The sequence below is a fragment of the Pseudomonas sp. URIL14HWK12:I5 genome (genome assembly GCF_900176445.1).
GTDB lineage: Bacteria > Pseudomonadota > Gammaproteobacteria > Pseudomonadales > Pseudomonadaceae > Aquipseudomonas > Aquipseudomonas monteilii.
On the sequence record NZ_FWXQ01000001.1, the window covers coordinates 446461 to 504131 of the forward strand.

General features: G+C 62.9%; 50 protein-coding genes (2 of these 50 only partly in view). 27 read left to right on the forward strand and 23 right to left on the reverse strand.

Going from position 1 to position 57671, the window contains the following annotated elements; all coding sequences use genetic code 11:
• From ftsY to rpoH, 4 genes are all read left to right on the forward strand, one after another.
• Positions 1-622, forward strand: the end of a protein-coding gene (gene ftsY, locus B9A31_RS02130) for a signal recognition particle-docking protein FtsY (protein WP_084296624.1). The gene continues 905 nt to the left of window position 1, outside the view; only the last 622 of its 1527 coding nucleotides appear in the window; its start codon lies off the left edge, out of view; the stop codon is at positions 620-622.
• 2 nt (positions 623-624) lie between these two features.
• A complete protein-coding gene (gene ftsE / locus B9A31_RS02135) occupies positions 625-1296 on the forward strand; it encodes a cell division ATP-binding protein FtsE (protein ID WP_012274659.1) in 672 nt (223 codons plus the stop codon).
• Positions 1293-2318: a permease-like cell division protein FtsX gene (gene ftsX / locus B9A31_RS02140; protein ID WP_016712522.1), complete on the forward strand. Its 1026-nt coding sequence runs from the start codon at positions 1293-1295 to the stop codon at positions 2316-2318. Before ftsE ends, ftsX begins: the two co-directional genes overlap by 4 nt.
• Positions 2319-2429: 111 nt before the next feature.
• Positions 2430-3284 (forward strand): RNA polymerase sigma factor RpoH, encoded by an 855-nt coding sequence (gene rpoH, locus B9A31_RS02145; RefSeq protein ID WP_015272155.1) that lies wholly within the window; start codon positions 2430-2432, stop codon positions 3282-3284.
• Between the two features lie 109 nt (positions 3285-3393).
• Here the strand turns inward: rpoH and mtgA are convergent, their stop codons facing one another.
• Entirely contained in the window at positions 3394-4104 is a 711-nt protein-coding gene (gene mtgA / locus B9A31_RS02150; RefSeq protein WP_025752243.1) for a monofunctional biosynthetic peptidoglycan transglycosylase, read from the reverse strand.
• 64 nt (positions 4105-4168) lie between these two features.
• On the opposite strand from mtgA, the gene B9A31_RS02155 reads away from it, so the two are divergent.
• The 4 genes from B9A31_RS02155 (at position 4169) to trmB (ending at position 6442) form a co-directional block, all read left to right on the forward strand.
• Complete coding sequence (locus tag B9A31_RS02155; RefSeq protein ID WP_016712519.1) at positions 4169-4540, forward strand: DUF423 domain-containing protein; 372 nt, start codon at positions 4169-4171, stop codon at positions 4538-4540.
• Between the two features lie 102 nt (positions 4541-4642).
• On the forward strand, positions 4643-4843 hold the full coding sequence (thiS, locus tag B9A31_RS02160; protein ID WP_012274654.1) for a sulfur carrier protein ThiS: 201 nt from the start codon (positions 4643-4645) through the stop codon (positions 4841-4843).
• A 54-nt stretch (positions 4844-4897) separates the two neighbouring features.
• Positions 4898-5710, forward strand: a complete 813-nt coding sequence (locus B9A31_RS02165) for a thiazole synthase (RefSeq protein ID WP_019097203.1) — start codon at positions 4898-4900, stop codon at positions 5708-5710.
• Between the two features lie 9 nt (positions 5711-5719).
• Positions 5720-6442, forward strand: a complete 723-nt coding sequence (trmB, locus tag B9A31_RS02170; RefSeq protein WP_019097204.1) for a tRNA (guanosine(46)-N7)-methyltransferase TrmB — start codon at positions 5720-5722, stop codon at positions 6440-6442.
• 631 nt (positions 6443-7073) lie between these two features.
• On the opposite strand, the gene B9A31_RS02175 is transcribed toward trmB, so the two are convergent.
• The 9 genes from B9A31_RS02175 to B9A31_RS02215 form a co-directional block, all read right to left on the reverse strand.
• Entirely contained in the window at positions 7074-7400 is a 327-nt protein-coding gene (locus B9A31_RS02175) for a DUF3392 domain-containing protein (RefSeq protein ID WP_016712515.1), read from the reverse strand.
• A gap of 9 nt (positions 7401-7409) precedes the next feature.
• Positions 7410-8585 carry a radical SAM family heme chaperone HemW gene (gene hemW, locus B9A31_RS02180; protein ID WP_019097206.1) on the reverse strand — a complete coding sequence of 392 codons (1176 nt, stop codon included), beginning with the start codon at positions 8583-8585 and terminating at the stop codon, positions 7410-7412.
• The gene (rdgB, locus tag B9A31_RS02185; protein ID WP_019097207.1) at positions 8582-9178 is read right to left on the reverse strand and encodes an RdgB/HAM1 family non-canonical purine NTP pyrophosphatase; all 597 of its coding nucleotides are present in this window, start codon (positions 9176-9178) and stop codon (positions 8582-8584) included. The genes hemW and rdgB overlap by 4 nt, the downstream gene beginning before the upstream one ends.
• Positions 9175-9609, reverse strand: a complete 435-nt coding sequence (locus B9A31_RS02190; protein ID WP_019097208.1) for a DUF4426 domain-containing protein — start codon at positions 9607-9609, stop codon at positions 9175-9177. The genes rdgB and B9A31_RS02190 overlap by 4 nt, the downstream gene beginning before the upstream one ends.
• 22 nt (positions 9610-9631) lie before the next feature.
• Complete coding sequence (metW, locus tag B9A31_RS02195; protein WP_003249106.1) at positions 9632-10252, reverse strand: methionine biosynthesis protein MetW; 621 nt, start codon at positions 10250-10252, stop codon at positions 9632-9634.
• 7 nt (positions 10253-10259) lie between these two features.
• Complete coding sequence (locus B9A31_RS02200; protein ID WP_019097209.1) at positions 10260-11399, reverse strand: homoserine O-succinyltransferase MetX; 1140 nt, start codon at positions 11397-11399, stop codon at positions 10260-10262.
• An 88-nt stretch (positions 11400-11487) separates the two neighbouring features.
• Positions 11488-12078 carry a YggT family protein gene (locus B9A31_RS02205; RefSeq protein WP_025752257.1) on the reverse strand — a complete coding sequence of 197 codons (591 nt, stop codon included), beginning with the start codon at positions 12076-12078 and terminating at the stop codon, positions 11488-11490.
• Between the two features lie 10 nt (positions 12079-12088).
• Positions 12089-12907 (reverse strand): pyrroline-5-carboxylate reductase, encoded by an 819-nt coding sequence (proC, locus tag B9A31_RS02210; protein WP_025752259.1) that lies wholly within the window; start codon positions 12905-12907, stop codon positions 12089-12091.
• A 38-nt stretch (positions 12908-12945) separates the two neighbouring features.
• Positions 12946-13632: a YggS family pyridoxal phosphate-dependent enzyme gene (locus B9A31_RS02215; protein ID WP_019097367.1), complete on the reverse strand. Its 687-nt coding sequence runs from the start codon at positions 13630-13632 to the stop codon at positions 12946-12948.
• Positions 13633-13697: 65 nt separating this feature from the next.
• Between B9A31_RS02215 and B9A31_RS02220 the strand changes: the two genes are divergently transcribed.
• Entirely contained in the window at positions 13698-14696 is a 999-nt protein-coding gene (locus B9A31_RS02220; protein WP_084296625.1) for a type IV pilus twitching motility protein PilT, read from the forward strand.
• 127 nt (positions 14697-14823) lie between these two features.
• On the opposite strand, the gene B9A31_RS02225 is transcribed toward B9A31_RS02220, so the two are convergent.
• Positions 14824-15450 carry a C40 family peptidase gene (locus B9A31_RS02225; RefSeq protein WP_019097365.1) on the reverse strand — a complete coding sequence of 209 codons (627 nt, stop codon included), beginning with the start codon at positions 15448-15450 and terminating at the stop codon, positions 14824-14826.
• Positions 15451-15616: 166 nt separating this feature from the next.
• Here B9A31_RS02225 and B9A31_RS02230 point away from each other — a divergent pair, with 166 nt between their 5' ends.
• A complete protein-coding gene (locus B9A31_RS02230; RefSeq protein WP_084296626.1) occupies positions 15617-16033 on the forward strand; it encodes an NINE protein in 417 nt (138 codons plus the stop codon).
• A gap of 84 nt (positions 16034-16117) precedes the next feature.
• Here B9A31_RS02230 and B9A31_RS02235 read toward each other — a convergent pair whose 3' ends face one another.
• The 3 genes from B9A31_RS02235 to B9A31_RS02245 form a co-directional block, all read right to left on the reverse strand.
• Positions 16118-16816 (reverse strand): SPOR domain-containing protein, encoded by a 699-nt coding sequence (locus B9A31_RS02235; protein ID WP_016712504.1) that lies wholly within the window; start codon positions 16814-16816, stop codon positions 16118-16120.
• A 1-nt stretch (position 16817) separates the two neighbouring features.
• Positions 16818-18554 carry an arginine--tRNA ligase gene (argS, locus tag B9A31_RS02240; protein WP_025752264.1) on the reverse strand — a complete coding sequence of 579 codons (1737 nt, stop codon included), beginning with the start codon at positions 18552-18554 and terminating at the stop codon, positions 16818-16820.
• Between the two features lie 119 nt (positions 18555-18673).
• Positions 18674-20893 carry a primosomal protein N' gene (locus tag B9A31_RS02245; RefSeq protein WP_025752266.1) on the reverse strand — a complete coding sequence of 740 codons (2220 nt, stop codon included), beginning with the start codon at positions 20891-20893 and terminating at the stop codon, positions 18674-18676.
• A 167-nt stretch (positions 20894-21060) separates the two neighbouring features.
• Here B9A31_RS02245 and rpmE point away from each other — a divergent pair, with 167 nt between their 5' ends.
• The 3 genes from rpmE to B9A31_RS02260 all read left to right on the forward strand — a co-directional run bounded on the left by rpmE (position 21061) and on the right by B9A31_RS02260 (position 23547).
• Complete coding sequence (gene rpmE / locus B9A31_RS02250; protein WP_012274639.1) at positions 21061-21276, forward strand: 50S ribosomal protein L31; 216 nt, start codon at positions 21061-21063, stop codon at positions 21274-21276.
• Between the two features lie 2 nt (positions 21277-21278).
• Positions 21279-22100, forward strand: a complete 822-nt coding sequence (locus tag B9A31_RS02255; RefSeq protein WP_025752268.1) for a thermonuclease family protein — start codon at positions 21279-21281, stop codon at positions 22098-22100.
• A 178-nt stretch (positions 22101-22278) separates the two neighbouring features.
• On the forward strand, positions 22279-23547 hold the full coding sequence (locus B9A31_RS02260; RefSeq protein ID WP_026020363.1) for a malic enzyme-like NAD(P)-binding protein: 1269 nt from the start codon (positions 22279-22281) through the stop codon (positions 23545-23547).
• 185 nt (positions 23548-23732) lie between these two features.
• Here the strand turns inward: B9A31_RS02260 and B9A31_RS02265 are convergent, their stop codons facing one another.
• Positions 23733-26186, reverse strand: a complete 2454-nt coding sequence (locus B9A31_RS02265; RefSeq protein WP_019097361.1) for a penicillin-binding protein 1A — start codon at positions 26184-26186, stop codon at positions 23733-23735.
• 191 nt (positions 26187-26377) lie between these two features.
• On the opposite strand from B9A31_RS02265, the gene pilM reads away from it, so the two are divergent.
• The 11 genes from pilM to B9A31_RS02325 all read left to right on the forward strand — a co-directional run bounded on the left by pilM (position 26378) and on the right by B9A31_RS02325 (position 41362).
• Positions 26378-27259, forward strand: coding sequence for a type IV pilus biogenesis protein PilM (pilM, locus tag B9A31_RS02270; RefSeq protein ID WP_019097360.1), 882 nt, complete (start codon positions 26378-26380; stop codon positions 27257-27259).
• Positions 27256-27792, forward strand: a complete 537-nt coding sequence (locus B9A31_RS02275) for a PilN domain-containing protein (protein ID WP_084296627.1) — start codon at positions 27256-27258, stop codon at positions 27790-27792. The genes pilM and B9A31_RS02275 overlap by 4 nt, the downstream gene beginning before the upstream one ends.
• 11 nt (positions 27793-27803) lie before the next feature.
• Positions 27804-28805, forward strand: coding sequence for a pilus assembly protein PilP (locus B9A31_RS02280; protein ID WP_025752272.1), 1002 nt, complete (start codon positions 27804-27806; stop codon positions 28803-28805).
• The gene (locus B9A31_RS02285; RefSeq protein ID WP_081717294.1) at positions 28729-29997 is read left to right on the forward strand and encodes a type IV pilus secretin PilQ; all 1269 of its coding nucleotides are present in this window, start codon (positions 28729-28731) and stop codon (positions 29995-29997) included. The genes B9A31_RS02280 and B9A31_RS02285 overlap by 77 nt, the downstream gene beginning before the upstream one ends.
• Positions 29998-30001: 4 nt before the next feature.
• On the forward strand, positions 30002-30520 hold the full coding sequence (aroK, locus tag B9A31_RS02290) for a shikimate kinase AroK (RefSeq protein WP_025752276.1): 519 nt from the start codon (positions 30002-30004) through the stop codon (positions 30518-30520).
• A 97-nt stretch (positions 30521-30617) separates the two neighbouring features.
• Positions 30618-31715 (forward strand): 3-dehydroquinate synthase, encoded by a 1098-nt coding sequence (aroB, locus tag B9A31_RS02295; protein WP_025752278.1) that lies wholly within the window; start codon positions 30618-30620, stop codon positions 31713-31715.
• A 15-nt stretch (positions 31716-31730) separates the two neighbouring features.
• The gene (locus B9A31_RS02300) at positions 31731-33344 is read left to right on the forward strand and encodes an SPOR domain-containing protein (RefSeq protein ID WP_027610018.1); all 1614 of its coding nucleotides are present in this window, start codon (positions 31731-31733) and stop codon (positions 33342-33344) included.
• Between the two features lie 372 nt (positions 33345-33716).
• Positions 33717-38162: a glutamate synthase large subunit gene (gene gltB, locus B9A31_RS02310; protein WP_019098285.1), complete on the forward strand. Its 4446-nt coding sequence runs from the start codon at positions 33717-33719 to the stop codon at positions 38160-38162.
• A 123-nt stretch (positions 38163-38285) separates the two neighbouring features.
• Positions 38286-39704, forward strand: coding sequence for an FAD-dependent oxidoreductase (locus B9A31_RS02315; RefSeq protein ID WP_019098286.1), 1419 nt, complete (start codon positions 38286-38288; stop codon positions 39702-39704).
• Positions 39705-39833: 129 nt separating this feature from the next.
• Positions 39834-40898 carry a uroporphyrinogen decarboxylase gene (gene hemE / locus B9A31_RS02320; RefSeq protein ID WP_019098287.1) on the forward strand — a complete coding sequence of 355 codons (1065 nt, stop codon included), beginning with the start codon at positions 39834-39836 and terminating at the stop codon, positions 40896-40898.
• Positions 40899-41014: 116 nt separating this feature from the next.
• The gene (locus tag B9A31_RS02325) at positions 41015-41362 is read left to right on the forward strand and encodes a YgiW/YdeI family stress tolerance OB fold protein (RefSeq protein WP_019098288.1); all 348 of its coding nucleotides are present in this window, start codon (positions 41015-41017) and stop codon (positions 41360-41362) included.
• 38 nt (positions 41363-41400) lie between these two features.
• Here the strand turns inward: B9A31_RS02325 and B9A31_RS02330 are convergent, their stop codons facing one another.
• Positions 41401-42588 (reverse strand): MFS transporter, encoded by a 1188-nt coding sequence (locus B9A31_RS02330; protein WP_256576177.1) that lies wholly within the window; start codon positions 42586-42588, stop codon positions 41401-41403.
• A 166-nt stretch (positions 42589-42754) separates the two neighbouring features.
• Here B9A31_RS02330 and B9A31_RS02335 point away from each other — a divergent pair, with 166 nt between their 5' ends.
• Positions 42755-43654 (forward strand): LysR family transcriptional regulator, encoded by a 900-nt coding sequence (locus tag B9A31_RS02335; RefSeq protein ID WP_025752284.1) that lies wholly within the window; start codon positions 42755-42757, stop codon positions 43652-43654.
• Positions 43655-43730: 76 nt separating this feature from the next.
• On the forward strand, positions 43731-44504 hold the full coding sequence (locus tag B9A31_RS02340) for a ParA family protein (RefSeq protein WP_019098291.1): 774 nt from the start codon (positions 43731-43733) through the stop codon (positions 44502-44504).
• A gap of 131 nt (positions 44505-44635) precedes the next feature.
• On the opposite strand, the gene trxC is transcribed toward B9A31_RS02340, so the two are convergent.
• The 4 genes from trxC to B9A31_RS02360 are packed head-to-tail and all read right to left on the reverse strand — an operon-like array spanning position 44636 to position 51717.
• Positions 44636-45070, reverse strand: coding sequence for a thioredoxin TrxC (gene trxC / locus B9A31_RS02345; RefSeq protein WP_019098292.1), 435 nt, complete (start codon positions 45068-45070; stop codon positions 44636-44638).
• A 54-nt stretch (positions 45071-45124) separates the two neighbouring features.
• Positions 45125-46585 carry a protein adenylyltransferase SelO gene (gene selO / locus B9A31_RS02350; protein ID WP_016712482.1) on the reverse strand — a complete coding sequence of 487 codons (1461 nt, stop codon included), beginning with the start codon at positions 46583-46585 and terminating at the stop codon, positions 45125-45127.
• A gap of 45 nt (positions 46586-46630) precedes the next feature.
• Positions 46631-49939, reverse strand: a complete 3309-nt coding sequence (mscK, locus tag B9A31_RS02355) for a mechanosensitive channel MscK (protein WP_084296629.1) — start codon at positions 49937-49939, stop codon at positions 46631-46633.
• Positions 49940-49974: 35 nt separating this feature from the next.
• A complete protein-coding gene (locus tag B9A31_RS02360) occupies positions 49975-51717 on the reverse strand; it encodes a potassium/proton antiporter (RefSeq protein ID WP_084296630.1) in 1743 nt (580 codons plus the stop codon).
• 179 nt (positions 51718-51896) lie between these two features.
• Here B9A31_RS02360 and B9A31_RS02365 point away from each other — a divergent pair, with 179 nt between their 5' ends.
• Positions 51897-53933 carry a dermonecrotic toxin domain-containing protein gene (locus B9A31_RS02365; protein ID WP_084296631.1) on the forward strand — a complete coding sequence of 679 codons (2037 nt, stop codon included), beginning with the start codon at positions 51897-51899 and terminating at the stop codon, positions 53931-53933.
• Between the two features lie 64 nt (positions 53934-53997).
• On the opposite strand, the gene betA is transcribed toward B9A31_RS02365, so the two are convergent.
• From betA to betI, 3 genes are all read right to left on the reverse strand, one after another.
• Positions 53998-55695, reverse strand: coding sequence for a choline dehydrogenase (gene betA, locus B9A31_RS02370; protein WP_016712478.1), 1698 nt, complete (start codon positions 55693-55695; stop codon positions 53998-54000).
• Positions 55696-55773: 78 nt separating this feature from the next.
• The gene (betB, locus tag B9A31_RS02375; protein WP_027614845.1) at positions 55774-57246 is read right to left on the reverse strand and encodes a betaine-aldehyde dehydrogenase; all 1473 of its coding nucleotides are present in this window, start codon (positions 57244-57246) and stop codon (positions 55774-55776) included.
• Between the two features lie 39 nt (positions 57247-57285).
• A protein-coding gene (gene betI / locus B9A31_RS02380; protein WP_016712476.1) for a transcriptional regulator BetI crosses the window boundary here: on the reverse strand, positions 57286-57671 show its 3' portion. Its footprint extends 271 nt past the window's final position; the window shows 386 of its 657 coding nt (coding positions 272-657); its start codon lies beyond the right edge, outside the window — the gene reads right to left on this strand; the stop codon is at positions 57286-57288.

Sequence of the window (57671 nt, forward strand, 5' to 3'; positions counted from 1 at the left end):
CAAGCCTTACGTCATCCTCGTGGTTGGCGTGAACGGCGCCGGCAAGACCACCACCATCGGCAAGCTGGCCAAGAAGCTGCAGCTGGAAGGCAAGAAGGTGATGCTGGCCGCTGGCGATACCTTCCGTGCCGCAGCGGTCGAGCAGTTGCAAGTGTGGGGCGAGCGTAACCAGATTCCGGTAATCGCCCAGCATACTGGCGCCGATTCCGCGTCGGTGATCTTCGACGCCGTTCAAGCCGCCAAGGCGCGTGGCGCCGATGTGCTGATCGCTGATACCGCCGGCCGCCTGCACACCAAAGACAACTTGATGGAAGAGCTGAAGAAGGTCCGCCGGGTTATCGGCAAGCTCGACGCCGATGCGCCGCACGAGGTGCTGCTGGTGCTCGACGCCGGTACTGGCCAGAACGCCATCAGCCAGGCCAAGTACTTCAACCAGAGCGTTGAGCTGACCGGCCTGGCCCTGACCAAGCTGGACGGCACTGCCAAGGGCGGGGTGATCTTCGCCCTGGCCAAGCAGTTCAACATTCCGATCCGCTTCATCGGTGTGGGTGAAGGCATCGACGACCTGCGTACCTTCGAAGCCGAGCCGTTCGTCAAGGCTCTGTTCGCCGAGCGAGACTGACCATGATCCGATTCGAACAGGTTGCCAAGCGCTACCCCAATGGTCATGTGGGTTTGCATGAGCTGAGTTTCCGGGCGCGCCGGGGCGAGTTCCTGTTCGTCACGGGGCACTCGGGCGCCGGCAAGAGCACCTTGCTGCGCCTGTTGCTGGCCATGGAGCGCCCGACCAGCGGCAAGCTCATGCTGGCCGGGCAGGACCTGGGCCAGATCAGCAATGCGCAAATCCCGTTCCTGCGCCGGCAGATCGGCGTGGTGTTTCAGAACCACCAGCTGTTGTTCGACCGCACGGTGTTCAACAACATCGCCTTGCCCCTGCAGATTCTCGGCCTGTCCAAGGCGGAGATCGCCAAGCGCGTGGATTCGGCCCTGGAGCGTGTATCACTGTCCGACAAGGGCGAGCTGTTCCCGGCCGACCTGTCCACCGGGCAGCAGCAGCGGGTAGGCATTGCCCGCGCCATCGTCCACCAGCCGGCCCTGCTGCTGGCCGACGAACCCACCGGTAACCTCGACCCGCGCCTGGCCGCAGAGATCATGGGTGTGTTCGAGGACATCAACCGCCTGGGTACCACGGTATTGATCGCCAGCCACGACCTGGCACTGATTGCGCGCATGCGCCACCGCATGCTGACCTTGCAACGCGGCCGCTTGATCGGCGATGGGGAGGCCGGGCAATGAGCACTACACGTACGCCGAAGGTTTCCGAGCGGGTTGCACCAAAGCCCGCTGACCCGCAACCGGCGAAGAAAAAACGCGGCGAAGACGATGATGGCCCGGATTTCCGCACGCTGTTGCATGCCTGGCTGGAAAGCCACCGTGCCAGCATGGCCGACAGCCTGCGCCGCTTGGGCAAGCAACCGATCGGCAGCTTTTTCACCTGCCTGGTGATGGCGGTGGCGCTGAGCATGCCCATGGGCCTGTCGTTGCTGCTGAAGAACATCGAGCAGCTCGGCGGCTCGTGGCAGCGCGCCGCGCAGATTTCGCTGTTCCTCAAGCTGGATGCCGGCAGCCGTGATGGTGAGGCGCTGCGGGATGAGATCAAGGGCATGCCCGGCGTGGCGGACGCGCAATATGTCAGCCGCGAGCAGGCGCTGGAGGAATTCCAGCAGCAGTCCGGCCTGGGCGAGGCCCTGCGTGAACTGCCCGACAACCCGTTGCCTGGCGTGGTGGTTGTGACCCCGACCGAGGTCGACAAACCGGCCCTGGAAGCGTTGCGTCAGCGTCTGTCGGAGCTGCCACGGGTTGAAGTGGCGCAGCTGGACCTGGTGTGGGTCGAGCGCCTGGCGGCCATTCTCAAGCTGGGTGACCGTTTCGTCTTCGGCTTGGCCGTGATGCTGATTTCTGCCCTGTTGTTAGTAATCGGTAACACAATTCGTCTACACATTGAAAACCGCCGGATCGAGATCGAAGTGATCAAGCTGGTCGGCGGCACCGACGCCTACGTACGCCGGCCTTTCCTGTACATGGGTGCCCTCTATGGCCTGGGTGCGGGCCTGTTGGCGTGGGGCATCCTGGCGTTTGGCCTGAACTGGCTGAACGAGGCGGTTGTAGGGCTTTCCGGGCTGTATGGCAGTGATTTCGCCCTGGGGGGGGTGCCGGCGTCCGATGGTCTGTCCCTCTTGATCGGAGCAGTGTTGTTGGGGTATATCGGTGCATGGATCGCAGTCGCTCGTCACCTGAACGAGCTGGCGCCGCGATAGTTTTTACGTGCCAGCATTGACATTTTCTTCACTGTGGAACTTGTACCGTCGTTCCAGGTCAATGTTGGCAGCGCCCACAAGGCGCGAGTTTTGTAAGTCGGAGGTTCTTGAATGACCACATCGTTGCAACCTGCCTATGCCTTGGTACCCGGTGCAAACCTGGAAGCCTATGTGCACACGGTCAACAGCATCCCGCTGCTGACGGTCGAGCAGGAGCGTGATCTGGGCGAGCGTCTCTATTATGAGCAGGATGTCGAGGCCGCTCGTCAAATGGTGATGGCCCACCTGCGTTTCGTCGTACACATTGCCCGTAGCTATGCGGGTTACGGGCTGGCCCAGGCTGACCTTATCCAGGAAGGCAACGTCGGCCTGATGAAAGCCGTCAAGCGCTTCAACCCGGAAATGGGTGTGCGCCTGGTGTCGTTCGCCGTGCACTGGATCAAGGCAGAAATCCACGAATTCATCCTGCGCAACTGGCGTATCGTCAAGGTGGCGACCACCAAGGCCCAGCGCAAACTGTTCTTCAACCTGCGCAGCCAGAAAAAGCGTCTGGCCTGGCTGAACAACGACGAAGTGCATCGCGTGGCAGAAAGCCTTGGTGTAGAGCCGCGTGAAGTGCGTGAGATGGAAAGCCGCTTGAGTGGCCAGGACATGGCGTTCGACCCGGCAGCGGAAGCTGACGACGACAGCGCCTTCCAGTCGCCTGCACATTATCTGGAAGACCACCGGTACGACCCGGCGGTGCAACTGGAGGATGCTGACTGGAGCGACAATTCGACCAGTAACCTGCATGAAGCCCTGCAAGGGCTGGACGAGCGCAGCCGCGATATTCTCTACCAGCGCTGGTTGGCGGAAGAGAAGGCCACGCTGCATGAGCTGGCAGACAAGTACAGCGTGTCGGCTGAGCGGATTCGCCAGCTGGAGAAGAATGCGATGAACAAGGTCAAGGCGTTGATCGCGGTCTGATCTAGCCTGGCTGTATTGAAAAGCCGCTGGCCGTGAGGGGCAGCGGCTTTTTCATGCCTGTGAGGTTTTGGGGCCGCTGTGCGGCCCTTTCGCGGCAGCCCCAAAAGGCTCAAAGTTTGCGCGAAGTGTCGAGTTGCATCAGGTAGCCAGGCCCACCCAACTGGCTCATCTGCCGGCGAATCCACCCGGCCCGGCTGGCCACATAGGCACTTGGCCGGCTGGCACTCCACTTGATCGGGCTAGGCAGCACGGCCGCCAGTTGCGCCGCCTGCTGGCGGCTAAGCCGGCTGGCATCCACGCCAAAGTGATAGCGCGCCGCCGCCTGAGCGCCGAACACGCCCTTGCCCCATTCGGCGCTGTTCAAATAGACCTCGAGAATTCGCTCCTTCGACCAGAACAGCTCGATCAAGGCCGTGAACCACGCCTCCAGCCCTTTGCGGAACCAACTGCGCCCGGACCACAGAAACAGGTTCTTGGCTACTTGCTGGGTGAGGGTGCTGGCACCGCGAACGCTGCCGCCGCGCTCGTTATAGGCCAGTGCCGCCTGGATGGCCGGGATGTCGAACCCCCAATGGTTGGCGAACTTCTGGTCCTCACCCGCAATGACGGCAACCTTCAGCTCATCGGAGATGTTCTCCCACGGCTCCCAGTCGCGTTTCAGGTCGATCGGCTCGCCACTGACCCACGATTGCACCTTGCGCTCGACCATCAGTGCCGTACCGGGCGGTGGCACCCAGCGGAACACCAGCACCAGCACGGTGCTGCCGGCTGCGAACCAGAGCAGGGCACGGGAAAGGCGGCGAAGAAGGGTTGGCAGCATGGCGATGGCTTGGCCGTACGGGTGGAAGGGGCCATTATACAGACCCGATCCAAGGAGTCGTCCCATGCTTCGCAGCTTCCTGATGCTTGCCGCCTTTTTCGGCTTTACCGGGGTCGCCCTGGGTGCCTTCGCCGCCCACGGTCTGAAAAACCGTCTGACGGCTGACTACCTGACCATTTTCCATACCGGTGTGACCTACCAGCTGGTGCATGCCCTGGCGATCTTCGGCGTTGCCGTGCTCTCGGCGCACCTGCCCGGGCGCTTGGTGGGCTGGGCTGGCGGCCTGTTTGCCCTGGGGATCGTGCTGTTCTCCGGCAGCCTGTACCTGCTGACCCTCAGCGGCCTGGGCAAGCTGGGCATCATCACCCCGATTGGCGGCCTGTGCTTCCTGGCCGGCTGGTTGTGCCTGGGCCTGGCAGCCTGGCGGCTGGGCTGACCGGGTGGTCCACAATCGCGACTAATGGCGCGCACCGCCCTTGGGTTGCAGGGCGGTTCGGCGCTAGAATGCGGGCCCCAAAGAACAATGGTGGCCGTGCGCATGCGCATTCAACTGAACGGTGAACCTTACGAACTGCCTGCTGGTGAAAGCGTTGCAGCCCTGCTGACGCGCCTGGAGCTTGCCGGGCGCCGTGTCGCAGTGGAACTGAACCTGGATATCGTGCCGCGCAGCCAGCACGACAGCACGCTGCTGAACGACGGCGACCAGGTCGAAGTGGTCCACGCCATTGGTGGCGGCTGACAGCAGCCCGGCGGTTCACAAGCTAGCCCTGCAACCTTTTCCCGAGGAACAACGATGAGCAACGTTCGTAGCGACAAGCCCTTCACCCTGGCCGGGCGTACTTTCCAGTCGCGCCTGCTGGTGGGCACCGGCAAGTACCGTGACATGGAAGAAACCCGCCTGGCCACCGAAGCCTCGGGTGCTGAAATCGTCACCGTCGCCGTTCGCCGCACCAACCTTGGCCAGAATGCGGGCGAGCCGAACCTGCTCGACGTACTGTCGCCCGACAAGTACACCATCCTGCCGAACACGGCAGGCTGCTTTGACGCGGTGGAAGCGGTACGCACTTGCCGTCTGGCCCGCGAGCTGCTCGATGGCCGCAAATCGCACGAATCCCGCACGCTGGTAAAGCTGGAAGTGCTGGCCGACCAGAAAACCCTGTTCCCCAACGTGATCGAAACCCTCAAGGCCGCCGAAGTGCTGGTCAAGGAAGGTTTCGACGTGATGGTGTACACCAGCGATGACCCGATCATTGCTCGCCAACTGGCCGAAGCCGGCTGCATCGCGGTGATGCCACTGGCTGGCCTGATTGGTACCGGCCTGGGTATCTGCAACCCCTACAACCTGCAGATCATCCTGGAGGAGTCCAAGGTGCCGGTACTGGTCGATGCGGGGGTAGGCACGGCTTCCGACGCCACCATCGCCATGGAAATGGGTTGCGAGGCCGTGCTGATGAACTCGGCCATTGCCCACGCCCAGCAGCCAGTGCTGATGGCCGAAGCCATGAAGCACGCCATCGTCGCCGGTCGCCTGGCCTACCTGGCCGGCCGCATGCCGAAGAAACTCTATGCCAGCGCCTCTTCGCCGCTGGATGGTCTGATCAAGTAAGAGCCCCTGATGACTGAATCGCACGATACGCCGATCACCCCCGACGGCGACGCCCGCCCACACCGCCGCATCAAGAGCTTCGTGATGCGCGCCGGGCGCATGACCGAAGGCCAGCAACGCGGCCTGGACCAGGGCGGCCCACTGTACATCCTGCCGCTGGCCGACAGCCCGGTGGACTACGACCAGGTGTTTGGCCGCTCGGCGCCGCGCACCCTGGAGATCGGCTTCGGCATGGGCCATTCCCTGCTGGAAATGGCTGCTGCCGCGCCTGAGCAGGACTTTATCGGCGTGGAAGTGCACCGCCCCGGTGTGGGCGCGCTGCTCAACGGCGTGCTGACCCAGGGCCTGAAGAACCTGCGGGTGTATGACTGCGATGCCATCGAAGTGCTGAACCGCTGCGTGGCGGACAACAGCCTCGACCGCTTGATGCTGTTCTTCCCCGACCCGTGGCACAAGGCCCGTCACCACAAGCGCCGCATCGTGCAGCTGGAGTTTGCCGAGCTGGTACGTCGCAAGCTCAAGCCCGGTGGCGTGTTCCACATGGCGACCGACTGGGAGCCGTATGCCGAGTATATGCTGGAAGTGATGAGTGCTGCGCCTGGCTATCGCAACCGTGCGGCCGACGGCACCTACGTGCCACGCCCGGAAGAGCGCCCGATCACCAAGTTCGAACGCCGCGGCGAGCGGCTGGGACATGGGGTGTGGGACTTGAAGTTCGAGAAGGTGGATTGAACGGCTGATACGGCCTTTCGATGTGCTGGTGCTTGCAGAAATGCAGGCGAAAAAAAACCGCCTTGAGAAAGGCGGTTTTTTTGTGAGCAACAGGACTGAGTATCCTTCGCTCTGGGACTTCACTGAAAACCCCCACCTGGTCGAACGATCATAGGTAGCCCGCGAACGCGCGTCAATGCATGGAAACATGCGGCATCACGTGTGTCGGAGCTGTTAACAGCTTTGGGAGGCTGCTCCACGTATCATCGCATGGCTCCCTTGTGGATGGATTCAGTGATGGGCCGGGTAGGAGAAGAATGCCGCTTTCCGGCCCCTTCGACACGGCCTGAGAACCGTGCCGGTAAATGTTTATCGAAGGGCCATTGACCTGGCCACTTCACTGAAAGCCTTCACCTGGTTTTCGAAGGCATCGAAGTGCCGGTTAGATGCTGGAAGATTGGCCCGCCAACATGGAGGCCAAGGCATATGAAGCGTTTGCTTGATGCGCTGAGCCGCGTCTGGAAGCTTGCCCGGATCTTGATAGTGATCAAGACCGTTCGGGATTTCATGCGCGACCACTTCGATGATGCCCGTTAAGGGCTAGTCAGGAGGTAGGGCTGCCCTGGTATCCCGGGGCAGCTTTTAGCAATGCTTACCCGCGGCGATCCGCCACCACACCAATCAACACCAGCACTACCAACAGCACCGGCGCGAGCGCGTAGTTGTTGAACTGGCTCAACCCCTTCACCACCCACGGCGTGGCATAGATCAGCGCCGCACCGCTGCCGATCATCACCATCAGCGCCATGAACGGCACTCGCAATGCGCCCGCCAAGCCACCCAGCCGCTGCTCGGCCCAGGCTTTGACATCGCTACCAAACAGCACCAGCAGGCAGCCTACCAAGGCCAGTGAAATCTCCGACAGGTTACCGCGGCTCCAGCGGGAAACCGTCGCGAGCAGATCAAGTACCAGATCCATGGGTCATCCTTAGGTCAAGAAATACTGCAGCAGGTCATTGAGGAACAATTGGCCCCTCGGCGTGGCCACCAGTCGATCCGGTTCGACCTGCAAAAGGCCCTTTTGTTCGGCGGCGCGGCGTGCCTCGCGCAGTTGCTCCAGTGGCAAACCGGTGCGCAGGGTGAACAGCTCGGCTTCCACTCCGTCGGTCAGGCGCAGGGCGTTCATCAGGAACTCGAATGGCAGCTCGTCGACCGGCAGCAGCTTCTCGCCGGCCTTGAATGGCTTGGCCAGGTTCAGGTAATCCTTGGGCAGGCGGGTCTTCCAGGTACGCAGGATGCGCCCGTCGGCGAAAGTCAGCTTGCCGTGGGCACCAGCGCCGATGCCGATGAAGTCACCGAAGCGCCAGTAGTTCAGGTTGTGCCGGGCAGCGCGGCCCGCCTGGGCGTAGGCCGATACCTCGTACTGGCGGAAGCCATGCTCGGCCATCAGTGCCTGGCCGGCTTCCTGGATGTCCCAGAGGATGTCGTCTTCGGGCAGCTCTGGCGGTTGGTTCCAGAACACCGTGTTTGGCTCCACGGTCAGCTGGTACCACGACAGGTGCGTCGGCCCCAGGTCGATGGCCTGGCGCAGGTCGCCCAGCGCATCCTCCAGCGACTGGTCGGGCAGGCCGTGCATCAGGTCCATGTTGAAGTTGTCGAAGCCGGCCGCACGCGCCATGCCGGCAGCACGGACCGCTTCATCGCCATTGTGGATGCGCCCCAGCGCCTCCAGCTTGGCGGGCTGGAAACTTTGCACACCGATGGACAGGCGGTTGATGCCGGTTTGCCGGTAGGCCTTGAACTTGTCCTGCTCGAAGGTGCCAGGGTTCGCTTCCAGGGTGATTTCGATGTCGGGTGCGAACGGGATGCGTTGTTCCACGCCTCGCAGCAGCCGGCCCAAGGCGTTGGCACTGAACAGGCTGGGCGTACCGCCACCGAAGAAGATCGAACTGATCGGGCGGCTCTGTACGGCAGCCAGCTCCTGATCGAGGTCGTCCAGTAGTGCTGTGACGTAGGCGTCTTCCGGCAGTTCAGGCCCGGCAGCGTGGGAGTTGAAGTCGCAGTAAGGGCACTTGCGTACGCACCACGGAATGTGGATGTACAGCGCCAGCGGCGGCAGGCTGGTGAAACCCGCCGCGCCGGGGGTGGACAGCGTTGCGATCATGCCAGGCCCAGACGTTGGCGCAGCAGGGCCATGGCACGGGCGCGGTGGCTGAGCTGGTTTTTGTCCACAGGGGCCAGGTCGGCGCTGGAGCAGTTGCGTTCCGGCACCCAGAACAGCGGGTCATAGCCAAAGCCGTGCTCGCCGCTGGCCTCGAACAGGATGCTGCCGTGCCATAGGCCTTCGCACAGGATTGGCAGCGGGTCGTCGGCGTGGCGCACCAGCGCCAGTACGCAGACGAACTGCGCACCGCGCTCGGCTTCGGGCACGTCCTTCAAGGCTTCGAGCAGCTTGGCATTGTTGGCCGCGTCACCCTTGCCGTCGGCGTAGCGCGCCGAGTAGATACCCGGCGCACCACCGAGGAAGTCCACCGCCAGGCCGGAATCGTCAGCCAAGGCCGGCAGGCCGGAGATACGTGCGGCGTTACGCGCCTTGAGAATGGCGTTTTCAACGAACGACAGGCCGGTTTCTTCTGGCTCTACCTGGCTGAATTCGCCAATCGAACGCAGTTGCACGGACTGGCCGAGCATGGCCTGCAGTTCCTTGAGTTTGCCGGCGTTGTGGCTGGCCAATACGAGTTGCTGGAAATTCATCATTCGCCTGGGAACACTTCCTGGTTGAAGCTAAGGGAATTGCTGATACCGCCGGTTTCGATATTCAGGTCGAAGGTAACGGTTTCTGGCTGTTCGATCTTGAACTGGGCGATGTAGTACACCGCGCCCTGTTCGGTAATCTGTTTGAACGACAGTGGGCTGCTGCGCCCGGTCAGGTCCTTGACCGTGCCGCTGACCACCGCTGTGGCAGGTTTGTTGGCCTTGAGTACGGCAATGTTGAGCACGCCCTGGTTCTTGCTGCGCACCAGGCCGGTGGCTGCGGCCACCTCGGGCGTGAGCATGCTCGACGTGAACGCGCTGTAGTGCACCGTCACGTCGCCAAACACTTCCTTGCGCTCGGGCCGGGCGGCATCGGCAGCCAGTACCGGCAAGGCCAGGCACAGGCTGATCAGGAACAGGGCTAGGCGATGCATGGGGCGATTCCTCCGGTGGGCGTCAGACCGCGAGCTGGTGCTCTTGCAGGCCCGGGCTGCTGACGCGATAGATGCCGATCTCACCTAGAAGATTAGGCCAAAGCCGGCCACCCCACCCGTTGCGGTGCAAGTGGTCGACGGCAAGGCGGTCGAGCACCTTGGCCCTGCGCTCGTGCACCAGCTCTTCGAAGTCGGCGAAGGTGCAGAAGTGGATGTTCGGCGTGTTGTACCAGGTATACGGCATGAAGTCCGATACCGGCATGCGTCCCTTGGTGGCCAGGTACCAGCGGCAGCGCCAGTGGCCGAAGTTCGGGAAGGTGATGATGCACTGGCGGCCCACGCGCAGCATCTCGTCGAGGATGCGGTCGGGGTACTCCACGGCCTGCAGGGCCTGGGTCATGATCACTACGTCGAAACTGTTGCTGGCGAAGTTGCCCAGGCCTTTGTCCAGGTCCTGCTCGATGACGTTGACGCCCTTGGCCACGCACGCGGCAATGTTGTCGGCGTCGATCTCCAGGCCATAGCCGGTGACTTGCTTGCGGTCACGCAGCGAGGCCAGCAGTTCGCCGCTGCCGCAGCCCAGGTCGAGTACCCGGCTGCCGGCGGGGATCCAGTCGTGGATGATTTCCAGATCGGCTCTCATGCTGTCCTCAGATGGCAATGCGGTTCATGTAGTTCGAGAAACCCTGCATGTAGCGAGGTGTGGGGATCAGGAAGGCATCGTGCCCGTAAGGCGAGTCGATCTCCAGGTAACACACGTTCTTGCGGGCCGCCATGAGGGCGTCGACGATTTCGCGCGAACGGGCCGGCGAGAAGCGCCAGTCGGTTGTGAACGACATGATGCAGTAGTCCGCCTTGACGTGGGCCAGAGTGGCAGCCAGGTCACCGCCCTGGGCGGCGGCCGGGTCGAAATAGTCCAGCGCCTTGGTCATCAGCAGATAGGTATTGGCGTCGAAACGGCCAGAAAACTCTTCGCCCTGGTAGCGCAGGTAGCTTTCGACCTGGAACTCGACACTGTGGAAGTCGTAGTTGAGCTTGTCGCTCTTGAGCTCACGGCCGAATTTTTCACCCATCGAGTCGTCCGACAGGTAGGTGATGTGGCCGACCATGCGCGCCAGCATCAGACCGCGCTTGGGGATCACGCCCTGGTCCTGGAACGAACCACCGTGGAATTCGGGGTCGGTAAGGATGGCCTGGCGTGCCACTTCGTTGAAGGCAATGTTCTGTGCTGACAGCTTGGGCGCCGAGGCGATGTCGACACAATGGCGCACCCGCTCGGGGTAGGTCATGGTCCATTGCAGTGCCTGCATGCCACCCAGGCTGCCGCCGACGATTGCCGCCCATTGCGCAATGCCCAGGCGGTCTGCCAGGCGTGCCTGGCTGTGTACCCAGTCTTCGACAGTCAGCACCGGGAAATCGGCGCCATAAGGCTTGCCGGTGGCCGGGTTGATGCTGCTGGGGCCGGTGCTGCCGTTGCAGCCGCCGAGGTTGTTCAGGCTGACCACGAAGAAGCGGTTGGTGTCGATGGGCTTGCCAGGGCCGATGCAGCTGTCCCACCAACCCGGCTTGCGGTCGGTTTCGGCATGGTAGCCAGCGGCATGGTGGTGGCCGGAAAGGGCATGGCAGATCAGCACGGCGTTGCTCGCGCTGGCGTTCAGGGTGCCATAGGTCTCGTAGACCAGCTCGTAACTGGCCAGGGAACGGCCACAGGCCAGGGCCAGCGGTTCATCGAACCGGGCGGTTTGCGGTACTACCAGACCGACGGAATCTTCGGGAAAGACAGTGGACATCGACCCTGCTCACGCTTGACGGAGGCGTAAGTCTAAAGAGCGCTACCCCCAGCGGCAAGCAAAGGCTTGCCGCTGGGGGCAACCAGGATCAGATCATGCGCCACAGTTCCTGTGGCATGCCGGCGTAGGCGGCCAGCGGGGGCATGACGAACGACTGGATCACCTGGATCGCCAGGAAGGCGAAGATCGGCGAGATATCCATGCCGCCAAGGTTAGGCACGATACGGCGGAACGGTGCCAGCACCGGCTCGCTGATCTGGTAGGCCAGCTCGGCCGCCGGGTTATGGCTGTTGGGGGCGACCCACGAAACGATCACCATCACGATCATCGCCACCCAGAAAATCTTCAGGAACAGCGAGGTGATGCCGATGATCGCCCACATCAACAGGTGCAGGATGTCGCCGAACGTGCCGTAGGTGACCATCAGCACGAAGCCCATCAGCAGGGCCTGGATAACGATTGCCAGCAGCAGCGACGAGGTGTCGAGCCCGCCGACACTGGGGATGACCCGGCGGATCGGCTTGAGCAGCGGCTGGGTCGCGCGCACCGCGAACTGGCAAAGCGGGTTGTAGAAGTTGGCTTTGACCAGCTGCAGCACGAAGCGCAGCAGTACGATCACCAGGTACAGGCTGACCAAGGTTTGCACCACGAAGATCGCGGCACCGGACAGTGCATTCATCTAAAGCTCCTTATTTGCCCAGTTGTTCGGCCAGCTCGGCAGAGCGCGTGGCCGCAGCCTGCAGTGCCTGCTCGACGATGGCTTCGAAGCCGCTGGCCTGGAACGACTTGATCGCCGCTTCCGTGGTGCCGGCGGGCGAGGTGACGCGGCGGCGCAGTTCGGCGGCATCGACATCGCTGGCAACCGCCATGCGCGCCGCGCCCAAGGCCGTCTGCAAGGTCAGCTGCGAGGCGGTTTCGCGTGGCAGGCCGAGTTTTTCGCCTGCCGCTGTCATGGCCTCGATCAGCAGGAAGAAGTACGCCGGGCCACTGCCGGACACGGCGGTCACAGCGTCCAGTTGCTGCTCCTGCTCCAGCCACAGGGCGGTGCCCACGGCCGACAGCAGTTGTTCGGCCTGCTGGCGCTGTTCGCCGGACACCTCAGCGGTGGCGTACAGGCCGCTCACGCCCTGACGCAACAGCGCCGGGGTGTTGGGCATGCAACGCACTACCGGGCGAGCGCCCACCCAGCTTTGCAGGCTGGCGCAGGTGATACCGGCGGCGATGGAAACGATCAGCTGGCCATCCTGCAGGTTGGGTTGCAGGGCCTGGCACACGGCTTTCATGACCTGCGGCTTGACTGCCAGCACGATGACGTCGGCACCGTCGATGGCCTGGGCGTTGTGCTCGAAGGTTTCGATGCCGTGCTCAGCCTGGATGCGGCTGCGGGTCTCGGCGCCCGGGTCGCTGGCGCGGATCTGCGAGGCGTCCAGGCCCTGGGCACGCAGACCACCGATCAGGCTGGCGGCCATGTTGCCGGCGCCGATAAAGGCAATGCGAGTCTTGCTCATGTCAGGTCCTTGTGGAAAAGAGTGAGTGAAGCATGGAATCAGGTGTTGCCGTAGTCGCGTGCCCCGAACAGGGCGGTACCGATACGCACCCAGGTCGCACCCTGAGCGATCGCCGCTTCCAGGTCGTGGCTCATGCCCATGGACAGGGTGTCCAGGCCAAGGTCCAGCCCTTTCTGCAACGCCCGCAGGCTGGAGAAGGCAGCCTCTTGGGCGGCGCGATCATCGGTGGGTTCGGGGATTGCCATCAGCCCGCGCAGGCGCAGGTTGGGCAATGCGGCCACGGCCTTGGCCAGGGCCGGCAGGTCGGCGGGGGCGCAGCCGGACTTGCTGTCTTCGCCACTGACGTTTACCTGCAGGCAGATGTTCAGTGGCGCCAACCCGGCAGGCCGCTGCTCGGACAGGCGTTGGGCGATTTTCAGGCGGTCCACGGAATGCACCCAGTCGAAATGCTCGGCAATGGCTTTGGTCTTGTTCGACTGAATGGGGCCGATGAAGTGCCAGATCAAGGGCAAGTCGCTGAGCGCCTGCTGCTTTGTCAGCGCTTCCTGTAGGTAGTTTTCCCCGAAGTCACGCACGCCGGCAGCGTGGACCTCGCGGATAGCGCTGGCGGGCTTGGTTTTGCTCACAGCCAGCAGCTGGACGCTGGCCGGATCACGCCCGGCTGCCTGGGCAGCATTGGCGATACGGGCGGAAATCGCGGAAAGGTTGTCTGCTAGGGTGGACATGGATGGATGCCGGCAGCTGTAGGGTTTGCGGCATTCTACCTACTTGAAGGCCTTTGGGGAGTCTCATGGATGTGACCGACCTGTTGGCCCGAGCCGTGGAGGCGGGGGCTTCGGACCTGCACCTGGCGGCGGGCCAGATACCGATGCTGCGCCTGGACGGTGAATTGCAGCGCATGAACTTGCCACCGCTGGTGGCGGCAGACCTGGCCGAGGGCATGGCGCTCTTGATGACAGAGCAGCAAAGGCGGCAATGGGCCGAGGGCGATGAACTGGACTTGGCGCTGGCATTGCCCTCGCTCGGCCGTTTTCGGCTGAACCTGTTTCGCCAGCTGAATGGCCCTGGAGCAACCTTTCGGTTGATCCCCGGGCGGATCGCCACGCTGGATGAACTGGACCTGGGGGATGTGTATCAAGCTGTTGCGCAATGCCATGATGGTTTGGTCTTGGTGGGTGGGCCGACCGGCAGTGGCAAGTCCAGCACCCTGGCGTCGCTGCTTGACCAGCTGAACCGGGAGCGGGCGCTGCACATCATTACCCTGGAAGACCCGGTCGAAGTTATCCACAGCAGCCAACGCAGCCTGGTCAATCAGCGTGAGATTGGGCGCCACAGCGGCGGCTTTGCCCAAGGGCTGCGCAGTGCCCTGCGACAGGACCCGGATGTGATCATGATTGGCGAATTGCGCGACCTGGAGACCGTTCGTCTGGCCTTGCGCGCGGCAGAGACCGGGCACTTGGTGCTGGCGACGGTGCATACGCGTTCGGCCGTAAACAGCATCGATCGGTTGGTGGAGGTGTTTGCTGCCGAGGAAAAGCCGTTGGTGCGCGCGATGCTGGCCGAGTCGCTGCGCCTGGTGGTGGCGCAGGTGCTGGTCAGGCGCGTAGATGGCGGGCGGGTTGCAGCGCGGGAAGTGCTGGTGGCGACGACGGCGGTGCGTAACCTGGTGCGTGAGGGGCGGATGGCGCAGTTGTGTTCGGTGATGCAGGCGGGTGCTGCAGAAGGGATGCGGACGATGGAGGGGGCCGTGCGGGAGCTGAGAGAGATGGGTCTGATCAAAGATCTATAGTGCCCGCACCGGCCCTTTCGCGGGCAAGCCCGCTCCCACAGGGTCGGCACAGATTTCGAAGGCTGTGATATCTCTGTGGAAGCGGGCTTGCCCGCGAAGAGGCCGGCGCAGGAAAGCGCCGATCAGGTCAGCGCTTGGCCAGGCTCAGCTGCTGCTGTTCTTTCGGCAGCACCCGCTTGGCCACGACATAGTGCTTCTGCCAGTAAGGCTTGCTCAGGGTGTCGATGCTCACCCGCTTGCCACGCCGTGGCGCATGGATGAAACGGTCGTTGCCCAGGTAGATGGCAACATGGTTCACCCGGCGGCTCTTGATGTTGAAGAAGATCAGGTCACCAGGCTTCAGGTCACCCTTGGCCACCTTCACGCCGTGGCCTTGGGCCATGGCATTGGAGGTACGCGGCAGGTCGACGTCGGCAACATCGTTGAAGGCGTATTTGACCAGGCCACTGCAGTCGAAGCCTTTTTTCGGGCTGCTGCCACCCCAAACGTAAGGAGTGCCGAGCACGTTCACCGCACGGCTGAGCACATCGCTGCTCTGCTTCGGCGACATGGCAGCAACAGGCGCACCACGGCTGCTGGCAGCGTTGCTCGCGCGCGCGCGCAGGGTGGCCTGCTTGGTTGGCGCGTGTCTCACCGAGGCATTGGTGGTGTAGCCGGTGAAACCATTGGGAAGACGTTGCTCACGATTGGTGGCGTGGGCGGCCAGGGGCAATAATAGACAGAGGGTCAGCCATGTCTTGAGTAAAGGCGGCATAGATGAAGCTCTTATGAATAGTTATGTGTTGGGCGCGCAACTTTATAACAGCTTTTTGATCAATCTTTGATCCGTTGGTCGATTGCCTGGCTGCCGTACGTCGGCCTGCGACGAAAAAGTCACATTTTTTTTTAGAAAATTTTCAGATAACCCACGAGGGCTATGAATGAACAGTTATCAACAGGGTGTGCACTATCACGACACTCACAGCAAGACCATCGGCTACCTGCTGTGGATTTTCGGCTTCACCGGCTCACATCGCTTCTACTACGGCAAGCCGATTACCGGGACGATCTGGTTCTTCACCTTCGGGCTGCTAGGCATTGGCTGGTTGATCGACCTGTTTTTGATCCCGTCCATGGACCGTGAAGCCGATCTGAGGTTCCAGTCCGGGCGTATCGACTACAACATCGCCTGGATCCTGCTGACCTTCCTCGGGGTGTTTGGCCTGCACCGGCTGTATCAGGGCAAGTGGATCACCGCGATCATCTACTTCTTTACCGGCGGGCTGTTCCTGGTGGGAGTGCTGTATGACTTCTGGACGTTGAACAGCCAGGTCTCCGAGAGGAATGCTTTGCGTTGAAAGGCTTCGCGGGTGAGCCTGCGAAGAGGCCGGAAGCGCCCACAAAAAAGGCCTTGTCGCGTGGAAGCGGCAAGGCCTTTTTCGTTACTGGCGGGTTTGTCGCTGCTGCAGCAACAGGTTGCTGAACCCTGCCCCGGACAATTGCTTTTGCGCCCCGGTCAGCTGCTCGCGGTTGCTGAACGGGCCCACCAGCACGCGGTACCAGGTTTCGTCCTTGACCGTACCCGACTCCACCTTCACCGACTGGCCCAGCAGGATGATCTGCGCGCGCACTTTGTCGGCATCGGCCTGCTTGCGGAACGAGCCGGCCTGCAGGAAGTACTGGGTGGTGGCTGCGGGCTTGATCACCGGTGGTGCCGGCGGCGGGGTTTGGCCGAGCAAGGCCGCTTGGGCCCGTGCGGTGTCGATTTTCGCCGCTTCTGCTGGCGTCACCGGGGTTACCGGCTGGGCCGGCACCGGTGGTGTTTTCTCCGGCACGGCCTCTGGTGGCACGATCACCTCGGACTCCGGCAGCAGGGTGTAGAAGTCGTATTTCGGCTTCACTGGCTGCTGCGGGGAGGGCTGCGCTGCCTTGCTCGCTTCGGCCACTTTCTCAGGCTTTTGCTGCTCGGGCTTGGCGCGCTTGATGTCTTCGCTACCAGGTTCGAGCTTCATCAGGAACACGATGAATGCGCCTACGGTCAGGCCGACGGCCAGCCATACCCAGCCGGGGATCGGCTGCTTGGCCGGCGCCGTCTGGCGGCTGGCACCGCGCTTGGGTGCGGGTTTTTTCTTGGCAGCCAACTTACATGCGCTCCAGGGTTTCCAGGCCGAGCAGTTCCAGACCTTGTTTGAGGGTGCGGCCGGTCAGGGCAGCCAGGCGCAGGCGGCTTTGCTGCTGCTCGGGGGTGTCCGCAGTGAGGATCGGGCAGTTCTCGTAGAAGCTGGAGAACAGGCCGGCCAGGTCGTACAGGTAGCTGCACAGTACGTGCGGCGTGCCCTTGTCAGCGACGTTGTTGAGGATTTCGCCAAACTGCGCCAGGCGTGCGGCCAGGTCCTGCTCGTGGGCAGCCTGCAGCACGATGTTGCCGTCGACTTCGTCAAAGCCCTTGCCCAGCTTGCGGAACACGCCAGCCACGCGGGTGTAGGCGTACAGCAGGTAAGGGGCGGTGTTGCCTTCGAAGTTGAGCATCAGCTCGAAGTTGAAGCTGTAGTCGCTGGTGCGGTGCTTGGACAGGTCGGCGTATTTCACCGCGCCGATGCCTACCACTTCACCGATGTGGCGCAGGTCTTCGTCGGCCAGGCTCGGGTTCTTTTCCTTGACCAGCGCATAGGCGCGTTCCTTGGCCTCGGTAAGCAGGTCGATCAGCTTCACGGTGCCGCCGTCACGGGTCTTGAACGGGCGGCCGTCGGCGCCGTTCATGGTGCCGAAGCCCATGTGTTCCATCTGCATCGGGTGACCGACAAAGCCTGCACGGCGTGCCACTTCGAACACCTGGTTGAAGTGCAGGGCCTGGCGCTGGTCGACGAAGTACAGGGCGCGGTCAGCCTTGAGCACGTTGCTGCGGTAGCGCACGGCGGCCAGGTCGGTGGTGGCGTACAGGTAGCCGCCGTCGGCCTTCTGCACGATGACCGGCAGTGGCTCGCCTTCGCTGTTTTTGAATTCTTCGAGGAACACGCACTGGGCGCCCTGGTCTTCGACCAGCAGGCCTTTGGCCTTGAGGTCGGCCACCACGTTGGCCAGGTCGTCGTTGTAGGCGCTTTCGCCCATCACGTCGGCCATGGTCAGCTTGACGTTGAGCAGCTCGTAGGTCTTCTGACAGTGCGACAGCGAGATGTCCTTGAAGCGCGTCCACAGGGCCAGGCAGTCCGGGTCGCCGGCTTGCAGCTTGACCACCAGGCCGCGGGCGCGGGTGGCGAACTCCTCCGACTCGTCAAAGCGCTTCTTGGCGGCGCGGTAGAAGTTTTCCAGGTCCGACAGCTCGTCGCTGGTGATCGGGTTTTCCTGCAGGTAGGCCATCAGCATGCCGAACTGGGTACCCCAGTCGCCCACATGGTTCTGGCGAATGACGTTGTCACCCAGGAATTCCAGTACGCGAGCCACGCTGTCACCGATGATGGTCGAACGCAGGTGGCCGACGTGCATCTCTTTGGCCAGGTTCGGCGCCGACATGTCGATGACGACTTTCTCGCTCGGGCCGGCCTTGCGCACGCCCAGGTGGGCATCGGCCAGGGCAGCGTCCAGGCGGTTGGCCAGGGCGTCGGTGTTCTGGAAGAAGTTGAGGAAACCAGGGCCGGCAATCTCGACCTTGCTGATGTCGGCGCTGGCCGGCAGGGCATTGATCAGCTTTTCGGCCAGGTCACGCGGCTTCATGCCCGCCTGCTTGGCCAGCATCATGGCGATGTTGCTGGCGAAATCGCCGTGGGTCTTGTCCCGGGCGTTTTCCACCTGGATCGCCGGCGACAGCCCTTCAGGCAGCACACCGTCGGTGACGAGTTGGGTGAGGGCTTGCTGGATCAGCTGGCGAATGGTGTCTTTCATGGGGATCTCTTTTCGACCGCAAGCGCGGTGAGCGCCTGGATGCGCAGGTGGAAAAACTGGGCATTATCCGTGGCTGGGAGCGGGTTGCCAACCTTTGGGGCTGCAAAGCAGCCCGGACGTCAGTACAGGTCGACCGGGTCGACATCCAGTGACCAGCGCACCTGGCGCCCGCTCGGCATCTGCTCCAACACTAGCAACCAGGCGCTGATCAGTCGATGCAAAGGCGCCCGGGTATCGGCCTGTATCAACAGTTGCGCACGGAAGCGCCCGGCGCGGCGCTCCATGGGCGCCGGTACTGGGCCTAGCAGTTCTATACCTGGCAGGCGTTGTTCGGCCACCAGGCGTTCGGCCGCGGCGCAGGCTTCGTCGAGGAAGCCTTCGGCCTGCCCCGGCTTGTGCGCTTCGGCGCGCAGCAGCGCCAAATGAGAATAAGGCGGCAAACCGGCGGCGCGGCGTTCGTCCAGGGCCTGTTCTGCAAAGGCGAAGTAGCCCTGCTCGGTAAGCTGCACCAGCAGCGGGTGGTCGGCCAGGTGGGTCTGGATGATGACCTTGCCGGGCTCTTCGGCACGCCCGGCACGCCCGGCCACCTGCACGATCAACTGCGCCATGCGTTCGCTGGCGCGGAAATCACCCGAGAAAAGCCCACCATCGGCGTCGAGGATGGCCACCAGGGTAACCCGTGGGAAATGGTGACCCTTGGCAAGCATCTGCGTGCCGACAAGGATGCTCGGCTGGCCCCGCTGGATGGTGCTGAACAGGTTGTGCATGGCGTCCTTGCGCGCCGTACTGTCGCGGTCCACCCGCAGGATCGGGTAGTCCGGGAACAGCACCTTCAGGCGTTCTTCGGCCCGCTCGGTGCCGGCACCGACCGGGCGCAGGTCCACGTGGTTGCATTGAGGGCACTGGTGCGGCAGGCGTTCGTCATAGCCGCAGTGGTGGCAGCGCAGCACGCCGGAGCGCTGATGCACGGTCATGCGTGCGTCGCAACGCGGGCATTCGGACAGCCAGCCGCAATCGTGGCACAGCAGAGTCGGGGCGAAGCCGCGGCGGTTGAGGAACACCAGCACTTGCTGGCCGGCTTCCAGGGTCTGGCGGATGGCCTGCTGCAACGGGCCGCTGATACCGCTGTCCAGAGGCAGGCTTTTCACGTCCAGACGCAGCATGCGTGGCGGGCGGGCGCCGCCGGCGCGCTGGTTCATGCGCAGCAGGCGGTAGCGGCCGGTCAGGGCGTTGTGCAGGGTTTCCAGCGACGGCGTGGCCGAGCCGAGCAGGATCGGGATGTTTTCCTGGTGGGCACGCACCAGTGCCAGGTCGCGGGCGTGGTAGCGCAGGCCCTCCTGCTGTTTATAGGAGCCGTCGTGCTCCTCGTCGATGATGATCAGGCCGGGGTTTTTCATTGGCGTGAACAGCGCCGATCGAGTGCCGATGATGATGTCGGCCTCGCCGTCACGCGCCGCCAGCCAGGCGTCCAGGCGTTCGCGGTCGTTCACCGCCGAATGCAGCAGGGCGATGCGGGCGTTGAAGCGTTGTTCGAAGCGCGCCAGGGTTTGCGGGCCGAGGTTGATTTCGGGGATCAGCACCAGCGCTTGCTTGCCGGCTTCCAGGGTTTCGCGGATCAGTTGCAGGTAGACCTCGGTCTTGCCGCTGCCGGTGACGCCGGCCAGCAGGAACGCGCCGAAGCCGCCAAAGCCCTCGCGTACCGCGTCGAAGGCATCGCGTTGTTCGTCGTTGAGCGGCAGTTCCGGTTGTGCCAGCCAGTGTTCGTGGCGCAGTGCCGGCAAGTGGCGACGGACCTCGACCTGTACCAGTTCCTTGGCCAGTAGCAGGTCGAGGCTGTCCTTGTTCAGGTTGAGCTTGGCCAGCAGGGTGTGGGCCACGCCATGCGGGTGCTGGGCCAGGGTCTTGAGGGCGTCGCGCTGGCGCGGCGCACGGGCAATGCGTGGGTCTTCCAGGCGTGCGCCGGGGGCAATGTGCCAGAAGCGCTCCTGGCGCATTTCGGCAGGTTCGCCCTGGCGCAGCAGGGTGGGCAAGGCCCAGCTCAGGGTGTCGCCCAGGCTGTGCTGGTAGTACTGGGCGGTCCACAGGCACAGCTTGAACAGCGACGCCGGGATGGGGGACACCGGGTCGAGCAGGGCGCTGGCCGGTTTCAGCTTGTCGGCAGGCACTTCGCTCTGTGCGCATACCTCCACCAGCACACCGATCATTTCGCGGCGGCCAAAGGGCACGCGGATGCGCATGCCCGGGGTCAAGGCCTGGCGCGCCATGCTCGCCGGCGCCTTGTAGTCGAACAGGCGGCGTAACGGGGAGGGCAGGGCAAGGCGCAGGATGACGTCGGACACGCAAAAATACTCGGAGGGCGTTACAAGAACTGGCGAGCCTAGCAGACGACGGTCGGTGCAAGCGACATCTTGCACTGACGCTGTGCTCTGGTATTATTCGCCGCCTAATTACGTGCGGTATTCAACAATTGGTGTTGGGTGGCGGCACGCAGCTCGAGGAAGTGACCATGAAAGAAGGTATCCACCCGAACTACGAAGTAGTTGCAGTCACCTGCAGCTGCGGCAACAAGTTCGAAACCCGTTCGACCCTGGGCAATGTCCTGTCGATCGACGTTTGCAACCTGTGCCACCCGTTCTACACCGGTAAGCAGAAAGTCCTGGACACCGGCGGCCGCGTACAGAAGTTCGCCGATCGCTTCGGTATGTTCGGTACCAAGAAGTAATCATGCGCATGGCGAACCCCTCGGGTTTCGCAGTGCTGCAAAAAAAGGCGCCCCTTGTGGGCGCTTTTTTTATGGGTGCCATCTGGGCCTTTCCCGCCCTGGCATTCTGCCCGCTACCGCAGCAGCCACAGCAGGTGCTGGTGCGCCAGGTGGTGGATGGCGATACCGTGCGCCTGGCCGATGGCCGCAGCGTACGCCTGATTGGCATCAACGCCCCGGAAATTGGCCGCAACGGGCGCACCAGCGAGCCTTATGCCGAGGCCGCGAAGCGGCGCTTGCAGGCGCTGGTCAAGGCCAGTGATGGGCGTATCGGGCTGGTGCCAGGCGTTGAGGACAAAGACAAATACGGCCGCACGCTGGCGCATATCTACGGCCGTAATGGCGACAATCTGGAAGCACAGTTACTCAGCGAGGGTTTGGGCTACCGCGTGGCAGTGGCTCCGAATGTGCGTCTCAGCGGTTGCCAGCAACTTGCCGAGCAAGCGGCGCGCAAGGCAGGCAGCGGCTTGTGGCGCCGTTCGCCCGTGGTCCCGGCAGGGGAAGTCAGGCAGCCGGGTTTCGCTGTGGTTGGTGGCCGCATCAAGGGTATCGAACGCAACCGTGGTGGTGTCTGGCTGACACTGGACGACGCCGTGGTGCTGCAGGTTCCCGCTCGTCTGCAACGCAACTTCCCCGCCAGCTTCTTCGATAACCTCAAGGGACGCCAGGTCGAGGCGCGTGGCTGGGTGCTGGACCGTTCCCGCAAGGGCGGCTTGAAGCCCGGGCAGCGACGCTGGGTGTTGCCATTGACCGATCCGAGCATGTTGGAGCGTATTTCAGGCTAAAAGATGTAGACATTTCGCTATTAGATTGTACACACTGTGAGCCGTATGCCCCCGTGGGTTATAGCGTAAAGTCGTAGGCTAAAGGCCTTGACACAAGTGACCGACCAGTCTTGTGACTCCCCGGCTCTTTGCGTATCCTCGGCGGTCCGTCAGAACAGTAAATAGCGGAATGCCCACCATGTCAGACCTGAAAACCGCCGCTCTCGAATACCACGCTCAACCTCGTCCGGGGAAACTGAGCGTCGAGCTCTCCAAGCCCACTGCCACCGCCCGTGACCTCGCCCTGGCCTACAGCCCAGGTGTTGCAGAACCCGTGCGTGAAATCGGCCGTGATCCAGAGCTGGCTTACAAGTACACCGGCAAAGGCAACCTGGTTGCGGTGATTTCCGATGGCACCGCCATCCTCGGTCTGGGCGACCTCGGCCCACTGGCTTCCAAGCCGGTCATGGAAGGCAAGGGTGTTCTGTTCAAGCGTTTCGCCGGTATCGACGTGTTCGACATCGAAGTCGAATCGGAAAGCCCGCAAGCGTTCATCGACACCGTTCGCCGTATTTCGATCACCTTCGGTGGCATCAACCTCGAAGACATCAAGGCGCCTGAGTGCTTCGAGATCGAGCGCACCCTGATCGAACAGTGCGACATTCCGGTATTCCACGATGACCAGCACGGTACCGCCATCGTGACCGCTGCCGGCATGATCAACGCCCTGGAAATCGCCGGCAAGAAGCTGGAAGACGCCAAGATCGTCTGCCTGGGTGCTGGTGCAGCCGCCATCTCCTGCATGAAGCTGCTGGTGAGCATGGGTGCCAAGGTCGAGAACATCTACATGATCGACCGCAGCGGCGTGATTCACGCTGGCCGCGACGACCTGAACCAGTACAAGGCGCAGTTCGCCCACGCTACCGACAAACGTACCCTGGCTGATGCCCTTAACGGTGCAGACGTGTTCGTGGGCCTGTCCGGCCCGAACCTGCTGAGCCCGGAAGGCCTGAAGTCAATGGCGGCCAACCCGATCGTGTTCGCCTGCTCGAACCCGGACCCGGAAATCTCGCCAGAGCTGGCGCACGCCACCCGCAGCGACGTGATCATGGCGACCGGTCGTTCCGACTACCCGAACCAGGTCAACAACGTACTGGGCTTCCCGTTCATCTTCCGTGGTGCTCTGGACGTTCGCGCCAAGCGCATCAACGAAGAAATGAAGATCGCTGCCGCTATCGCCCTGAAGGACCTGGCCAAGCTGCCAGTGCCGAAGGAAGTGTGCGAAGCCTACGGCGTCGAAGGCCTGGAGTTCGGCCGTGAGTACATCATTCCGAAGCCGCTGGACGCACGCCTGATCACCGTCGTTTCCGACGCTGTGGCCAAGGCCGCCATCGAATCCGGCGTGGCTACCCTGCCGTATCCGAAGCACTACCCGCTGACCAGCGTGGATGACGTGTTCAACGGCTGATTGCCGCTGTAGCGACACAAAAAGCCCCGGCTCGTATGAGCCGGGGCTTTTTGTTTGGCATTGTGAAGGATGTGTCAGGGCTGCAGGGTGTTTGCCATGGCAAAGTTGTCGCCTATGAGATCGAGCGCCGCCCGCGCGGCGCTCGATGTCAGCAGCCTCACATAACCCCAGTCAAACACCCAGCCTCAGAACAGATCCATCGGCGCCGCTTCATCCGCTGGCAGCGGGCTGCCAGGCGCTGCACCATTGCCCAGCTCATCCACCGACGGCGGCGAGTCTTCGGCCTTGAACAGCTCGAAGTAGGCATTCGGCGTGCTCGGCGAGGCAGCGCGGCCACTGACCGGGTCGACCCGCAGGCTAAGGATGCCTTCCGGTTCTGCCGGTGCGTGATTCGGTTTGTCCTTCAGCGCCGCGCCCATGAAGCTCATCCAGATCGGCAAGGCCGCCGTACCGCCGTACTCGCGACGGCCGAGGGTTTCCGGCTGGTCGAAGCCGACCCACACGGTGGTCACGTAATCGGCGTTGTAGCCGGAGAACCAGGCGTCCTTGGATTCGTTGGTGGTGCCTGTCTTGCCTGCGAGGTCGGTGCGGCCCAGTGCCAGCGCCCGGCGGCCGGTGCCGCGCTTGATCACGTCCTGCAGCATGCTGGTGAGGATGTAGGTGGTGCGCCCGTCGATGATCTGCTCGGCCACCGCAGGTGCTTGTGGTGCAGTCGCAACCTGGCTGAAGGCCGGCGGCGCCTCACCTGGCATGGCGGCGGTGCTGATGGGTTGTTCAGGTGCGGCCAGGCCCGCCTGGTCTTCGGCACCCTGCGGTACGCGGGCCGGGTTGGCGGTGAACAGGGTCTCGCCGCTGCGGCTTTCGATGCGGTCGATCAGGTACGGGGTGATCTTGTAGCCGCCGTTGGCGAATGTGCTCCAGCCGGTGGCGATTTCCATCGGGGTCAGGGTGGCGGTGCCCAGGGCCAGCGACAAGTTGCGTGGCAGGTCCTGCTTGTTGAAACCGAACTTCGCAATGTAGTCGATGGTGCGGTCTACACCCATGGCCTGCAGCAAGCGGATCGACACCAGGTTACGCGACTTGTACAGCGCTTCGCGCATGCGGATCGGGCCAAGGAAGGTGTTGGTATCGTTCTTCGGCCGCCACACTTTATCCACCGACTCGTCGACGAACACGATCGGCGCATCGTTGACCAGGGTGGCTGCCGTGTAGCCGCTGTCCAGTGCGGCACTGTAGATGAACGGCTTGAAGCTCGAACCTGGTTGGCGCTTGGCCTGCATGGCGCGGTTGTAGTTGCTCTGCTCGAACGAGAAGCCGCCAACCAGTGCACGAATGGCGCCGTTGGAAGGGTCGAGGGTGACCAGGGCGCTTTGTGCACCAGGCACCTGGCTGAACTTGAGCTTGCCGTCGTCCAGACGCTGCAGACGCACCAGGTCACCGACCTGGGCCACGTCGGCCGGCGACTGCGGTGTACGGCCCTGGGCGTTGCTGTTGATGAACGGGCGCGCCCACTTCATGGTGTCCCAGGCAACCTCGGCTTGCTGGCCGTCGCGGGTCAGCACCTTGAGGCCGGTTTTTTCGACATGGGTGACAATGGCCGGCTCCAGGCCACCAAGGATGCGCTGCTTGCCCAGTTCCTGCAGCCAGGCTGCCTGGGTACGGCCCGGGAAGCGGGCTTCCGGGCCGCGATAGCCGTGGCGCTCGTCGTAGTCGGAGAGGCCGTTGAGGATGGCCTTGTTGGCCATTTCCTGCATGTCGCTGGGCACTGTTGTGGTGACGCGGAAGCCTTCGGTGTAAGCGTCGCTGCCGTAACGGCCGACCATTTCCGCGCGGGCCATTTCAGCGATGTAGGGGGCATTCACCTCAGGCGTCGGCACGTGGTAGCTGGCATTGAGCGGCTCGGCCAGGGCTGCCTGGTAGCTGGCTTCGTCGATCTTGCCCAGCTTGTACATGCGGCCAAGGATCCAGTCGCGGCGCTCCTTGGCGCGCACCGGGTTGGCCAGCGGGTTGAAGCGTGACGGTGCTTTGGGCAGGCCGGCGATCATGGCCATCTGCGCCAGGCTCACGTCGCGGATCGACTTGCCGTAATACACCTGCGCGGCTGCGTCGATGCCGTAGGCGCGGTTGCCCAGGTAGATCTTGTTCACGTACAGCTCGAGAATCTCGTCCTTGGTCAGCTCGCGCTCGATCTGCAGGGCCAGCAGGATCTCGTTGGTCTTGCGCGAGAAGCTGCGTTCGCTGGTGAGGAAGAAGTTTTTCGCCACCTGCATGGTGATGGTGCTGCCGCCGGTCTGGATATGCCCGGTTTTTACCAGCTGGGTCGCTGCGCGCATCAGGCTGCTGGGGTCGACACCGTAGTGGTTGAGGAAATTGTCGTCCTCGGCTGACAGAAGTGCCTGAATGAACTGTGGCGGAATTTCCGCGAAGCGGATCGGCGAGCGGCGCATCTCGCCAAACTCGGCAATCAGCTTGCCATCGCTGCTGTACACCCTGAGGGGGATCTGCAACTGGATGCTTCTGAGCGACTCGACCGAGGGCAGGCTGGGGCTAAGATACAGAAACGCACCGCTCACACCGAGTACGAGCGCGCAGATGACTGCGACGGAAGACCACCAGAAGAACTTCAGCAGACGTATCAAGGTTTTTCGGTGTCCAGGTTGAGAGTGGATTGCACGCAGGTCCGGCGGACCAGAAAACGCTGGGCATTATAAGCATTTTTTCGCCTCTCCGGGTTACCGGCCAGGCTGCCCGTCGCCTCGATGAGCAGCCCTGGCCCAGTGTTGCCGCGGGGTTGCGACAGATCGCTGCGACACGCAGCAAGGAAGCCGCGATGTTAGGACGCTTCGGCAAGGATGCCGGTTCACTGGTGGGGGTAGAAATTGCCCCGGACGCTGTTCGGGTTGTGCAGCTTCAGCGGCGCAGCCGGCGTTGTCGGGTGCTTGCCTCGGCTCAGGAACCGTTCGAGTCAGCGGCCGGCAAGGATTGGGCAGCGGAGCCCGCTGCGGTGGTGGCAGCCTTGCGTCGTGCCTACCGGCGCAGTGGTCTCAGGCAACGGCGGGTAGCGTTGGCATTACCCGCCAACCAGGTGATCTGCAAGCTGTGTCATCTGCCGATGGAGCAGACTGGTGTAGAGCTGGAGGCGCACTTGCTGGCCGGTGCCGAGCGACTGTTTCCGTTTCCGCTGGAGGACCTGGCCCTGGATTTTCAGGTTTTGGGGGCGTCTCGCGTGCAACCGGGATGCGCCGAGGTGATGGTGGCCGCATGCCGGCAAAGTGCGTTGGCGTCACTGGAGGCCATCGTTGACGAGGCAGGGTTGCAGCTGGAAGCCGTCGAGGTCGATAACATCGCCCTGTGCCGCATGTTGCCTCAGGGGTGCTTCGAAGGCTCGGCATTACTGCGTGTAGAGGCACATGGTGCAGTTCTGTATGACTGGCATCCCGGTCGGCCCAGCCAGCGTCGTGAATTGCAAACGCAGGGGCAGAAGGGGATGGGGCCGCTGTCGGAGGCGCTACATGCGCTGCTTGCCGATGAGCATTTGCCTGCTGGCCTGTGGATAACCAGCAGCTGTTCGCTGGATCCTGACTGGCTGCAAAGCCTGGGCCGTCAACTGAAAACGACGTGCCGGCATTTGCCTGGCAAGGCCGGGCTTGAGCATGTCGACGGGTCGATGCTGCTGGCTTGCGCCCTCGCTTATGGAGGATTGCGGCCATGATGCGACTGAACCTGCTGCCTTGGCGTGAGCGGCAGCGCCAGGCCACGCTTCGGCGTTTTCGCTCCCGGTTGGTCGCTGGCGCCATTCTGGCGCTGTGCGCGGTGATGCTGGTCGATCAGTTGGCCCGCCAGCGCGCGCAGCAGCAGGCGCTGTCCAACACCCGGCAACAGGCCGCGCTTGAGCGCTTGGCCGAGCAATTGCGGCCGTTGGATGATGTGCGTGCACAGCATCAGGCGCTGCTGGAGCGTTTGGCTGCGCTTGAGCGTTTGCGCGCTCAGCAGGGCATTCTGGGTGATGTGTTCACTGACCTCGAAGGGGCGCTGCCGATGGGCGTGCAGCTCCTTGACCTCAGCTTGGAAAACGGCCACTTGCGGTTGGCCGGGCTCGCTACCTCCGGCGCCGTGGTTGCGCAGTTCATGCGCGACCTGGAACATTCGCGTGTTCTGCTCGACCTGGAGCTCAAGCGCATCAGGAGCGTGCCGGGTGGCGATGAGTTTCTGTTGGCCGCGCGCGTTTCGGCGTTCTGGTCGTGAATGTGGCGCCGATCTTTGCCTGGCTGGCGGTCGCCGAGCACTCCAGGCGTATCAGGTGCCTGGCGCCAGCCATGGTCGCTGTGCTGGTGTTCGGTCTGGGTTGCGCGTTGCGCCTGCCGGCAGCGCTCCAGCAACAGGCACAAGAGGCGTCCAGGCAAGCCTCATTAGATGAACAGCAGTCAGCCAGCACGGCGAAGCTGGTCGAACTGGAGCAACTGCGGGCAGCTCTGATTGTTGCCGAGCAGGCGTTGCTGGAGGCTCACTGGCACCTGGCCAGCGGGGAGGACATGAGCGACGTGCTCGGCAGCCTGGCTTCGTCGGGGCATGCGCACGGCCTACTGGTCGAGCGGTTCGATGTGCATGAAAGCGAGCCGCAGGCAGGCTACCGCAAAACACCCCTGGAGGTGCAGGTGATGGGGCCTTACACGGCTCTGCGTCAATGGCTGCACGACTGGCTGGGCCAGGCGCGCCTGCTGCGCAGTGGCGACATCAACCTTTCTATTGTCGAGGGGCAGCCAAGGCTTTTGCGCCTGCAACTGCATGTAGAGGCCTTCGAGGCTGTCGCGCCGGTGCCGGCACCCGAGGCGTTTGCACGCACCTCGGCCAGGGCCGCCACACCAGAACCCGTGGTCGACCCTTTCACACCAGCAGCAAGACGAATGGCAGGCTTTGGGCTGGGCAGTGTGCCGTTGGCACAACTGGAAATGGTCGGCAGCCTGTCGCGCGGGATGTCGCACGAGGCGCTGCTGATGGCGGCTGGCAGGCTCTATAGGGTTCGGGCAGGCGAGCGTTTAGGGCGTAACCACGGTGTGGTGGAGCGGGTCGACCAAGACCATGTCGAGGTCCGCGAACGGCTATTCATGGCGGGGGTGTGGCACGAGCGCACAGCGTTCATCACCCTTGCAAAGCGCCTGGGCAAGGAGGCCCCGGACCGGAATGAAAATGTTGATGAAATGGGTGTTGGCAGCCCTGCTGCCGATCCCGCTGGCGTCGGCGACGCCTTACCAGGGTGAGCCCCTGTCGTTGAACTTCCAGGATGTGGAAGTGCGCTCGGTGCTGCAGGTGCTGGCTGATTATGCGGGCGTCAACCTGGTTGCGGGTGACGACGTACAAGGTAACGTCACGTTGCGTTTACAGGATGTACCTTGGGATCAGGCACTCGACCTGGTGTTGCGAAGCAAGGGCCTGGCCCGGCGGCAGGAGGGTAATGTACTGCTGGTGGCACCTGCGGCAGCGTTTGCCGCGCAGCCGTTCGATGCCCCCTTGGGGCAGGAGCCGAATGCTCAGGTGCAGCGGCTACGCCGTGAGCTGATACCGATCCATCATGCCAAGGCCGCCGAGCTGGTTGATCTATTGCTAACCAGCCTGGCGGATGACGGCACCCTCACTGCCAGAGGCAGCCTGGCTGTCGACGAGCGCACCAATACACTGGTGGCGTACCAGCCCGCCGACCGCCTGGCGGAACTGCGGCAGCTGGTTGCGCAACTGGACGTGCCGGTGCGCCAGGTGGCGATCGAGGCGCGTATCGTCGAAGCCAACGTCGATTACGAGAAAAGCCTGGGGGTGCGCTGGGGCGGGCCGTTGTATAGCGAAAACCTGCGGCCGGGCCAGGAGCTGTTTGTCGACCTTGGTGTGGAGCGTGCGGGCAGTAGCCTCGGCCTGGGTCTGCTGCGTGGCGACCTGTTGCTCGACCTGGAGCTCAGCGCCATGGAAAAAAGCGGCAACGGCGAGATCATTTCGCAGCCCAAAGTGGTAACGGCCGACAAGGAAACGGCCAGGATCCTCAAAGGCACCGAGGTGCCCTACCAGGAAACCAGTCAAAGTGGCGCCACCTCGGTGTCGTTTCGTGAAGCCTCGCTGTCGCTGGAGGTGACACCGCAAATCACCCCGGACAACAAGGTGATCATGACCGTCAGGGTGACCAAGGACGAGCCGGATTACGTCAATGCCTTGAACAACGTACCGCCGATTCGCAAGAACGAGGTCAATGCCAAGGTTCGCGTGGCGGACGGTGAAACCATCGTGATTGGTGGCGTGTACTCCACTTCGCAAAACAATGTGGTCGACAAGGTGCCATTTTTCGGCGATCTGCCGTATGTTGGGCGGCTGTTTCGACGCGATGCATTACAAGAGAAAAAATCCGAGCTGCTGGTCTTCCTGACTCCGCGTATCATGAGTGACCAGGCGATTGCTGTGAGTCGTTGATTCTGTGCGAAATTTGATACTTGTGGGGCCCATGGGCGCTGGTAAAAGCACCATTGGACGCCTTTTGGCCAAAGAGCTGCGCCTGCTGTTCAAGGATTCCGACAAGGAAATCGAACTGCGATGCGGCGCCAATATCCCGTGGATTTTCGACAAGGAAGGCGAGCCGGGTTTTCGTGATCGCGAGCAAGCGATGATCGCCGAACTGTGCGCGCTTGATGGCGTGGTCCTGGCCACCGGCGGCGGCGCGGTGATGCGCGAAGCCAACCGCCAGGCATTGCACCAGGGGGGTCGGGTGATCTACCTGCACGCCTCGGTGGAGCAGCAGGTTGGCCGTACCGCGCGCGACCGTAATCGCCCGCTGCTGCGCACCGCCAACCCCGAGGCGACCTTGCGCTCCCTGCTGGCAGCGCGCGACCCGCTCTACCGCGAGATCGCCGACCTGGTGGTGGAAACCGACGAGCGGCCGCCGCGCATGGTGGTGATCGACATTCTCGAGCGCTTGCAGCAGTTGCCGCCCCGTTAACCCGGGACTATTCTCGGCCACCAGCGCCGAGGCGAGGTTCAACGTTACCGCGCAGGTTGCCCGTACGGCGCCGCGCCCAAGTACATTGTGGGGATACATGCAGACACTTAAGGTCGACCTGGGCGAGCGTAGCTACCCGATCTACATAGGCGAAGGCTTGCTGGACCAGCCCGAGTTGCTGGCGCCGCACATTGCCGGCCGGCAAGTCGCCATCGTTTCCAACGAGACCGTCGCGCCCCTGTATCTCGAACGCCTGACCAAGACCCTCGGCGCCTATTCGGTGCTGCCAGTGGTGCTGCCCGATGGCGAAGCCTACAAGAACTGGGAAACCCTGCAGCTGATTTTCGATGGCCTGCTGACCGCACGCCATGATCGCCGCACCACCGTGGTCGCTCTGGGCGGGGGTGTGATCGGTGATATGGCCGGCTTCGCGGCCGCCTGCTACCAGCGTGGTGTCGATTTCGTCCAGGTGCCGACCACCCTGCTGTCCCAGGTCGACTCCTCGGTGGGTGGCAAGACTGGTATCAACCACCCGCTGGGCAAGAATATGGTCGGTGCCTTCTATCAGCCCAACGCCGTGCTGATCGACACCACCAGCCTGAAGACGCTGCCTGCACGCGAGCTTTCGGCTGGCCTGGCCGAGGTGATCAAGTACGGCCTGATCTGCGACAAGCCGTTCCTTGCCTGGCTAGAAGACAATATGCAGGCCCTGCGCGGCCTGGACCCTGTGGCCCTGACCGAAGCCATTCGTCGCTCCTGCGCGGCAAAGGCTGCGGTAGTCGGGGCCGATGAGCGCGAGTCCGGCGTACGGGCCACGCTGAACCTGGGGCATACCTTCGGGCATGCCATCGAGACCCACATGGGCTACGGCGTGTGGCTGCACGGCGAAGCCGTGGCAGCGGGCACGGTGATGGCCCTGGAAATGTCCATGCGCCTTGGCTGGATCGACCAGGCCGAGCGCGATCGCGGAATCCGCCTGTTGCAGGACGCAGGTTTGCCGGTGGTGCCACCACAGGAAATGACCCCGGCGCATTTCATGGAGCACATGGCGGTCGACAAGAAGGTGCTCGACGGTCGTCTGCGTCTGGTGCTGCTGCGCCAGATGGGCGAGGCCGTGGTGACCGACGACTATCCGAAAGAGATTCTACAGGCCACGCTGTCGGCGGATTACCGCGCGATCGTGGCCCAGCTTTGAGGTTGTGACAGCGCAATGACCAGTTTGCATGCCGATGAGGCCTTTCTCGACCATTACCAGTTGAGCCACGATCCGTTCGCACCCCGCGTGCCCGGCTTCAAGTTCTTCCCGGCCCAGCGCAAGCCCGTGCTTGGCCAATTGCACCATCTGGCACGCTATAGCCAGTTGATGCTGGTAGTCAGCGGCCCGCTGGGCAGCGGCAAGTCGCTGCTGCGCCAGGCCCTGGTGGCCAGTACCAACAAACAGGCGGTGCAGAGCGTTGTGGTGTCTGCCCGCAGTGCCAGCGATGCTTCCGGCATGCTGGCCCAGGTCGCCCAGGATCTGGGTGTGGACCAGGCTGAAGTGCAGGCGATTCTGTCCAAGGTGGTGCAGCTGGCACTCACCGGGCAGGAAGTGTATTTGCTGGTAGACGATGCGGAACAACTCGACGAGTCGGCACTCCAAGCGTTGCTGGAATTGGCGGCCGGTGTACCGGAAGGGCGCCCGCATGTGTTCCTGTTCGGTGAACCGTCACTGATTGCCGGGCTGGATGAGCTCAATATCGAGGAAGAACGCTTCCACATCATCGAGCTCGCCCCCTACAGTGAAGAGGAAACCCGCGAGTACCTGGAGCAGCGTCTGGAAGGCGCGGGCCGGGGCATCGAGGTGTTCAGCCGTGAACAGATCGTCGATATCCATGAAAACTCCGACGGTTGGCCTGGCAACATCAACCAGGTCGCCCGTGACACTTTGATCGAAGCCATGATCGCCAGCCGCTCGACGGCCAAGCGACCATCCATGGGGTTCAAGATGCCTAAAAAACATGTGCTCGCGCTGTCCGCTGTGGTCGTGGTCGCCGTTGGCGCCGCGGTGTTGATGCCCAAGAAAGGCGACAAGGCGCCGGCCGATGCGCCAGCCGCCCAAGCCCAGTTGCCGCTTGGCGAAGGCAAGCAAGGTGCTGCCATCGAGTTCTCTGGCTCGTCCCAGCCGATGCCACTGCCTTTGGTGGGCCAGTCCCAGCCGGTGATGCGCGAACCGCTGGCCCAAGCCGCAGGCATGGGTGAAGGTGAAGAAGGCAGCCCGGCAGGCGATACCGCCCTGCAGCCCGGCAACCCACCGCCCACCGTGACCACCATTGCTCCGCCGCAAGGCGTGCCCGCCGGCCCGGCACCTGCGCCTGCCCAGCCCGTCGCCAGCGTGCCTGCCCAGCCTGTGCAGCCGGTGGCACCTGCGCCGAAACCCGTCGCAACCCAACCGGCCAAACCGGTTGCACCTGCCAAGCCTGCGCCAGCACCGACCCAGGTTGCCGTGGCCAAGCCAGCCGCCAAACCGGCTGAAAAGCCAGCGGCATCCGGTGGTGGCAGCGGTGGCTGGTACGCCGGGCAAAAGCCGGGTAACTATGTGGTGCAGATCCTCGGCACCAGCTCCGAGGCTTCGGCTCAGGCGTACGTCAAGGCCCAGGGTGGCGACTATCGCTACTTCAAGAAAAACCTGCAGGGCAAGCCGTTGTACGTCGTGACTTATGGCAGCTTCGCCAGCCGCGATGCAGCGGTTGCGGCAATCAAGAACTTGCCAGCGAAGGTCCAGGCTGGTAAACCTTGGCCACGTACCGTCGCCAGCGTCCAACAAGAGCTGGCCTCGGCCCGCTGATACCTTCCGGGCGGCATCACCCCGCCGCCCAGTAGCTAAGCGAATTCTAGCTTTCGACTAGCCTGCTGCGTTTTAACGCGGCAGGCTTTTCTGTCCCAGACTGCCGGCCACAAGCCTTACTTGCAGTCATGGCTGAAACGCTTCAGACTCGAGCCAAGCCGCTATCACGGCGCATGGCGCAAAAACATTCAAAATTGCGACATAAATTTTCAATGGTGAGACATGAAAATTTGTGGGCATCGCTGTCGCTGTGCAACAATGGTTTTCCATGGCCACCGCAAAAAAGCTGGCGTTTGATCGGCGTGGATGGTAAGTGGTTGTTAAAAAAGAGATTTGCCTCCGTTGAGAGGTGAACCTGGTGAGAATGTGTCTATGAAAACAGGTCTGTACCATCCCGAAGAATTCAAGGACAACTGTGGTTTTGGCCTGATTGCCCATATGACGGGCGAACCGAGCCACCACCTTCTGCAAACCGCCATGCAGGCGCTGACCTGCATGACCCACCGCGGCGGCATCAACGCCGACGGCAAGACCGGTGACGGTTGCGGTCTGCTCATGCAGAAGCCCGATCAATTCCTGCGTGCCGTGGCCCAGGAGCACTTCGCCGTCGAGCTGCCGAAGCAGTACGCCGTCGGTATGGTGTTCTTCAACCAGGACCCGGTCAAAGCTGAAGCCGCCCGCGCCAACATGGACCGCGAAATCCTCGCAGCCGGCCTGAAACTGGTCGGCTGGCGCAAGGTGCCGATCGACACCAGCGTGCTCGGCCGCCTGGCCCTGGAGCGCCTGCCACAGATCGAGCAGGTGTTCATCGGCGGTGAAGGCCTGAGCGATCAGGAATTCGCGATCAAGCTGTTCAGTGCCCGTCGCCGTTCGTCGGTGGCCAACGCCCACGACGCCGACCACTACATCTGCAGCTTCTCGCACAAGACCATCATCTACAAAGGCCTGATGATGCCGCGCGATCTCGCGGCGTTCTACCCAGACCTGGGTGACGAGCGCCTGCAAACTGCGATCTGCGTGTTCCACCAGCGCTTCTCCACCAACACCCTGCCGAAATGGCCGCTGGCGCAGCCGTTCCGCTTCCTCGCCCACAATGGCGAGATCAACACCATCACCGGCAACCGCAACTGGGCCATGGCCCGTCGCACCAAGTTCGCCAACGACCTGATCCCCGACCTCGAAGAGCTCGGCCCGCTGGTCAACCGCGTGGGTTCCGACTCGTCGAGCATGGACAACATGCTGGAACTGATGGTGACCGGTGGCATCGACCTGTTCCGTGGTGTGCGCATGCTGGTACCGCCAGCCTGGCAGAACGTCGAGACCATGGACGCCGACCTGCGTGCCTTCTACGAATACAACTCCATGCACATGGAGCCGTGGGACGGCCCGGCCGGTATCGTCATGACCGAAGGCCGCCACGCGGTGTGCCTGTTGGACCGGAACGGCCTGCGCCCGGCGCGCTGGGTGACCACCACCAATGGCTACATCACCATCGCCTCGGAAATCGGCGTATGGGGCTACCAGCCTGAGGAAGTGCTGGCCAAAGGCCGTGTCGGCCCGGGTCAGATCCTGGCCGTGGACACCGAAACCGGCCAGATCCTCGACACCGACGCCATCGACAACCGCCTGAAGTCGCGTCACCCCTACAAGCGCTGGCTGCGTCAGCACGCCACCCGTATCCAGGCGACGCTGACCGACGACCAGGGCGTGGCCAGCTATGACGCTGACCAGCTCAAGCAATACATGAAGATGTTCCAGGTCACCTTCGAAGAGCGTGATCAGGTGCTGCGCCCGCTGGGTGAGCAGGGCCAGGAAGCCGTCGGCTCGATGGGTGACGACACGCCGATGGCCGTGCTGTCGCAGCGCGTGCGTTCGCCGTACGACTTCTTCCGCCAGCAGTTCGCCCAAGTGACCAACCCGCCGATCGACCCGCTGCGCGAAGCGATCGTGATGTCGCTGGAAATCTGCCTGGGCGCCGAGCGCAACATTTTCCAGGAGTCCCCGGAGCACGCTTCGCGGGTAATCCTCAGCTCGCCGGTCATTTCGCCCGCCAAGTGGCGTTCGCTGATGAGCCTGGAGCGCGAAGGTTTCGACCGCCAGCTGATCGACCTCAACTATGAAGAGGGTGTCGGCCTGGAGGCGGCCATCCGCAATATCGCTGACCAGGCTGAAGAAGCCGTGCGCGCTGGCAAGACCCAGCTGGTGCTGAGTGACCGCTACATCGCCCCGGGCAAACTGCCGGTGCACGCTTCGCTGGCCGTGGGTGCAGTGCACCACCGCCTGACCGAACAAGGCCTGCGTTGCGACAGCAACATCCTGGTGGAAACCGCCACCGCCCGCGACCCGCACCACTTTGCCGTGCTGCTGGGCTTCGGTGCCTCGGCTGTTTACCCGTACCTGGCTTATGAAGTGCTGGCCGACCTGATCCGCACCGGCGAAGTACTGGGCGACCTGGACGAAGTCTTCAAGTACTACCGCAAGGGCATCTCCAAGGGCCTGCTGAAGATCCTGTCGAAGATGGGCATCTCCACCATCGCCTCGTACCGTGGTGCGCAGCTGTTCGAAGCCATCGGCCTGGCCGAGGAAGTGGTCGGCCTGAGCTTCAAGGGCGTGTCCAGCCGTATCAAGGGTGCGCGCTTCGAAGACCTGGAAAGCGACCAGAAGCTGCTGGCAGCCGAAGCCTGGAGTGCGCGCAAGCCGATCCAGCAAGGCGGCCTGCTGAAGTTCGTTCACGGTGGCGAGTACCACGCTTACAACCCGGACGTGGTCAACACCCTGCAAGCCGCCGTGCAGCAGGGCGACTACGCCAAGTTCAAGGAATACACCACGCTGGTCGACACCCGCCCGGTGTCGATGATTCGCGACCTGCTGAAAGTGAAAGTGGCCGACCAGCCGCTGCCGCTGGAGCAGATCGAACCGCTGGAGGCCATCCTCAAGCGGTTCGACTCCGCCGGTATCTCGCTGGGTGCCCTGTCGCCGGAAGCCCACGAGGCGCTGGCCGAGGCCATGAACCGCCTGGGCGCGCGCTCCAACTCCGGTGAGGGCGGTGAAGACCCGGCGCGCTACGGCACCCTGCGCAGCTCCAAGATCAAGCAGGTGGCCACCGGTCGCTTTGGCGTGACCCCGGAATACCTGGTCAACGCCGAAGTGCTGCAGATCAAGGTAGCCCAGGGCGCCAAGCCCGGTGAGGGCGGCCAGCTGCCAGGCGGCAAGGTCAACGGCCTGATCGCCAAGCTGCGCTATGCGGTACCGGGCGTGACCCTGATTTCGCCACCACCGCACCACGACATCTACTCGATCGAAGACCTGGCCCAGCTGATCTACGACCTCAAGCAGGTCAACCCGCAGGCGCTGGTGTCGGTCAAGCTGGTGGCGGAAGCCGGCGTGGGCACCATCGCCGCTGGTGTGGCCAAGGCCTATGCCGACCTGATCACCATCTCGGGCTACGACGGGGGTACCGGTGCTTCGCCGCTGACCTCTATCAAGTACGCCGGCGCCCCGTGGGAACTGGGCCTGGCCGAAACCCACCAGACCCTGCGTGGCAACGACCTGCGCGGCAAGGTGCGGGTACAGACCGACGGCGGCCTGAAAACCGGCCTGGATGTGATCAAGGCGGCCATCCTTGGCGCCGAAAGCTTCGGCTTCGGTACCGCGCCAATGATCGCCCTGGGCTGCAAGTACCTGCGCATCTGCCACCTGAACAACTGCGCCACCGGCGTAGCCACTCAGAACGACAAGCTGCGCAAGGATCACTACATCGGCACCGTCGACATGGTGATCAACTTCTTCACCTTCGTCGCCACCGAGACCCGTGAGTGGCTGGCCAAACTGGGCGTGCGCAGCCTGGGCGAACTGATCGGCCGTACTGACCTGCTCGACGTATTGCCAGGCGACACCGAGCGCCAGCAGTACCTGGACCTGTCGCCGCTGCTGGGCAGCTCGCACATCCCGGCTGACAAGCCGCAGTTCTGCGAAGTGGACAAGAACCCGCCGTTCGACCAGGGCGAGCTGGCCGAGAAAATGGTGGAAATGGCCATGCCGGCCATCCGTGACCAGGCTGGTGGCGAGTTCAACCTCGACATCTGCAACTGCGACCGTTCCATCGGTGCGCGCGTGTCGGGTGAAATCGCCCGCTTGCACGGCAACCAGGGCATGGCTGCGGCGCCGATCACCTTCCGTTTCAAGGGTACTGCGGGCCAAAGCTTCGGTGTGTGGAACGCCGGTGGCCTGAACCTGCACCTGGAAGGCGACGCCAACGACTACGTCGGCAAGGGCATGACCGGTGGCAAGCTCACCATCGTGCCGCCAGCCGGCAGCCCGTTCGAAACCCAACACAGCGCCATCGTCGGCAACACCTGCCTGTACGGTGCCACTGGCGGCAAGCTGTTTGCTGCGGGTACTGCGGGCGAGCGCTTCGCTGTGCGTAACTCCGGCGCCCACGCTGTTGTCGAGGGCACTGGCGATCACTGCTGTGAATACATGACCGGCGGCTTTGTCTGCGTGTTGGGCAAGACCGGTTACAACTTCGGTTCTGGCATGACTGGCGGCTTCGCCTACGTGCTCGACATGGACAATAGCTTCGTCGACAAGCTCAACCACGAACTGGTGGAAATCCAGCGTATCAGTGGTGAAGCGATGGAGGCCTACCGCAGCCACCTGGCGCGCGTCCTTGACGAGTATGTGGAAGAAACCGGCAGCGAGTGGGGGCGTGAGCTCTCGGAGAACCTGGACGACTACGTGCGGCGCTTCTGGCTGGTGAAGCCGAAGGCAGCCAACCTGAAGCAACTGCTGTCCAGCACCCGTGCCAACCCGCAGTAAAAACAGCTGCAAGTGGCAAGCCTCAAGCTGCACGTAAAGGCAGTACGAGGTTTGCCCGGCTTAAGTGATCGTCTTGCGGCTTGCAGCTTGTAGCTTGCAGCTGCTGTAAAGAGGTTTTGAAAAATGGCTGAACGTCTGAACAACGACTTCCAGTTCATCGAAGTGGGCCGCAAGGACCCGAAGAAAAAGCTGCTGCGCCAGCGCAAGAAAGAGTTCGTGGAAATCTACGAACCGTTCAAGCCGCAGCAGTCCGTGGAACAGGCGCACCGCTGCCTGGGCTGCGGTAACCCGTATTGCGAATGGAAGTGCCCGGTACACAACTTCATCCCCAACTGGTTGAAGCTGGTTTCCGAAGGCAACATCCTGGCCGCCGCCGAGCTGTCGCACCAGACCAACACCCTGCCGGAAGTGTGCGGCCGCGTGTGCCCGCAAGACCGCCTTTGCGAGGGTGCCTGCACCCTGAACGACGGCTTTGGTGCGGTGACCATCGGTTCGGTGGAGAAGTACATCACCGACACCGCCTTCGCCATGGGCTGGCGCCCGGACATGTCCAAGGTCAAGCCAACCGGCAAGCGCGTTGCCATTATCGGCGCCGGCCCTGCTGGCCTGGGCTGCGCCGACGTACTGGTGCGTGCCGGCGTGACCCCGGTGGTGTTCGACAAGAATCCGGAAATCGGTGGCCTGCTGACCTTCGGCATCCCCGAGTTCAAGCTGGAAAAAACCGTGCTCAGCAACCGCCGCGAAGTCTTCACCGGCATGGGCATCGAATTCCGCCTGAACACCGAGGTGGGCAAGGACGTCACCATGGAACAGCTGCTCGCCGAGTACGACGCCGTATTCATGGGCATGGGTACCTACACCTACATGAAGGGTGGCTTCCCGGGCGAGGACCTGCCAGGCGTGCACGACGCGCTGGACTTCCTGATCGCCAACGTCAACCGTAACCTGGGCTTCGAGAAGTCGCCGGAAGACTTCGTCGACATGCAGGGCAAGAAGGTTGTGGTGCTGGGCGGTGGCGATACTGCGATGGACTGCAACCGCACGTCGATCCGTCAGGGCGCCAAATCGGTGACCTGCGCCTATCGCCGTGACGAAGCCAACATGCCGGGTTCGCGCAAAGAGGTGAAGAACGCCAAGGAAGAGGGCGTGAAGTTCCTCTACAACCGCCAGCCTATCGCCATCGTTGGCGAGGACAAGGTGGAAGGCGTGAAAGTGGTCGAAACCCGCCTTGGCGAGCCGGATGCCCGTGGCCGCCGTAGCCCCGAGCCGATCCCGGGTTCTGAAGAGATCCTGCCGGCCGATGCCGTGGTGATCGCCTTCGGCTTCCGTCCAAGCCCGGCGCCGTGGTTCGAGCAGCATGGTATCCAGCTGGATAGCCAAGGCCGCGTGGTGGCGCCGGAGAAAGGCAAGTTCAAGCACCAGACCAGCAACCCGAAAGTGTTTGCCGGTGGCGACATGGTGCGCGGTTCGGACCTTGTGGTAACGGCCATCTTCGAAGGGCGTACCGCTGCTGAAGGCATCCTGGACTACCTCGAAGTCTGAAATCATTTAGATTTTGTATACAAAATCTATTGATCCAGGACATACCCATAGAGAAAAGGCACGGCAATGAGCCGTGCCTTTTCTTTGTGCGTCTGAGAAAATGCCCGCACTATTTTTCCGGATGCCGACATGACTGCCCTGAAGAACGATCGTTTCCTGCGTGCACTGCTCAAGCAACCCGTAGATGTCACCCCGGTGTGGATGATGCGCCAAGCCGGCCGCTACCTACCGGAGTACCGCGCCAGCCGCGCCAAGGCCGGTGACTTCATGAGCCTGTGCATGAACCCGCAGTTCGCCTGCGAGGTCACCTTGCAGCCGCTGGACCGCTACCCGCTGGACGCGGCGATCCTGTTCTCGGACATCCTCACCATCCCTGACGCCATGGGCCTGGGCCTGTACTTCGAAACCGGCGAAGGCCCGCGTTTCAAGAAGGTCATCAGCACCCCGGCCGACATCGAAGCGCTGCCAATCCCCGACCCACAGAAAGACCTGGGTTATGTGATGGACGCGGTCAGCACCATTCGCCGCGAGCTCAACGGCCGTGTGCCGCTGATCGGCTTCTCGGGCAGCCCGTGGACCCTGGCCACCTACATGGTCGAAGGCGGCTCGTCGAAAGACTTCCGCAAGACCAAGGCCATGGCCTACGACAACCCGCAAGCCCTGCACCTGCTGCTGGACAAGCTCGCCCAGTCGGTGACCAGCTACCTGAATGGCCAGATTCTGGCCGGTGCCCAGGCTGTGCAGATTTTCGACACCTGGGGTGGCAACCTGTCGGCGGCGGCCTACCAGGAATTCTCCCTGGCCTACATGCGCAAGATCGTCAGCGGCCTGATCCGCGAGCACGAAGGGCGCAAGGTGCCGGTGATCCTGTTCACCAAGAACGGTGGCCTGTGGCTGGAAAGCATTGCCGACGCCGGTGCCGACGCATTGGGCCTGGACTGGACCTGCGAGATCGGCGACGCCCGCCGCCGCGTGGGTGACAAGGTGGCCCTGCAAGGCAACATGGACCCGACCGTGCTGTACGCCAAGCCGGAAGCCATCCGCCAGGAAGTGGCGCGCATCCTGGCCAGCTACGGTCACGGCACGGGCCATGTGTTCAACCTGGGCCACGGCATTACTCCGGAAGTCGACCCGGAGCACGCGGGTGTGTTCATCAACGCCGTGCATGAGCTGTCGGCGCAGTATCATCAGTGATCTGAAGGCTGAAAACCCAAGCCCGGCCCTGTGCCGGGCTTTTTGTCGCATTAAGTTTTAATTCAGCGATCGTCGTTAATCTGGTCCCATCGAAACCCAAAAAGGACCCGATCCCCATGAAAGCACGTTATCTCGCCCTGATCCTCGCCCCTCTGTTCAGCACCGCCGCACTGGCTGCGAGCTATACCGGCCCCGGCGCCCAGTCGGTCACTACGGTGGCCGCTGCCAACGACGCTGCCGATGACACTCCGGTGGTGCTGCAAGGCTTCGTGACCAAGAAGATCAACAACGACGACAAGTACGAGTTCAAGGACAACACCGGCACCATCACCGTCGAGATCGATGACGAAGACCTGCCGCCTACGCCGTTCAATGACAAGACCAAGGTCAAGCTGACCGGTGAGGTGGAGAAGCACCTGATGAGCCGGGAAGTGGATGTGGATATTGTCGAGATCATCAACTGATCCGAGGGCCTATTCGCGGGTAAACCCGCGAATGGCCCTCAAGCCGTTTTCGGTGGAAGCTTGCTCAGGTGCAACGCCACCAGCAACGCCACCGCCAGCAAGCTGCCAATGAACAGCCCGATGCCATTCCAGCCCCACTGGTGCCAGAACACCCCGCCCGCAGTACCCGCCACGCTCGACCCGGCGTAATAGCTGAACAGGTACAGCGACGAGGCCTGCCCCTTGGCCTTCAGCGCCCGGCGGCCGATCCAGCTGCTGGCAACCGAGTGCGCGCCAAAGAAGCCGAAGGTGAACACCAGCATGCCTAAGATCACCATCGCCAGCGGGCTGGCCAGGGTCATCAGTAAGCCTCCCGCCATCACCACGATACTGGCCCAGAACACCTTGCGCCGGCCCAGCTTGTCCGCCAGTGCGCCGACCTGCGCCGAGCTGTAGATGCCAGACAGGTACACCACCGACAGCAGGCCGACCAGCGCCTGGTTCATATGGTAGGGCTCAGCCAGCAGGCGGTAGCCGATGTAGTTGAACAGGGTGACGAAAGCCCCCATCAGCAGGAAGGCTTCAAGGAACAACCAAGGCAGGCCGGCATCCTTCAAGTGCATGACAAAGCCGTCCAGCAGGCTGCGCGGGTTCATCGACTGTGGGCGGAAGTTGCGCGATTCGGGCAATACCTTCCAGAACACCAGCGCGGCCACCAGGGCCAGGCCGCCGATGGTCAGCATCGCCGTGTGCCAGCTGACGAAGTCGATCAGTACGCCAGTGATGAGCCGCCCACTCATGCCGCCAATCGCGTTGCCCCCGATGTACAGGCCCATGGCCAGGCCGATGTGCTGCGGGTGGATCTCTTCGCTCAGGTAGGTCATGGCCACTGCCGCCAGGCCACTCAACGACAGGCCGACCAGTGCGCGGGTGACCAGTACCAGCTCCCAGCTCGGCATCACTGCGCTGGCCAAGGTGGAGAGGGCTGCGCAAACCAGGGCAAAGACCATTACCGGCTTGCGCCCGATGCGATCAGAGATAGGGCCGGTGATCAACAGGCCGAACGCCAGCATGGCGGTGGCCACCGACAGCACCAGGCTGCTTTGCGCAGCGTTGATGGCAAATTCCTTGGACAACAGCGGCATCATCGGCTGAACGCAGTACAGCAGGGCGAAGGTGGCGAAGCCGCCGCTGAACAAGGCCAGCACGGTCTTCATGAAGGCGGGGGTGCCTTTTTCGATCCACATTTCGTTCAGGGGCGCAGGTTCTGGCTCGGCGGGAAGGGGGGCTACAGCAGTTTTCACGGGCGGGTACCTCTGGCGCAATGGAAAAAAGCATATAGCTGGCTAATGATTAGATCCAATATATTGTTCGACCTATTTGAGATGTTTTACGACCTGTTTGGAGCCGATCATGGAACTGCGCCATCTGCGTTACTTCATCGCCGTGGCCGAAGAGCTGCACTTTGGCCGTGCCGCGCAGCAGCTGGGCATCTCGCAGCCGCCGCTGAGCCAACAGATCCAGGCCCTGGAGCAGGAGCTGGGGGCTCGGCTGTTCGAGCGTACCAACCGTCGGGTGGAGCTGAGCGAGGCAGGGCGGTTATTCCTTGAGGAGGCGCGTCGGGTGCTGGCGCAGGTGGAGAAGGCGGCCGATGTGGCCCGGCGTGCTCAGCTGGGAGAACTGGGTGAAATGAAGATCGGCTTTACCTCGTCTGCGCCCTTCACCTCGAAGATCCCCAAGGCCATCCATGCCTTTCGCCAGCGTTTCCCGGCGGTGCACCTGAACCTCAAGGAAATGAGCAGCCGCGATGTCGCCGAAGGGGTGTTCGACGAGTCCATCGAAGTCGGGTTGATGCGGCCGATGCCGTTGCCTGAAGGTTTGCAGGTCACCGAGTTGTTTCGTGAGCCGCTGGTGGCAGTCATCAATGCTTCGCATCCGCTTGCCGAGGGCACTGAACAGGGTGTGCACATGGCGGCGCTGGCCCATGAGCCATTCGTGTTCTTCCCACGCAGTTATGGCAGCGGTTTGCATGCGCAGTTGCTGAGCCTGGCGCGTCAGGCAGGTTTCAGCCCGCACTTTGCCCAGGAGGCGGGGGAGGCAATGACCATCATCGGGCTGGTGTCGGCGGGGTTGGGGGTGTCGGTGTTGCCGGCGTCATTCCAGCGCATGCGCATCGAGGGGGTGGTGTACCGCACCTTGCTGGATGAAGGGGCGATGTCGGCGGTTTGGCTGGTGCAGCGCGAGCGCGGCAATTCGGTGATGGCCAAGGCGTTTGCCGAGCTGTTGACGGGGCAGGTGGTCGGCCAGGGCTGATGCCGGTCAAATGGCACTGGCCATTGCCGCAGTGCCGCCACATACTCGGGCATTCGTTGAAACACGGAGGTCAATCATGCGGCGCGTGGTGTTCAATCAGAAAGGTGGCGTGGGCAAGTCGAGCATTGCCTGCAACCTGGCGGCGGTCAGTGCCAATGAAGGCTATCGGACCCTGTTGATCGACCTGGATGCCCAGGCCAACTCGACCCAGTACCTTACCGGCCTCACCGGCGAGGACATCCCCATGGGGATTGCCGACTTCTTCAAGCAAAGCCTGTCCAGCGGGCCGTTCAGCAAGAAGAACAAGGTCGATATCTACGAAACCCCTTTCGACAACCTGCATGTGGTCACCGCCACGGCAGAACTGGCCGATTTGCAACCCAAGCTTGAGGCCAAGCACAAGATCAACAAGCTGCGAAAGCTGTTGGACGAGCTGGACGAGGATTACGACCGGATCTACATCGACACCCCGCCAGCGCTGAATTTTTACGCGGTTTCTGCACTGATTGCCGCCGATCGCGTACTGATCCCCTTCGACTGCGACAGTTTTTCACGCCAGGCCCTGTACGGCCTGCTGGCCGAGATCGAAGACCTCAAGGATGACCACAACGAAGACCTGCTGGTCGAAGGTATCGTGGTCAACCAGTTCCAGTCCCGCGCCAGCCTGCCGCAGCAGATGCTCGACGAACTGCTGGCCGAGGGCCTGCCGGTGTTACCGGTGTACCTGGGCAGCTCGGTGAAGATGCGTGAATCGCACCACGCCAGCCTGCCCCTGATTCACCTGGAGCCGAAGCACAAGCTGACCCAGCAGTTTGTCGAGTTGCATGATTTGCTGGAGGAGAGAGGTTAGACGTCTGTTAGGTATCAAGGCTGCCAGGTGCCTGGCGCAGCATTTTCGGCGCCTGTGAAATCGAGCGCCGCCCGCGCGGCGCTCGATGCCACAGCCGCCATCCTGCTAAAGGCATGCACCAGAAAACACACCTAAACCCCTTGGCTACGCACCCACTCCAGCAACGACTGAAGTGGAAACGCCCCGGCCTGGCGGCTGACTTCGCGGCCGTTCTTGAACAGCAGCAGGCTGGGGATCGAGCGGATGCCGAGTTGCCCGGCGAGGTTGCGGTTGGCTTCGCTGTCGAGCTTGGCCAGTCGGCAACGGCCAGCCAGCTGGCGGGCAGCCTGTTCGAAGGTGGGGGCGAAGGATTTGCACGGGCCGCACCAGTCGGCCCAGATGTCGACCAGCAGCGGCAGGTCGCCTTTGATCTGGCTGGCGTAGCTGGCTTCGGTGAGCTCGAAAGGAGTGCTCAGCAGCACGTCTTGTTTGCAGCGCCCGCATTTCGGGGCGTCACCCAGGCGCCCGGCGGGCAGGCGGTTGAGGCCGTTGCAGTGGGGGCAGGGGATTACCAGTGGGTCGGACATATCAATTCCTTGTATTGTTTTTGCGGGCCCTATCGCCGGCTGAGCAATCATCAATCAAGAAGAGCAGCTGATTTCCAGATGCTTGCCCCATTCCGGCGGTCGCTCAGCGTAGGCTTGCATGCCGGCTTGTTCCTCGAACGGCCTGGTCAGCACCTGATGCAACCGCCGCACTTCACTGTAATCCCCCGCTTCGGCCGCTTCGATGGCTCTTTGGGCCAGATAATTGCGCAGCACATACAGCGGGTTCACCGCATGCATCCGTTCACGGCGCCCTTCGGCATTACCGGGTTCACGCTCACAGCGGGCCAGATAATCTGCGCCCCAGGCATCGAAAGCGGCCAGGTCGATAAAATCATCGCGCACTAGGTTCAGCGCCTCGGCAACCGGCTGTTCACCCAGCTTTCTGAAGAACAGGCTGTAGTCCACACCACCCCGCTGCATGCACTGCAGCAGGCGCTCGACCAGCGCCATGTCGTCATCCTCGGCAGTGGTCAGGCCCAGGCGGCGGCGCATGAGGTCCAGATAATGGGCCTGGTACAGAGGCAAGAAAAGCCCCAGTGCCTCCTTCAGGGGCTCCACCTCGATCACCGTGGTCAGGGCCTGTGCCAGCGCGCTGAGGTTCCAGTGGGCGATGGGCACCTGGTTGGCGTAGCTGTAGCGGCCACGGTCGTCGGAGTGGTTGCAGATGAAGTTGGCGTCGAAGTCATCGAGGAAGGCGTAGGGGCCGAAGTCGAAGGTGATGCCCAGGATCGACATATTGTCGGTGTTCATCACCCCGTGGCAGAAACCATAGGCCTGCCAGCGGGCGATCAGTTCGGCATTGCGCTCGACGATGGTGCGGAACATGGCCAGGTACGGTTGCTCGGCATCCTGGCATTCAGGGTAGTGCTGCTGCAGTACATGATCGATCAGCACGCGCTGCTGCTCGGGCTGTTTGGTGTAGTAGAAGTATTCGAAATGGCCGAAGCGCACATGGCTCTGCGCCAGGCGGGTGAGCATGGCAGCGCTTTCGCGGGTTTCGCGCCAGACCGGGGTACTGGAGCCGACCACGCACAGCGCACGGCTGGTGGCAATGCCGAGGGCGTGCAGGGCTTCGGAGGCCAGAAACTCGCGGATCGACGAGCGCAGCACAGCGCGGCCGTCGCCCATGCGCGAATACGGGGTCTGGCCGGCCCCCTTCAGGTGCAGGTCCCAGTGTTCGCCTTTGTCGTTGAGCACTTCAGCCAACAGCAGGCCACGGCCATCGCCCAGGCGCGGGTTGTAGGAGCCGAACTGGTGGCCGGAATACACCATCGCGCGTGGGTCGGCTTCTTCCCACAGTTTGTGGCCGCTGAACAGCTCGGCGAACACTGGTAGGTCGGCCTGGGCGGGGTCGAGGTCGAGCAGCGCCATGGCCGACTCGCTCGCAACGACCAGGCGCGGGTCTGCGATGGGTTCTGGCAGGACCTGGGTAGAGAACGCATCGCCCAGGCGGGCGAAGCGGTTGTCGAAGGTGAGTTGGTCGAGGGCTTTCACGGGCTGCTCCTGAGATTCAGCACAGAATAAAGCATTCGAGCCCACTCAGGCCGGTGCAGTGCCATCCGGTTTGGGCAGCTCCATCGGAATCAACTGCTGTTTGCCGCCGTTGGGGTCCATCAGGAATACCTCGACCTGGCGCACCGAGATCTTGATGTTGTGCGCCTTGAACTCGCGGCTGATGTAGCGGTTGATCTCGTCCAGCGTCGGGTTGCGGTCGCCCAGGTCGCGTACGTGCATCCGCAGTTCGTGGTCCAGCGAGCTTTCGCCGAAGTTGAGGAAGTACACGATCGGTTCAGGGTCCTTGAGCACCCGTGGGTTCTCATGCGCACCTTTGAGCAGCAGGTCACGTACCAGGTCCAGGTCGGAGCCGTAGTCGATGCCCAGTTTCAGCGTCACCCGGGTAACCGTGTCGGTCAGCGACCAGTTGATCAGCTGGCCGGTGATGAAGGTCTTGTTGGGGACGATGATGTCCTTGCGGTCGAAGTCGGTGATGGTGGTGGCGCGGATGCGGATCTTGCTGACCGTGCCGGACAGGTTGCCGATGGTGATGGTGTCGCCAATGCGCACCGGGCGCTCGAACAGGATCATGATGCCAGAGATGAAGTTGGCGAAGATTTCCTGCATGCCGAAGCCCAGGCCCACCGACAGTGCAGCCACCAGCCATTGCAGCTTGTCCCAGCTCACCCCCAGGGTGGACAGGGTGCTGACGATACCGACGCCGACGATGGTGTACGACAACAGCGTGGTGGTGGCGTAGGCGCTGCCCTGGGCCAGGTTCAGGCGTGACAGCACCAGCACTTCCAGCAGGCCCGGCAAGTTGCCGGCCAGGGCGAAGGTGATACCGACGATCACCAGCGCACCCAGCAGGTCGCCAAGGCTGATCGGTACCATGCTGGCGGCGGCGCCGGTGCCGCTGGTGTATTCGTAGAGGACGAAGTTGTTGAGGTAGGCGAACACTGAAATCAGGTCTGCCCACACCCAGTACAGGCCGGCGATGAAGCCGCCGAGCAGGGCCAGGCGAATCAGGCGCAGCGATTGCTGGTTGACCTGCTCGATGTCCAGCGTCGGCTCTTCGGTAATGACTTCGCCATCCAGCCCTTCCTTGGCCGCCGCCCGCTTGCTCAGCGCCCGCTGGTAGGCCAGGCGCCGTGCCGCGACCGACAGGCCACGCACGAATGCAGCCTCGATCACCAGCCAGAACAGCAGCAGGTACAGGGTGTAGATCAGCCGGTCGGTGAGTTTCAGCGCGGTGTAGTAGTAGCCGAAGCACACGGCGACGAACAGGGCGATGGGCAGGGCGGTGAAGGCCACGCCCACTGCCTTGCGGAACAGTGAAGTGTCGCGGTGTGCCGGGCTGCTGAGCAGCAGGCGGCTGAGCAGCCAGGCCATCAGTGCGTAGCACGTCAGCACCACGCCGATCCCCAGCACGTCGTCGGCCAGCGCCGAGGGCTGGTGCTCGGCCACCGCCACCACACCGACCAGCGCCAGCACCACGGTGCCCAGGCGGCGTACCCAGCCGCGCAGGAATTCGACCTGCGGCTTGTGCCAGCGGAAGTGGATTTCGGCCACGCCACCGGGGGCGAGGATGCGGTAGGCGGTGTAGAACACCAGCCAGGCCTGGGCCAGTTGCCAGAGGGCGGCGCCCAGGTTGGCGTTCTGCCCGCGGGCGTCGATCTGCAGGGCGTAGCTGCACAGCGCCAGGCCAAGGCTGACCGGCATTGCCAGCAGGATATTGATGAGGATTGCCTGGGGCGTGTGCCACTGGCTGTCACGGCGGAAGTGGCCGATGTCCTGGTGCACCTTGCCCAGCCGTTGGTACAGGTACTTGCGCCGCCACAGCAAGGCGCCAATCACCAGCAGCAATGGCAGGAACAGCAGCGGGCGCTGGCTGAGGCCGTCGGCCAGTTCTTTCAGGCCCGAGCCCCACGGCAGGTTGGCTACCTGGTCGGCCAGGCGCTCTGGCACATAGCTCAGCCAGTCCCAGTCCAGCGGCTTGTTGCTGGGGATCCAGAACATCTGCTCGTCGAGGGTGGTGCGCAGGCTCTGCGCGGTGCCCAGCAACTGCTTCTGATTGAGCTGCAGGGTGATCGATTCGTTCAGCAGCGCCGACAGCTCGCGGTTCAACCGCTCCAGCAGGTCGCTACGGTTGATGGCCACTTCCAGCAGGGCCTTGCGCAGTTGAGGCGTCACCTCTTCCTGCGGTTGGGCAGCCAGCAGCTTGTCGACGTAGGTGACCGGGCTGCTCATTTGCTCGCGCTGCTGGTTGACCTCGAACTGGTACAGGCGGGTGTCGGCGATCTGGTCGGCCAGGTCGCGGTCGACCTTCAGGTGCGGCAGGGTCTGCTTCTGCTTGTAGAGGATCTTGGACAGCAACAGGCTGCCCTTGAGCACGTTGATCTGCTCGTCCAGTGCCTGGTCGGCCTGGGTCAGGCTGTCCAGTTGCTGTTTGGTGCGCAGGTTCTGCTGGGTCAGTTCGTTCAGGCGGTCGGTACTTTTCAGCAGGTAGTCGGAAAGCTTGAGGTTAAGCGCGCTTTCGGTGGCCAGCAGGCTGCTGCCGCCGGCCTTCTGGGCTTCGATGGACTGCTGGGTAACCGCCTCCTGAGACTGGGCCAGGCGCTTGTCGTTGATCAGGGTCTGCAGGTCCTGGATTTCCTGCTCCAGGCGCGTAGCGCGTTCGATCAGCAGGTCGTGGCGGGCGTTCCCCAGGTCTTGCAGCAGGCTGTTGCCGGCCAGCTCCTGGCGGCGCAGCAGGGTCAGCGCATTGAGCGAGGCCAGCTCGGCATTGAGCTGGTTGCGCTGGTCGGCGTTGATGGATTTGCCGCCGTCTTTGCCGGTTTTCAGGATGTTGTTGATCTGCTGGGTACGGGCCTGGCTGTTGCTGATTTCGGCCTGGGCGCGTTCCGGGCGGGTTTGAGAATTGATGATCAGGCTGTTGGCTTCGGACAGCGCCTTTTGCAGCTCGCCCTGTTGGGTGTTGCGCTCGCTGAGCATCTGCTCAAGCTGCGGCACGCTCAGCGTGGCATACCGCTGGGCGACGGGCTGGGGCTTGCTTTCCTTGAGCCTGGCGAGCTCTTTCTGGCTGTCGCTGGTTTCTTTCGGGGCCCCGGCCAGCTGCTGCTTCAGCGCGGCAAGCTTCTTCTCGCTGTCTTCCTTGCTGGCCAGCTGGCTCAAGGTCTGTTCGAGCACCTGCTGCAGGGCCTTCTGGTCGGCCTCAGGCAGCTTGCGCTCAGCGATCTTGTCGAGGCTGTTCTGGATGCTGGCGGTGGTCGGGGCCTCTGCGGCAGTAGCCGCAAAGGAAAGGGACAGGCACAGCCCGAGCAGGGCTGTGCGAAGGTACACGCGCAGGGACATAGGCAGACTACTTGTGGATCCGGCAGAAACGAAGTTTAGAGGAACAATCCTGGTCCGGGTCGCGTTCCTTCGGGGAATCTGACGCCCACTTTCTGGATCTTGTTCCCGTCCATGGTCGCCACGGTCCAGATCGTGCCATGCCATTCGACCTGGTCACCTACTACTGGAGCGCCTCCGACCTTCTGTCGGATGAACTGCGCCAACGGCATTCTCGCGTCCAGGCCATCGAGTTTCAGGCCGTACAACGCTGCCACTGCGCCCAGTTCGGCATCGCCTTCGAGCACGAAATCGCCGAAGAAGCGCAGGTCCAGGCCACGCTGTGGCGCCTGGCTGAACAGCTTGCCCAGGGCCGGCAGGTTGTGCTCGTGGCCGATCACGCAGAGCATGTCGCCTACTTCCAGCACTGTACTGCCCGACGGGTGCAGCAGTTGCTCGTTACGGAACAGGGCGGCGATCCGCGTGCCTTCGGGCATTTTCAGCTCGCGCAGGGCGGCGCCGATGCACCATTTTTCGGCACCCAGGCGGTACACGAACAGCTCCCACTCGCTGGTGATGTGCACTTCCAGGGCAGAGCGGGAAATCGGTGCCGGGTCTGGCGGTACGGTCACTTTCAGCAGCTTGGCCATCCACGGCAGGCTGGTGCCTTGCACCAGCAGCGACACCAGCACGATGAAGAACGCCAGGTTGAAGAACAGCTGGGCGTCCGGCAGGCCGGCCATCAGCGGGAACACCGCCAGAATGATCGGTACCGCGCCGCGCAGGCCGACCCAGGAAATGAAGCCTTTCTCGCGGCCATGGAAGGCCTTGAAGGGCAGCAAGGCGGCGACCACCGACAGCGGCCGCGCCACCAAGATCATCCACAGCGCCAGGCCCAGCGCCGGCAGGGCGATAGGCAGCAGGTCGTGCGGGGTGACCAGCAGCCCCAGCACCAGGAACATGCCGATCTGGGCCAGCCAGGCCATGCCGTCGAGCATGTGCAGGATGCCGTGGCGGCTGCGGATCGGCTTGTTGCCCAGCACCAGGCCGCACAGGTACACGGCGAGGAAGCCACTGCCGTGCAGGGCGTTGGTCAGCGAGAACACCACCAGGCCACCGGCCACCACCAGGATGGGGTACAGGCCGCCGGCCAGGTTGATGCGGTTGACCAGTTGCAGCATCAGCCAGCCACCGCCCAGCCCCAACAGGCCGCCGATGCCGAATTCGCGCAGTAGATGGCCCAGCAGGCTCCAGTGCAGGCCAGTCTGGCCGCTGGCGATCATGTCGATCAGGGTGACAGTGAGGAACACCGCCATCGGGTCGTTGCTGCCCGACTCGATTTCCAGCGTAGCGGTAACCCGCTCGTTCAGGCCTTTGCCGCCCAGCAGCGAGAACACCGCCGCAGCGTCGGTAGAGCCGACGATGGCGCCGATCAGCAGGCCCTGGATCAGGCTGAGGTTGAACAGCCAGGCGGCGACCAAGCCGGTGAGGGCGGTGGTGATCATTACCCCGACCGTGGCCAGCGACAGCGCCGGCCACAGTGCCACGCGAAAGCTTGCCACCCGTGTGCGCAGGCCACCGTCGAGCAGGATCACTGCCAGTGCCAGGTTGCCCACCAGGTAGGCGGTGGGGTAGTTGTTGAAGATGATGCCGCCACCATCCACACCGGCGACCATGCCGACGGCGAGGATGATGACCAGGATAGGGATGCCCAGGCGCGACGACAGCGAGCTGACCAGGATACTTGCACCCACCAGCAATGCGCCGATCAGGAACAGGCTATTGATGGTGCTTGCATCCAAAGGCAGGTACTCCGAAACAGCGGGGGAAGGGACGTGGTAGCGGATTTTTCAGCAAAAGCTAGCAGGTCGCGTGCCAATCGATTCTAACCTGAGGCTGATGCGGGCTGTAAAGCGATACCGCACTGTAGTTACGGCTTGCGGATGTAGTGGTGACCCCCACAGTCAGGCAGCCGAGTAACATGAACGATAAACAACGTCTCCCTCTTGCCCAGGTGGCCCAGCGCCTGCTCGGGCAATTTCCAGATCTGCACGGCATGGCGCGCGAGGCGGCGGGCCATGTGCTGCGCCACCAGCTGGGATACTGGCTGGACCCGGACACGCTCTACTGGCATGAATTCAAGTCAACGGCCAACAGCTCCCGCAGCTACACCGGCTGGCGCCACCGTGGGCCGCCGCGGCGGTCGCTGAGCCTGACCGAGCTGGTTATCCAACGCTTCAGCCCTCAGCAGCAGACTGCTGCCGATGAGTTGAGTGTCTACGGCGGTTTCTACCGGGTGGATGCCAGCCATAGCGATTATGACGAGCGTAACGAAGTGCGGCTCGACCCGCAGGCGATGCTAAAGGCGTTCTGGCAAATGGATTTTGCGGGGCGCTACACCGAGGCGTTGAACCGGTTTCGGGCGCAGCGTGGCGAAGATTACTGCGTACTGGCCCGCGCTCGCTTTCTTGCCGCTGTCGGTCAATCCGTGCTGAGCGAACCTGAGCGGCGTGAACTGCTGGCGGCAACACTCCGTGTGACGAAGCTGCCGAGTAGCCTGAAAGCCTTGCGCGAGGATTACCCTGCAAATGCCCGGGGTGGCTGGTGTGCGCTGTCCGGCCATGCCCCTGATGCCAAGCCACTGTTCCTGTACACGCTCAAGACCGGTAGAGCGTGCGCTTTTCTACCCGCTGCGCAGGATGTGCTGCTGGTATTTGGCGGCCGCCAGGCGTTACAGGCCTGGATTGCAGCGCATGCTTTTTCGAATGACACGCAGCGGCAAGCTGTTGTGGGTGACCTGTTCATTCGTGTTCGTGAGATGTTCATGGATGCGCTGGTCCATGAGGCCCACCAACGGCTGACCACCAATGCACAGCTGCGCAAGGCCGAATGGCTGGCTGGGTTGCAGGCTGCAAGCATGTTGATTGCGCCGATGGCGCCAGTGGGTTGGCCGGTGATCCTGACGTCGCTCGGGCTTGGCACTGCGAGCCTGGCCCTGCACCTGGACCGTGCCCTCAATGGCAAGGCGGCCTGGCGCACGGCTGCCTGGTGGGCGGTGGTTGTGGATGTGCTGTTCATTCTGCTCGATGCGGCAATGCTGCGTGCCAGTGAGTTGTTCACCGATGCCCGCCTGCCGCCACGCGTGGAAGGCCAGGCGCAAACCGTCGTTGCCAAGGTGGACTGGGCGCGCTACATGGCACCGGCTGCAGACGAGTTGCTGGCCATGTCGGATCAGGCCTTGGCTCGCCAGGCCGCTTTGCTTGGAGCGGTGCCTTGGGCCGATCTCGACAGCGTGGGTGCCGGCGGTGCTTATCTCGATGCTTTCAGTGAGCCCTACCCGGTTTACCGCGATGAGCATGGCTTTGGCTCGGCCGCCATTGCCGAATACACCAGCTCGCCGGAGCGCTACAACAACTTGTGGCAAGGTTTGCCTTTGGAAGGCTCGCGTGCAGAGAGCATCCAGCGCAGCCACGACCTTGCACATGCGCTTGGGCAATTAGGCGTGAACAATCAAGTGCGGCTGTACCGTGCGGCGTCCGGCCTGCGTGGTTCTGGCATACCGACGACAGGCGAGGGTGCCCTTGCAGTGGGCGACGTGTTGGTGACCAGCGATTTCACGTCGTTCACAGAAAACCCTTATGCCCTGTGGGAGGTGTTCAACGACCCGCAGACCCAGGCGAGCGGCAAGGGGGCTTTTGGCGACAATGCGTTGGTGTATGTGCTGGAGCCGGGTGAGAACGTGCAGGCAATGCCGATCGGGCCGTTCTCAAGGCGTCCGGACGAGGCGGAGTCGCTGATGATGCCGGGGCGTTATTTGCAGGTTGAAAAGCTGACGCCGGTGAAGGGAGGCAATCATCGCTTCATGGAAGTATGCCTGAAGGCACTGGCGCGGGCGCCGGAGGGGGCGAGGGTGCGTGAGATGCGCACGGGGGCCTTGTTCGACCGTCAGGTGATGGCTGAACGGTTGGGTGTGGAGGATGACGGGTTGATGCGTACGTTTTTTGCGGTACCGACGTGACACATCTTTGATGTCAGCCAATCAAGTGATTTGGGGCTGCAAAGCAGCCCCATTAGTACTGCTGTCAGCCTTGCTTCACTTCACGCATCGGCTTGCCCTTCACCGGTGCATCGCCCGCCACGTAGTATTTGGCGGTGCTGCGCGGCAGCGGCTTGCGTCCACGGATCTTGTCCGAGATTTTCTCGGCGATCATGATCGTGGTGGCGTTGAGGTTGCCGGTGATGATCAGCGGCATGATCGACGCATCGACCACGCGCAGGCCCTTCATGCCGTGCACACGGCCTTCGCCGTCGACCACTGCCATGTCATCGGTGCCCATCTTGCACGAGCAGGACGGGTGGAAGGCAGTTTCGGCGTGCTCGCGGATGAACTTGTCCAGTTCTTCGTCGGTTTGCACGTGGGCGCCCGGGCTGATTTCGCGGCCACGGTACGGGTCCAGCGCCGGCTGGGCCATGATTTCACGGGTCAGGCGGATGCCGTCACGGAATTCCTGCCAGTCCTGCTCGGTGGACATGTAATTGAACAGGATGCTCGGGTGTTGGCGCGGGTCCTTCGATTTGACCTGGATGCGGCCGCGGGCAGGGGAGCGCATGGAACCCATGTGCGCCTGGAAACCATGTTCCTTCACGCCATTGGAGCCGTTGTAGTTAATGGCCACTGGCAGGAAGTGGTACTGAATGTTCGGCCATTTGAATTCAGGGCGGGTACGGATGAAACCGCCAGCCTCGAACTGGTTGCTGGCGCCGATGCCGGTGCCGTTGAACATCCACTCGGCACCGATGGCCGGCTGGTTCCACCACAGCAGCGAGGGGTACAGCGACACCGGCTGGGTGCAGGCGTACTGCAGGTATAGCTCCAGGTGGTCCTGCAGGTTTTCGCCAACGCCCGGCAGGTCGTGCACTACCGGGATGTCGAGGCTTTCCAGCAGGGCACGCGGGCCGACGCCGGAACGTTGCAGCAGTTGCGGCGAAGCGATGGCGCCGGAGCTGACGATCACTTCCTTGCGCGCACGGGCTTCAACGCGCTCTTCGCTGTCGCCGACCAGGTAGGTCACGCCAACGGCGCGCTTGCCGTCGAACAGCACGCGGTCACTCAGGGCGTGGGTGACGATGGTCAGGTTCGGGCGCTTCTTGGCCTGGTCCAGGTAGCCACGGGCGGTGCTGGAACGGCGGCCGTTCTTGGTCACGGTACGGTCCATGGGACCGAAGCCTTCCTGCTGGTAGCCGTTGAGGTCTTCGGTGCGCGGGTAACCGGCCTGCACGCCGGCTTCGATCATGGCGTGGAACAGCGGGTTGTTGCCCGCTTTTGGCGTGGTCACGCTGACCGGGCCTTCGCCGCCGTGATAGTCGTTCGGGCCGATGTCGCGGGTTTCGGCTTTACGGAAGTACGGCAGGCAGTCCAGGTAGGTCCAGTCTTCCAGGCCTGGCAGTTCTGCCCAGCCGTCGAAGTCCATGGCGTTACCGCGGATGTAGCACATGCCGTTGATCAGCGACGAGCCGCCCAGGCCCTTGCCGCGGCCACATTCCATGCGGCGGCCGTCCATGTACGGCTCCGGGTCGGTCTCGTAGGCCCAGTTGTAGCGGCGGCCCTGCAGCGGGAAAGCCAGTGCGGCTGGCATCTGGGTGCGGAAGTCGAAGCGGTAGTCGGGGCCACCGGCTTCCAGCAGCAGTACGGTAACGCCGGCGTCTTCGGTCAGGCGGGTCGCCAGGGTGTTACCGGCGGAGCCTGCGCCGACGATGATGTAATCGAATTCTTGGGACATGAAAGTACCCTCGTGTTGGCGGTGATCAGGGAGCGGGAACGCCCGTGCGCAGCGGCACGGGCGTGGCTGGACTGGGCCTTAGAAGACCGAGTTGTAGCCGCCCAACTCGACCTGGACCGACTTGATGCGGGTGTATTGAGCCAGCGAGCTGACGCCGTTCTCACGGCCGACGCCCGACTGCTTGTAGCCACCGACCGGCATTTCGGCCGGCGATTCGCCCCAGGCGTTGATCCAGCAGATACCGGCTTCCAGCTTGTGGATGATGCGGTGGGCGCGGGTGATGTCGTTGGTGCACACACCGGCGGCCAGGCCGTACTCGGTGTCGTTGGCACGACGGATCACTTCTTCTTCGGTTTCGTAGGTGAGGATGCTCATCACCGGGCCGAAGATTTCTTCCTTGACGATGGTCATGTCGTCGGTGCAGTCGGTGAACACGGTCGGGGCCACGAAGGCGCCCTTGGCGAAGTCACCGGCAGTCAGACGTTCGCCGCCGCACAGCACGCGGGCACCTTCTTCTTTACCCTTGGCGATGTAGCCCAGCACGTTTTCCATGTGCGGGAAGCTGACCAGCGGGCCGAAGTTGGTGTTTTCGTCTTCTGGGTTGCCAACACGAATGCGGGCAACGCGCTCGGCGATCTTGGCTTCGAAAGCCGCTTTCATCTCGGCAGGGATGAACACGCGGGTGCCGTTGGTGCACACTTGGCCCGAGCTGTAGAAGTTGGCCATCATGGCGATGTCGGCAGCCTTGTCCAGGTCGGCGTCGGCGCAGATGATCAGGGGCGACTTGCCGCCCAGTTCCATGGTCACTTCCTTCAGCGACGAGCTGGAGGCGCTGGCCATGACCTTCTTGCCGGTGGTGGTGCCGCCGGTGAAGGACACTTTTTCAATGCGTGGGTGCTCGGTCAGCCAGGTGCCGACTTCGCGGCCGCTGCCGGTCAGGACGTTGAACACGCCGTTTGGCAGGCCGGCCTCGGTGTAGATCTCGGCCAGTTTCAGGGTGGTCAGCGAGGTGACTTCCGACGGCTTGAAGATCATCGCGTTGCCAGCGGCCAAGGCCGGGGCGGACTTCCACAGGGCGATCTGGATCGGGTAGTTCCAGGCACCGATACCCACGGTGACGCCCAGCGGCTCGCGACGGGTGTAGACGAAGGACGATTCGCGCAGCGGGATCTGCTCGCCTTCGATGGCCGGTACCAGGCCTGCGTAGTATTCCAGCACGTCGGCGCCGGTGACGATGTCGACGTAGCGGGTTTCGGAGTACGACTTGCCGGTGTCCAGGGTTTCCAGCATGGCCAGCTCGTCGTTGCGCTCGCGCAGGATGTCGACGGCGCGGCGCAGGATGCGCGAACGCTGCATGGCAGTCATCGCTGCCCAGACTTTCTGGCCGCGCTCGGCGCTTTCCACAGCCTTCTCGACGTCAGCCTGGGTGGCACGCTGTACGTGGGCGAGGACTTCGCCGGTGGCCGGGTTGATGGCTTCGAAGGTGGCATCGCTGCCAGCGTCGACGTAAGCGCCATCAATGTAGAGTTTTTGCGTTCCGAAACGGGCCATAGTGTCCTCGCAAGTGCAGTGTGTGGTTTGGCTTGCGCGTCACGCTCCAGCCGGGTTGGCAAGGGCCGTGCGCGGTTGTTCAGCGGCCTGGTCGTTTGTACCCAGGGTGTGCTGTTTAGCCAGTTGTAGATCCATGTATTCGTAAGCAATCCGTATCGCCTGGTCGGTGTCGAATGCATCACCCGACAGGGCGCCACGCAGCCACAGGCCATCGATCAAAGCTGCCAGGCCGCGGGCTGCCTTGCGCGCATGGTAGAGCGGCAAGGCGCGGCGGAACTGGCAGCACAGGTTGGAATACAAGCGGTGGTCGTTGATCCGCTGCAACCTGTGCAAATCGGGCTGGTGCATGCTGGAAGCCCAGAAGGCCAACCAGGTTTTCATTGCCGGGCCGTTCACCTGGCTGGCATCGAAGTTGCCCTCGATGA

Bases quoted from the DNA above. Each gene is read 5' to 3' on its own strand.
- rpmE (WP_012274639.1), top strand. From the start codon at position 21,061: ATGAAAGAAGGTATCCACCCGAACTACGAAGTAGTTGCAGTCACCTGC.
- B9A31_RS02230 (WP_084296626.1), top strand. From the start codon at position 15,617: ATGAACAGTTATCAACAGGGTGTGCACTATCACGACACTCACAGCAAG.
- trxC (WP_019098292.1), bottom strand. From the start codon at position 45,070: ATGTCCGACCCACTGGTAATCCCCTGCCCCCACTGCAACGGCCTCAAC.
- B9A31_RS02335 (WP_025752284.1), top strand. From the start codon at position 42,755: ATGGAACTGCGCCATCTGCGTTACTTCATCGCCGTGGCCGAAGAGCTG.
- B9A31_RS02315 (WP_019098286.1), top strand. From the start codon at position 38,286: ATGGCTGAACGTCTGAACAACGACTTCCAGTTCATCGAAGTGGGCCGC.
- proC (WP_025752259.1), bottom strand. From the start codon at position 12,907: ATGAGCAAGACTCGCATTGCCTTTATCGGCGCCGGCAACATGGCCGCC.
- B9A31_RS02340 (WP_019098291.1), top strand. From the start codon at position 43,731: ATGCGGCGCGTGGTGTTCAATCAGAAAGGTGGCGTGGGCAAGTCGAGC.
- hemE (WP_019098287.1), top strand. From the start codon at position 39,834: ATGACTGCCCTGAAGAACGATCGTTTCCTGCGTGCACTGCTCAAGCAA.
- B9A31_RS02165 (WP_019097203.1), top strand. From the start codon at position 4,898: ATGAGCAACGTTCGTAGCGACAAGCCCTTCACCCTGGCCGGGCGTACT.
- B9A31_RS02260 (WP_026020363.1), top strand. From the start codon at position 22,279: ATGTCAGACCTGAAAACCGCCGCTCTCGAATACCACGCTCAACCTCGT.
- metW (WP_003249106.1), bottom strand. From the start codon at position 10,252: ATGAGAGCCGATCTGGAAATCATCCACGACTGGATCCCCGCCGGCAGC.
- B9A31_RS02205 (WP_025752257.1), bottom strand. From the start codon at position 12,078: ATGAATGCACTGTCCGGTGCCGCGATCTTCGTGGTGCAAACCTTGGTC.
- B9A31_RS02155 (WP_016712519.1), top strand. From the start codon at position 4,169: ATGCTTCGCAGCTTCCTGATGCTTGCCGCCTTTTTCGGCTTTACCGGG.
- B9A31_RS02275 (WP_084296627.1), top strand. From the start codon at position 27,256: ATGATGCGACTGAACCTGCTGCCTTGGCGTGAGCGGCAGCGCCAGGCC.
- B9A31_RS02190 (WP_019097208.1), bottom strand. From the start codon at position 9,609: ATGCATCGCCTAGCCCTGTTCCTGATCAGCCTGTGCCTGGCCTTGCCG.
- B9A31_RS02215 (WP_019097367.1), bottom strand. From the start codon at position 13,632: ATGTCCACCCTAGCAGACAACCTTTCCGCGATTTCCGCCCGTATCGCC.
- B9A31_RS02220 (WP_084296625.1), top strand. From the start codon at position 13,698: ATGGATGTGACCGACCTGTTGGCCCGAGCCGTGGAGGCGGGGGCTTCG.
- trmB (WP_019097204.1), top strand. From the start codon at position 5,720: ATGACTGAATCGCACGATACGCCGATCACCCCCGACGGCGACGCCCGC.
- B9A31_RS02285 (WP_081717294.1), top strand. From the start codon at position 28,729: ATGAAAATGTTGATGAAATGGGTGTTGGCAGCCCTGCTGCCGATCCCG.
- B9A31_RS02365 (WP_084296631.1), top strand. From the start codon at position 51,897: ATGAACGATAAACAACGTCTCCCTCTTGCCCAGGTGGCCCAGCGCCTG.
- rpoH (WP_015272155.1), top strand. From the start codon at position 2,430: ATGACCACATCGTTGCAACCTGCCTATGCCTTGGTACCCGGTGCAAAC.
- B9A31_RS02225 (WP_019097365.1), bottom strand. From the start codon at position 15,450: ATGCCGCCTTTACTCAAGACATGGCTGACCCTCTGTCTATTATTGCCC.
- ftsX (WP_016712522.1), top strand. From the start codon at position 1,293: ATGAGCACTACACGTACGCCGAAGGTTTCCGAGCGGGTTGCACCAAAG.
- B9A31_RS02330 (WP_256576177.1), bottom strand. From the start codon at position 42,588: ATGTGGATCGAAAAAGGCACCCCCGCCTTCATGAAGACCGTGCTGGCC.
- hemW (WP_019097206.1), bottom strand. From the start codon at position 8,585: ATGATCGCAACGCTGTCCACCCCCGGCGCGGCGGGTTTCACCAGCCTG.
- B9A31_RS02175 (WP_016712515.1), bottom strand. From the start codon at position 7,400: ATGGATCTGGTACTTGATCTGCTCGCGACGGTTTCCCGCTGGAGCCGC.
- B9A31_RS02325 (WP_019098288.1), top strand. From the start codon at position 41,015: ATGAAAGCACGTTATCTCGCCCTGATCCTCGCCCCTCTGTTCAGCACC.
- argS (WP_025752264.1), bottom strand. From the start codon at position 18,554: ATGAAAGACACCATTCGCCAGCTGATCCAGCAAGCCCTCACCCAACTC.
- B9A31_RS02200 (WP_019097209.1), bottom strand. From the start codon at position 11,399: ATGTCCACTGTCTTTCCCGAAGATTCCGTCGGTCTGGTAGTACCGCAA.
- ftsE (WP_012274659.1), top strand. From the start codon at position 625: ATGATCCGATTCGAACAGGTTGCCAAGCGCTACCCCAATGGTCATGTG.
- mtgA (WP_025752243.1), bottom strand. From the start codon at position 4,104: ATGCTGCCAACCCTTCTTCGCCGCCTTTCCCGTGCCCTGCTCTGGTTC.
- pilM (WP_019097360.1), top strand. From the start codon at position 26,378: ATGTTAGGACGCTTCGGCAAGGATGCCGGTTCACTGGTGGGGGTAGAA.
- aroB (WP_025752278.1), top strand. From the start codon at position 30,618: ATGCAGACACTTAAGGTCGACCTGGGCGAGCGTAGCTACCCGATCTAC.
- betB (WP_027614845.1), bottom strand. From the start codon at position 57,246: ATGGCCCGTTTCGGAACGCAAAAACTCTACATTGATGGCGCTTACGTC.
- B9A31_RS02255 (WP_025752268.1), top strand. From the start codon at position 21,279: ATGCGCATGGCGAACCCCTCGGGTTTCGCAGTGCTGCAAAAAAAGGCG.
- rdgB (WP_019097207.1), bottom strand. From the start codon at position 9,178: ATGATGAATTTCCAGCAACTCGTATTGGCCAGCCACAACGCCGGCAAA.
- betA (WP_016712478.1), bottom strand. From the start codon at position 55,695: ATGTCCCAAGAATTCGATTACATCATCGTCGGCGCAGGCTCCGCCGGT.
- B9A31_RS02300 (WP_027610018.1), top strand. From the start codon at position 31,731: ATGACCAGTTTGCATGCCGATGAGGCCTTTCTCGACCATTACCAGTTG.
- gltB (WP_019098285.1), top strand. From the start codon at position 33,717: ATGAAAACAGGTCTGTACCATCCCGAAGAATTCAAGGACAACTGTGGT.
- mscK (WP_084296629.1), bottom strand. From the start codon at position 49,939: ATGTCCCTGCGCGTGTACCTTCGCACAGCCCTGCTCGGGCTGTGCCTG.
- thiS (WP_012274654.1), top strand. From the start codon at position 4,643: ATGCGCATTCAACTGAACGGTGAACCTTACGAACTGCCTGCTGGTGAA.